General features: G+C 63.5%; 57 protein-coding genes, 1 tRNA gene and 1 pseudogene (1 of these 59 running past the window's edge). 21 read left to right on the plus strand and 38 right to left on the minus strand.

The features are described 5' to 3' along the window. Positions 1-252 precede the first annotated feature (252 nt). Positions 253-1323, plus strand: a complete 1071-nt coding sequence (locus ABMD26_RS00005) for a glycosyltransferase family 4 protein (protein ID WP_354306754.1) — start codon at positions 253-255, stop codon at positions 1321-1323. Beyond that, on the plus strand, positions 1316-2380 hold the full coding sequence (locus ABMD26_RS00010; RefSeq protein ID WP_354306756.1) for a hypothetical protein: 1065 nt from the start codon (positions 1316-1318) through the stop codon (positions 2378-2380). The genes ABMD26_RS00005 and ABMD26_RS00010 overlap by 8 nt, the downstream gene beginning before the upstream one ends. On the opposite strand, the gene ABMD26_RS00015 is transcribed toward ABMD26_RS00010, so the two are convergent. From ABMD26_RS00015 to ABMD26_RS00080, 14 genes are all read right to left on the minus strand, one after another. Then, positions 2367-2642 (minus strand): DUF1652 domain-containing protein, encoded by a 276-nt coding sequence (locus ABMD26_RS00015; RefSeq protein WP_354306758.1) that lies wholly within the window; start codon positions 2640-2642, stop codon positions 2367-2369. The genes ABMD26_RS00010 and ABMD26_RS00015 overlap by 14 nt on opposite strands. A 141-nt stretch (positions 2643-2783) precedes the next feature. Beyond that, positions 2784-4088 (minus strand): MFS transporter, encoded by a 1305-nt coding sequence (locus tag ABMD26_RS00020; protein WP_049859542.1) that lies wholly within the window; start codon positions 4086-4088, stop codon positions 2784-2786. Positions 4089-4169: 81 nt separating this feature from the next. Then, positions 4170-5111 (minus strand): sugar kinase, encoded by a 942-nt coding sequence (locus ABMD26_RS00025; protein ID WP_282349155.1) that lies wholly within the window; start codon positions 5109-5111, stop codon positions 4170-4172. Continuing rightward, positions 5104-5886, minus strand: a complete 783-nt coding sequence (locus tag ABMD26_RS00030; protein ID WP_354306761.1) for a sugar phosphate isomerase/epimerase family protein — start codon at positions 5884-5886, stop codon at positions 5104-5106. Before ABMD26_RS00030 ends, ABMD26_RS00025 begins: the two co-directional genes overlap by 8 nt. Before the next feature lie 65 nt (positions 5887-5951). Further along, positions 5952-6914: a LacI family DNA-binding transcriptional regulator gene (locus tag ABMD26_RS00035; RefSeq protein ID WP_354311770.1), complete on the minus strand. Its 963-nt coding sequence runs from the start codon at positions 6912-6914 to the stop codon at positions 5952-5954. A gap of 622 nt (positions 6915-7536) precedes the next feature. Beyond that, positions 7537-7890, minus strand: a complete 354-nt coding sequence (locus tag ABMD26_RS00040; RefSeq protein WP_043189452.1) for a RidA family protein — start codon at positions 7888-7890, stop codon at positions 7537-7539. A gap of 11 nt (positions 7891-7901) precedes the next feature. Beyond that, positions 7902-9071: an FAD-dependent oxidoreductase gene (locus tag ABMD26_RS00045; RefSeq protein WP_204951052.1), complete on the minus strand. Its 1170-nt coding sequence runs from the start codon at positions 9069-9071 to the stop codon at positions 7902-7904. Continuing rightward, complete coding sequence (locus ABMD26_RS00050) at positions 9064-10440, minus strand: FAD-dependent oxidoreductase (protein ID WP_134722407.1); 1377 nt, start codon at positions 10438-10440, stop codon at positions 9064-9066. The genes ABMD26_RS00045 and ABMD26_RS00050 overlap by 8 nt, the downstream gene beginning before the upstream one ends. Further along, the gene (locus tag ABMD26_RS00055) at positions 10437-10805 is read right to left on the minus strand and encodes a (2Fe-2S)-binding protein (protein WP_354306764.1); all 369 of its coding nucleotides are present in this window, start codon (positions 10803-10805) and stop codon (positions 10437-10439) included. Before ABMD26_RS00055 ends, ABMD26_RS00050 begins: the two co-directional genes overlap by 4 nt. Further along, positions 10795-11934, minus strand: a complete 1140-nt coding sequence (locus ABMD26_RS00060; protein ID WP_354306766.1) for an NAD(P)/FAD-dependent oxidoreductase — start codon at positions 11932-11934, stop codon at positions 10795-10797. Before ABMD26_RS00060 ends, ABMD26_RS00055 begins: the two co-directional genes overlap by 11 nt. After that, a complete protein-coding gene (locus ABMD26_RS00065; protein ID WP_354306768.1) occupies positions 11931-12728 on the minus strand; it encodes an ABC transporter permease in 798 nt (265 codons plus the stop codon). The genes ABMD26_RS00060 and ABMD26_RS00065 overlap by 4 nt, the downstream gene beginning before the upstream one ends. Before the next feature lie 6 nt (positions 12729-12734). Next, positions 12735-13607 (minus strand): ABC transporter permease, encoded by an 873-nt coding sequence (locus ABMD26_RS00070; protein WP_354306770.1) that lies wholly within the window; start codon positions 13605-13607, stop codon positions 12735-12737. Beyond that, a complete protein-coding gene (locus ABMD26_RS00075) occupies positions 13594-14667 on the minus strand; it encodes an ABC transporter ATP-binding protein (RefSeq protein ID WP_134722403.1) in 1074 nt (357 codons plus the stop codon). Before ABMD26_RS00075 ends, ABMD26_RS00070 begins: the two co-directional genes overlap by 14 nt. Positions 14668-14737: 70 nt before the next feature. Beyond that, entirely contained in the window at positions 14738-15790 is a 1053-nt protein-coding gene (locus ABMD26_RS00080) for an ABC transporter substrate-binding protein (RefSeq protein WP_134722402.1), read from the minus strand. A gap of 222 nt (positions 15791-16012) precedes the next feature. On the opposite strand from ABMD26_RS00080, the gene ABMD26_RS00085 reads away from it, so the two are divergent. Then, complete coding sequence (locus ABMD26_RS00085; RefSeq protein ID WP_354306773.1) at positions 16013-16909, plus strand: LysR substrate-binding domain-containing protein; 897 nt, start codon at positions 16013-16015, stop codon at positions 16907-16909. 132 nt (positions 16910-17041) lie between these two features. Here ABMD26_RS00085 and ABMD26_RS00090 read toward each other — a convergent pair whose 3' ends face one another. Further along, a complete protein-coding gene (locus tag ABMD26_RS00090) occupies positions 17042-19396 on the minus strand; it encodes an FdhF/YdeP family oxidoreductase (protein WP_354306775.1) in 2355 nt (784 codons plus the stop codon). 244 nt (positions 19397-19640) lie between these two features. Here ABMD26_RS00090 and ABMD26_RS00095 point away from each other — a divergent pair, with 244 nt between their 5' ends. After that, complete coding sequence (locus ABMD26_RS00095; RefSeq protein ID WP_354306777.1) at positions 19641-21317, plus strand: NAD-dependent malic enzyme; 1677 nt, start codon at positions 19641-19643, stop codon at positions 21315-21317. Positions 21318-21326: 9 nt separating this feature from the next. Here ABMD26_RS00095 and hyi read toward each other — a convergent pair whose 3' ends face one another. The 3 genes from hyi to ABMD26_RS00110 form a co-directional block, all read right to left on the minus strand. Beyond that, positions 21327-22109, minus strand: a complete 783-nt coding sequence (gene hyi, locus ABMD26_RS00100) for a hydroxypyruvate isomerase (protein ID WP_354306779.1) — start codon at positions 22107-22109, stop codon at positions 21327-21329. Between the two features lie 92 nt (positions 22110-22201). Further along, positions 22202-23488 carry an MFS transporter gene (locus ABMD26_RS00105; protein WP_192067444.1) on the minus strand — a complete coding sequence of 429 codons (1287 nt, stop codon included), beginning with the start codon at positions 23486-23488 and terminating at the stop codon, positions 22202-22204. A gap of 95 nt (positions 23489-23583) precedes the next feature. After that, entirely contained in the window at positions 23584-24795 is a 1212-nt protein-coding gene (locus ABMD26_RS00110; RefSeq protein WP_192067446.1) for a pyridoxal-phosphate-dependent aminotransferase family protein, read from the minus strand. A 127-nt stretch (positions 24796-24922) separates the two neighbouring features. Here ABMD26_RS00110 and ABMD26_RS00115 point away from each other — a divergent pair, with 127 nt between their 5' ends. Then, positions 24923-25657 (plus strand): GntR family transcriptional regulator, encoded by a 735-nt coding sequence (locus ABMD26_RS00115; protein ID WP_354306782.1) that lies wholly within the window; start codon positions 24923-24925, stop codon positions 25655-25657. Positions 25658-25892: 235 nt separating this feature from the next. Here ABMD26_RS00115 and ABMD26_RS00120 read toward each other — a convergent pair whose 3' ends face one another. From ABMD26_RS00120 to nhaR, 4 genes are all read right to left on the minus strand, one after another. Then, entirely contained in the window at positions 25893-26390 is a 498-nt protein-coding gene (locus ABMD26_RS00120) for a hypothetical protein (RefSeq protein ID WP_354306783.1), read from the minus strand. Further along, positions 26377-28509, minus strand: coding sequence for a two-partner secretion domain-containing protein (locus tag ABMD26_RS00125; protein ID WP_354306785.1), 2133 nt, complete (start codon positions 28507-28509; stop codon positions 26377-26379). Before ABMD26_RS00125 ends, ABMD26_RS00120 begins: the two co-directional genes overlap by 14 nt. 270 nt (positions 28510-28779) lie before the next feature. Continuing rightward, positions 28780-30021, minus strand: coding sequence for a cytosine deaminase (codA, locus tag ABMD26_RS00130; protein WP_354306787.1), 1242 nt, complete (start codon positions 30019-30021; stop codon positions 28780-28782). A gap of 68 nt (positions 30022-30089) precedes the next feature. Further along, positions 30090-30992, minus strand: coding sequence for a transcriptional activator NhaR (gene nhaR, locus ABMD26_RS00135; RefSeq protein WP_049859821.1), 903 nt, complete (start codon positions 30990-30992; stop codon positions 30090-30092). A 181-nt stretch (positions 30993-31173) separates the two neighbouring features. Here nhaR and ABMD26_RS00140 point away from each other — a divergent pair, with 181 nt between their 5' ends. Next, the gene (locus ABMD26_RS00140; protein ID WP_049859564.1) at positions 31174-31929 is read left to right on the plus strand and encodes a TerC family protein; all 756 of its coding nucleotides are present in this window, start codon (positions 31174-31176) and stop codon (positions 31927-31929) included. A gap of 68 nt (positions 31930-31997) precedes the next feature. Here ABMD26_RS00140 and ABMD26_RS00145 read toward each other — a convergent pair whose 3' ends face one another. Further along, positions 31998-32180 carry a hypothetical protein gene (locus ABMD26_RS00145; RefSeq protein ID WP_090358327.1) on the minus strand — a complete coding sequence of 61 codons (183 nt, stop codon included), beginning with the start codon at positions 32178-32180 and terminating at the stop codon, positions 31998-32000. Positions 32181-32392: 212 nt separating this feature from the next. Here ABMD26_RS00145 and ABMD26_RS00150 point away from each other — a divergent pair, with 212 nt between their 5' ends. Beyond that, positions 32393-33064 carry a peptidase C39 family protein gene (locus ABMD26_RS00150; protein ID WP_354306790.1) on the plus strand — a complete coding sequence of 224 codons (672 nt, stop codon included), beginning with the start codon at positions 32393-32395 and terminating at the stop codon, positions 33062-33064. 462 nt (positions 33065-33526) lie between these two features. On the opposite strand, the gene ABMD26_RS00155 is transcribed toward ABMD26_RS00150, so the two are convergent. Continuing rightward, positions 33527-34810: an NAD(P)/FAD-dependent oxidoreductase gene (locus tag ABMD26_RS00155; RefSeq protein ID WP_122742289.1), complete on the minus strand. Its 1284-nt coding sequence runs from the start codon at positions 34808-34810 to the stop codon at positions 33527-33529. A 173-nt stretch (positions 34811-34983) separates the two neighbouring features. On the opposite strand from ABMD26_RS00155, the gene ABMD26_RS00160 reads away from it, so the two are divergent. Next, a tRNA-Val gene (locus ABMD26_RS00160) sits at positions 34984-35060 on the plus strand. A gap of 64 nt (positions 35061-35124) precedes the next feature. Here the strand turns inward: ABMD26_RS00160 and ABMD26_RS00165 are convergent. Both ABMD26_RS00165 and ABMD26_RS00170 read right to left on the minus strand, forming a co-directional pair. Beyond that, positions 35125-35331, minus strand: coding sequence for a hypothetical protein (locus ABMD26_RS00165; protein WP_354306793.1), 207 nt, complete (start codon positions 35329-35331; stop codon positions 35125-35127). A 62-nt stretch (positions 35332-35393) separates the two neighbouring features. Then, complete coding sequence (locus ABMD26_RS00170; RefSeq protein WP_122742288.1) at positions 35394-35627, minus strand: DUF6555 family protein; 234 nt, start codon at positions 35625-35627, stop codon at positions 35394-35396. Between the two features lie 168 nt (positions 35628-35795). Between ABMD26_RS00170 and ABMD26_RS00175 the strand changes: the two genes are divergently transcribed. Further along, entirely contained in the window at positions 35796-35921 is a 126-nt protein-coding gene (locus ABMD26_RS00175) for a hypothetical protein (RefSeq protein ID WP_269083336.1), read from the plus strand. A gap of 4 nt (positions 35922-35925) precedes the next feature. Here ABMD26_RS00175 and ABMD26_RS00180 read toward each other — a convergent pair whose 3' ends face one another. Together ABMD26_RS00180 and ABMD26_RS00185 are read right to left on the minus strand one after the other, a co-directional pair. Next, positions 35926-36099, minus strand: a complete 174-nt coding sequence (locus ABMD26_RS00180; RefSeq protein ID WP_161804287.1) for a hypothetical protein — start codon at positions 36097-36099, stop codon at positions 35926-35928. Between the two features lie 87 nt (positions 36100-36186). Beyond that, positions 36187-36483 carry a DUF6388 family protein gene (locus tag ABMD26_RS00185; protein ID WP_354306796.1) on the minus strand — a complete coding sequence of 99 codons (297 nt, stop codon included), beginning with the start codon at positions 36481-36483 and terminating at the stop codon, positions 36187-36189. Positions 36484-36624: 141 nt separating this feature from the next. Here ABMD26_RS00185 and ABMD26_RS00190 point away from each other — a divergent pair, with 141 nt between their 5' ends. Then, positions 36625-37197, plus strand: coding sequence for an SPOR domain-containing protein (locus ABMD26_RS00190; RefSeq protein WP_134722391.1), 573 nt, complete (start codon positions 36625-36627; stop codon positions 37195-37197). Between the two features lie 28 nt (positions 37198-37225). On the opposite strand, the gene ABMD26_RS00195 is transcribed toward ABMD26_RS00190, so the two are convergent. Then, on the minus strand, positions 37226-37915 hold the full coding sequence (locus ABMD26_RS00195; RefSeq protein ID WP_056842725.1) for an endonuclease: 690 nt from the start codon (positions 37913-37915) through the stop codon (positions 37226-37228). Between the two features lie 4 nt (positions 37916-37919). Beyond that, complete coding sequence (locus ABMD26_RS00200; RefSeq protein WP_049859571.1) at positions 37920-38162, minus strand: DUF1654 domain-containing protein; 243 nt, start codon at positions 38160-38162, stop codon at positions 37920-37922. 279 nt (positions 38163-38441) lie between these two features. Between ABMD26_RS00200 and ABMD26_RS00205 the strand changes: the two genes are divergently transcribed. The 4 genes from ABMD26_RS00205 to ABMD26_RS00220 are packed head-to-tail and all read left to right on the plus strand — an operon-like array spanning position 38442 to position 42154. Further along, entirely contained in the window at positions 38442-39323 is an 882-nt protein-coding gene (locus tag ABMD26_RS00205) for a TauD/TfdA dioxygenase family protein (protein ID WP_134722390.1), read from the plus strand. Between the two features lie 13 nt (positions 39324-39336). Then, positions 39337-40218 carry an ABC transporter ATP-binding protein gene (locus tag ABMD26_RS00210; protein WP_049859573.1) on the plus strand — a complete coding sequence of 294 codons (882 nt, stop codon included), beginning with the start codon at positions 39337-39339 and terminating at the stop codon, positions 40216-40218. 38 nt (positions 40219-40256) lie between these two features. Further along, positions 40257-41123: an ABC transporter permease gene (locus ABMD26_RS00215; RefSeq protein WP_354306799.1), complete on the plus strand. Its 867-nt coding sequence runs from the start codon at positions 40257-40259 to the stop codon at positions 41121-41123. A gap of 29 nt (positions 41124-41152) precedes the next feature. Next, the gene (locus ABMD26_RS00220) at positions 41153-42154 is read left to right on the plus strand and encodes an ABC transporter substrate-binding protein (protein WP_354306801.1); all 1002 of its coding nucleotides are present in this window, start codon (positions 41153-41155) and stop codon (positions 42152-42154) included. Between the two features lie 63 nt (positions 42155-42217). Here the strand turns inward: ABMD26_RS00220 and ABMD26_RS00225 are convergent, their stop codons facing one another. Continuing rightward, positions 42218-44251: a mechanosensitive ion channel family protein gene (locus ABMD26_RS00225; RefSeq protein WP_354306803.1), complete on the minus strand. Its 2034-nt coding sequence runs from the start codon at positions 44249-44251 to the stop codon at positions 42218-42220. Between the two features lie 170 nt (positions 44252-44421). Between ABMD26_RS00225 and ABMD26_RS00230 the strand changes: the two genes are divergently transcribed. The 7 genes from ABMD26_RS00230 (at position 44422) to ABMD26_RS00260 (ending at position 49918) form a co-directional block, all read left to right on the plus strand. Beyond that, the gene (locus ABMD26_RS00230) at positions 44422-45573 is read left to right on the plus strand and encodes an MFS transporter (protein WP_354306805.1); all 1152 of its coding nucleotides are present in this window, start codon (positions 44422-44424) and stop codon (positions 45571-45573) included. A gap of 72 nt (positions 45574-45645) precedes the next feature. Continuing rightward, the gene (locus tag ABMD26_RS00235) at positions 45646-46137 is read left to right on the plus strand and encodes a GFA family protein (RefSeq protein WP_049859578.1); all 492 of its coding nucleotides are present in this window, start codon (positions 45646-45648) and stop codon (positions 46135-46137) included. Between the two features lie 125 nt (positions 46138-46262). Continuing rightward, positions 46263-46595 (plus strand): hypothetical protein, encoded by a 333-nt coding sequence (locus ABMD26_RS00240; RefSeq protein ID WP_502948285.1) that lies wholly within the window; start codon positions 46263-46265, stop codon positions 46593-46595. A 31-nt stretch (positions 46596-46626) separates the two neighbouring features. Then, on the plus strand, positions 46627-47772 hold the full coding sequence (locus ABMD26_RS00245; protein WP_286915879.1) for a PQQ-dependent sugar dehydrogenase: 1146 nt from the start codon (positions 46627-46629) through the stop codon (positions 47770-47772). Positions 47773-47879: 107 nt separating this feature from the next. After that, positions 47880-48527 (plus strand): glycosyltransferase family 2 protein, encoded by a 648-nt coding sequence (locus tag ABMD26_RS00250; protein ID WP_122742278.1) that lies wholly within the window; start codon positions 47880-47882, stop codon positions 48525-48527. Between the two features lies 1 nt (position 48528). Then, complete coding sequence (locus ABMD26_RS00255) at positions 48529-49374, plus strand: glycosyltransferase family 2 protein (RefSeq protein ID WP_354306808.1); 846 nt, start codon at positions 48529-48531, stop codon at positions 49372-49374. A gap of 85 nt (positions 49375-49459) precedes the next feature. Further along, the gene (locus tag ABMD26_RS00260; RefSeq protein WP_282349189.1) at positions 49460-49918 is read left to right on the plus strand and encodes an REP-associated tyrosine transposase; all 459 of its coding nucleotides are present in this window, start codon (positions 49460-49462) and stop codon (positions 49916-49918) included. 135 nt (positions 49919-50053) lie between these two features. Here ABMD26_RS00260 and ABMD26_RS00265 read toward each other — a convergent pair whose 3' ends face one another. The 7 genes and pseudogenes from ABMD26_RS00265 to ABMD26_RS00295 all read right to left on the minus strand — a co-directional run. After that, complete coding sequence (locus ABMD26_RS00265) at positions 50054-52018, minus strand: PAS domain-containing hybrid sensor histidine kinase/response regulator (protein ID WP_320497049.1); 1965 nt, start codon at positions 52016-52018, stop codon at positions 50054-50056. Then, positions 52008-52883, minus strand: a complete 876-nt coding sequence (locus ABMD26_RS00270) for a sensor histidine kinase (protein WP_056842717.1) — start codon at positions 52881-52883, stop codon at positions 52008-52010. The genes ABMD26_RS00265 and ABMD26_RS00270 overlap by 11 nt, the downstream gene beginning before the upstream one ends. Then, complete coding sequence (locus ABMD26_RS00275) at positions 52876-53886, minus strand: ATP-binding protein (protein ID WP_502948330.1); 1011 nt, start codon at positions 53884-53886, stop codon at positions 52876-52878. The genes ABMD26_RS00270 and ABMD26_RS00275 overlap by 8 nt, the downstream gene beginning before the upstream one ends. Further along, positions 53883-54288: pseudogene (locus ABMD26_RS00280) on the minus strand (anti-sigma regulatory factor). Before ABMD26_RS00280 ends, ABMD26_RS00275 begins: the two are co-directional and overlap by 4 nt. Further along, positions 54285-54647, minus strand: coding sequence for an STAS domain-containing protein (locus ABMD26_RS00285; protein ID WP_056842715.1), 363 nt, complete (start codon positions 54645-54647; stop codon positions 54285-54287). The pseudogene ABMD26_RS00280 and the gene ABMD26_RS00285 overlap by 4 nt, the downstream one beginning before the upstream one ends. A gap of 4 nt (positions 54648-54651) precedes the next feature. After that, positions 54652-55503: an STAS domain-containing protein gene (locus ABMD26_RS00290; protein WP_049859587.1), complete on the minus strand. Its 852-nt coding sequence runs from the start codon at positions 55501-55503 to the stop codon at positions 54652-54654. Between the two features lie 133 nt (positions 55504-55636). After that, positions 55637-55970: the 3' portion of a YkgJ family cysteine cluster protein gene (locus tag ABMD26_RS00295; RefSeq protein ID WP_049859588.1), read on the minus strand. 29 nt of this gene lie beyond the right edge of the window; only the last 334 of its 363 coding nucleotides appear in the window; its start codon lies beyond the right edge, outside the window; its stop codon occupies positions 55637-55639.

Consider the following 55970-nt stretch of genomic DNA (forward strand, 5'->3'; position numbering starts at 1 on the left):
CGTATGCACGCCGGTGATGTGAAGTACCGCTTCGTGATCGACATGGCCAGCCTCAAGGCCTGACACGGTCTGGTCGACCTCACCCTGTAGCAGCGGCGCGAGCCGCGTCGGCGGCCAATGCGGTGTGTCTAGGTGACCGCATTGACCGGGACGCGGGTTGCGCCGCTGCTACAGGGGCCGAGGGGGTGCTTTAGATGCAACCATTCCTGTGCCGCAGCCTCAAAGCTGCAATCCGTGCCAGGAACGTCCTCGATGTCTTCAACTTCCGCTCGCCCGTTGCGCATCGGTGTGCTGACGCACATCAAACATCCCATTCGCCAGCCGTTCGCCGGCGGCCTGGAGGCGTTCACCCACGATGTGACGTCCGGGCTGATGCAACGTGGTCACGACGTCACCCTGTTCGCCAGCTCATCCAGTGACCCAGCCCTCAATATCGTGCCGGTGTGGGACGACGCCACCTATAAAGATGGTCGCCGTGCGTGCCTGAGTTCCGAGTACATCGAGGAGCACCACGCCTACCTCAAGGCCATGCAGAACATCGACGACCGTCGCTTCGATGTCATCTTCAACAACAGCCTGCACTACGTGCCCGCGACCATGGCATCGATGATCCGCACGCCGATGCTGACGGTATTGCATACACCACCGTTCTTCGAGCTGATCAATGCCTACAGTGGCGAACGCCGTGCGGGGCATTTCGCGACCATTTCCGAGGCCAATGCACGGCAGTGGGAAGAGGTCATTCCCGAGTGCCATGTCATCCCCAATGGCATCGACCTGCAGACCTGGTCGCCGCGCGCCGCGCCTCTGGAGCATGCCATCTGGTTCGGCCGACTGGTGCCCGACAAGGGCGCACACCTGGCCATGGACGCCGCGAAGCTGGCGGGCGTCCCGCTGCGTCTGGCCGGTCAGGCAGTCGATCCTCGCTACTTCAAGGAGCAGATTCAGCCGCGCTTGAGTGACCAGTGCCAGTACCTCGGCCATCTGGGGCGCGAAGAACTGGCCATCGAATTGGCAAGTGCCTCCGCCGCACTGGTCACTCCTTGCTGGGAAGAACCCTTCGGTCTGGTGGTGGCAGAAGCCCTGGCCTGCGGCACGCCGGTGGCAGCCTTTGCCCGTGGTGCTGTTGGCGATCTGCTGACCGATGCCACCGGTGCGCTGGCTGCGGGCGGCGACGTCGAGGGCCTGGCCCAGGCGCTGCGCTTGGCTCGGCGCAAGTCGCGCCTGGCTTGCCGTCTGCATGCCGAAACCCAGTGGAGCCACGAGGTCATGCTCGATCGCTACGATGCGCTGCTGCGGCAGGTGGCCGAAGCCGGTGCCTGAACGTCCGCAAGTCGGCTATTACGTCCATCACCACGGCTCGGGCCATGGCATGCGCGCGTTGGCCATCGCCCGCCATCTAGACTGCGATGTCACCTTGATCGGTTCGCGTTTGCCCGAAGGTCCGTATCCGGCCAACGTCAAAGGCCTGCTCTTGCCCGGCGACACGGCGCCGGGCATGCACGTCGAAAGCTTCCCCGCGCTGCATTACGCACCTCTGGCCGTGGACGGTCTGCGTGAGCGCATGGGGCTCCTGGCCGATTGGATGCGCAATGCGTGGCCATGCCTGCTAGTGGTGGACGTATCGGTCGAAGTGGCGATGCTGGCGCGCCTGTTCGGTGTGCCGTGCGTGTACATGCGTCAGCACGGTGAACGCACCGACACCGCCCACTTGCAGGCCTACGCTTCGGCATCGCGTCTGTTGGCGCCTTATCCGGCGGCTATGGAGTGCAGCCAGATGCCCGACTGGGTGTCGAGCAAGACCGATCACTGCGGCTGGGTGTCCCGTTACAGTGGGCATGGCCGCACACACGTGGAGGCCGAGCAGGGCAGCGTGCTGGTGATCACGGGGCAGGGCGGCACCGCTTTTACCGTGGATTCGCTGGTGGCCATTGCTGACTGCTGTCCACAGTACCGATTCCGTGTGGCCGGGCCGCTGCCAAGCAGTGACCTGTCATTACCCGTGAACCTGACGCTGCTGGGGCAGTTGGCCGATCCATTGCCCGAGTTGCTGCGCGCCGAGATCGTGGTGGGCAGTGCAGGCGACAACGTCGTTGCCGAAGTGGCCCACCTGGGTGGACGCCTGATCGCGATCGCCGAGCAGCGTCCGTTCGACGAGCAACGTCTGCAGGCCATGCAACTGGAGCGGTTGGGAGTGGCACTGGGAGTGGACGGCGTGCCGGCTGCGCAGGAGTGGCCGGCCCTGCTGGACCGAGCCCGGCATCTGCCCGGGCCCAGCGCCTGGCAGGCGCTGCTCAATGACCAGGCCGCGCAGAACGCCGCCGGGATCATTCAGACCACTGTGCGGAGTCATTTCAGCGCCGCCCTCAGCCCGCCTTGAGCGCCTGCGGCGGAATGAAAGCCTCGAGTTCGGCTTCCACCGCCTCGATGATGCGCTCGACGTCGGAGGCGTTCATGACGGCCGCGCAAGGCAGACCGGCGATGGTCAGCAGGGTTTCGCCGCTGCTGCGATCGAACAGCCGGGCGACCATGCTGCTGGGCGCATCCATGCTGCCCTCGAAACCCATGGGGTGAAAGTGCCAGCGCATCACCTGGCACGCATTGGGGAATGTCATCTTGTTCATCGCGCCCACCTGTCGCATGTCGCCTGCCGTGGGACAGGCCATCCGGACCGATGGCCTGTCGAGTGCTGCGTTTGGAGTATTAAACGTAGCACTCCTTGGATGACAGCTGTGTGGTTTGCCGCGATTCCAGAATGATTTCATCGAGTTTCATGATCTGGGTCAGTGTTTGCAGGGTTTCAGGCCTGCCGTCGTCGATTGTTTTACCTCCAGATCACAGCCGCTGGGCTTGAGCAGCAGGGTCAACAGGGCCGAAAGCAGCAAGGCGCCGCTCATCAACAGGTACGACGCGCCGGGGTTGCCGGTGCTGGCATTCAGATAGCCAACCAGGTAGGAACCGGCGAACGAGCCCAGGGCGCCCATGCTGTTGATCAGCGCCATGGCTCCGCCAGCCACGTTGGCCGGGAGGATTTCCGGCACGATGGCGAAGAAGGGTCCGTAGGGCGCATACATGCAGGCCCCGGCGATCACCAGCAGTGCATAGGACCACCAGAAGTGTTCGCTGCCCAGCGCGTAGGAACCGTAAAAGGCCAGCGCGGCCAGCAGCAGTGGCGGCCAGACGAAGCGTTTGCGCTTTTGCAGACGGTCGGAAAACCAGCTCACTACCAACATGCCGATCACCGCTGCCAGGTAGGGCAGGGACGACAGCCAGCCGGCTTCGATCATGTCCATCTGCGCGCCCTGCTTGAGAATCGAGGGCAGCCACAGCACGAAGCCGTAGACGCCCACGCTCCACAGAAAAAACTGCAGCGACAGCGTGATCACCTTGCCCGAGCGGAAGGCTTCGGCATAGTTCTTCACCGGCTTCAGGCCCACTTGTTCGGCGGCCAGGGCGGCTTGCAGGTCATCTTTTTCCTGTTGGCTGAGCCATTTGGCCTGCGCCGGACGGTCGTCGGCCAGGCGCCACCAGATGAACGCCCAGATCACCGCCGGCAGCCCTTCGATGATGAACATCCAGCGCCAGCTGTAATGCTGGATCAGGTAACCGGACACTACCGACATCCACAGCATCGTCACCGGGTTGCCGAGGATCAGGAAGGTGTTGGCCCGCGAGCGTTCCGCACGGGTGAACCAGTGGCACAGGTAGACCAGCATCGCTGGCATGACCACGGCTTCGACCACCCCGAGCATGAAGCGGATCACGATCAGCCAGTAGGCGCTGGACACCACGCCGGTCAGGGTCGCCAGGCTGCCCCAGAGGATCAGGCTGACGAAGATCAGTTGCTTGACGCTGTGTCGTTGCGCGTAGATGGCGCCGGGTACCTGGAAGAAGAAGTAACCGAGAAAGAACAGGGCACCGAGCAGCGAGGACAGCCCCGGCGTGATGTTCAGGTCGGCGGCCATGCCCGAGGCGGCGGCGAAACCATAGTTGGCCCGGTCCAGGTAGGCCAGGCTGTAGGTGATGAAAACGATCGGCATGATATACCACCAGCGACGGCTGGCGAGTTTCGCGGTCTGGCTCTGCATGGTCTGACTCCTGAGCATTTTGTAATTGTCGCAACAGGTAGAGGGTGCTGAATCAACGGTCTGGGGTGGTGTGTGTTCAGGTCATCGGTGTTCGTCCGCCGTCAGCGCGGCGCGAGTCGGCAGGCCTTCCATGTCGCCGGGGCTCTGCACCGCCAGGCTGCCGATCCAGTTGCCGCGGGCGGCGGCCCGCATCAGGTCGCGGCCTTCGAGCAAGGCACTGATGACACCGACGGCGAAACCGTCACCGGCACCGACCGTGTCGACGACCTTGTTCACCGGGCGTCCGGCCACGTAGCCCTGCTGCTGGGCGCTGCAATAAAAGGCACCGTCCGCGCCCAGCTTGATCACCACCGCTTGCACGCCCAGGTCCAGGTAGAAGCGGGCGATGTCTTCGCAGCGTTCTTGCCCGGTCAGCAGCTGCCCTTCGGCCAGCCCTGGCAGCACCCAGTCGGCAAGGGCAGCGAGGCTGTTGATCTGCTCGATCATTTTGGCCTGACTGGGCCACAGTGACGGGCGCAGGTTGGGGTCGAACGAAACGCTGCGGCCTGCCGAACGCATTGCGGTCATCAAGCCTCGGGTCAAGGCGTTCATGCTCGGCGACAGTGCCGGGGGAATGCCGGTGGCATGCAGGTGGCGGGCATCGAGCAAGCGCGGGGGCACGTCGGCAATGCCCATGTGGCTGGCGGCCGATCCGCGGCGGAAGTATTCCACGCAGGGGTCGCGGCCATCGTCTTGCAACGACTTGAACTGGAAGCCGGTGGGGTGTTGCGGATCCACGGCGACATGGCTGCAATCCAGGCCTTCGCGCTGCAACGCGGCAACGATGAAGCGGCCCAAGGAGTCATCGCCCACGCGGCTGAGCCACGCGACGTTGAAGCCCAGGCGCGACAGGCCGATGGCAACGTTGTTGTCGGCGCCGGCGATGCGCTTGTGAAACCGGGTGACATCGGCCAGGTCGCCGGTCTGCTCGGCGACGAACATGGCCATGGTTTCGCCGAAGCTCAGCACGTCGAACTCAGCCATGGGCCACCTCCTGGGCGGCCTGACCGAGCGCAGCCAAGGTTGCCACTTGTACCTGGCTGACGGCCAGCAGATCGGCGCCCTGCAACGGGTACTCGATGGCCCGAACCAGCCCCGGCGCCATGTGGCGCAGCAGGCGCGACCACTGGTGCAGGTCGGTCAGCTCGGGCGGTGTGGCGACCAGTTTGCCGGTCGCCGTGCGCTGTACTGCCTTGCAGTGGATGTACTCGACGAAACGGCCCAGTTGCAGCGCCGCACTCGACACCGATTGTTGCTGCCATTGCCAGTTGCCGATGTCGAAGGTCATGCCCGCGGGCAGCCCCTGTTCGGCGATCGCGGTGAAGAACTTGACCAAGGGATCGATTCGTCCGCCCTGGGCGGTCTGGTCGTTTTCGATCAGCAGGCGCACGGGCTGGTCGCGCAGTTGCTGGTGCAGCAGATTCAGGTCGCTGATGGCTGAATAGAAGCCCAGCGACACCTTGAGCCACACTGCATTGCAGGCAACGGCTCGGGCGAGCGCCTCTTGCAGCTGTGTATTGGGTGCGGCCTGGCCAGGCTGCCACAGCTCGAGCGGCGAGGAATAGACGCAGGTCAGTCCCTGGTCGACGATTGCGCTGCGCAGGGCAGGTGCATCGAAGTGGTCGAACAACTCTTCGCGCAGTTCCAGGTGGCTGGCGCCGCTCTGGGCAACCAAAGGCGCCAGACTGGCCTGACCCTGCGCACGGACATAGTCCGCGCCGAAGCTGGAGAGGCTGATGGAGACGGGATAGAGATGCATTGTTATTGTCCTCTGAAACCGGTTTCAAATTTAGGTAAACGTAAGCAGTACGCAGCCGAATCGACTCAGCGCGGCGGTGTCGAACCTCGAATGATCAGCTCTGGGGTGAAATGAAACGTCTGGGCCGGGGCTTGCGAGCCGTCCAGTCGCTCCAGCAGGCACTCCAGGGCTTGCACGCCGATGGCGTGAGTGGGTTGGGCGAGGGCGGTAATGCCATCCCCGACCAGGGGGTACCAGTCGAGGTCGTCGAGGGCGATCAGCCCGACGTCTTCGCAGCGGTGGGTGTCCAGGGCGCGCAGCGCCAAGGTGCAGGCCAGGGCTGCGACTCCGTTCGCGCAGAACAGCGCCTTGGGCCCTGAATGGGCGTCGGCAAGGAAGTCCCGCAGGCGCTCGCCGAGGTCGGGCTCGGTGAAGAACACAGGGCCATCGGCACGCCGCTTGAACGCATCGATGCGCTCGACCCGGGAACTGGTGCCGTCCGCTGGTTCGCTGACCAGCGCGATGTGGCGATAGCCGCGCGCGTGGAGGTGGTCCAGGGCCATGTCGACGGCGAGCTGGTTGTCCAGACCTACCAGATCGCTGGGCAGGTGCGCGACCTTGCGGTCCACCAGCACCATCGGCAGTTCCTGTTGCAGTTCGCGCAACTCGTCCTGATGGTGGCCCAAGGTGTTCACGATCAAGCCTTCGATGTTGTAGGCTCGCAGCGCCTGCAACTGCTGGTGCTCCTGTTCCGGATCGCGATCGGTGTTGCACACCACCAGGCTGTAGCCGTGGCGGCGGCAGGCGGTTTGCACACCGTGCATGACCGCTACCGAGTAGGGATTGCGGATGTCGGCCATGAGCATGCCGATCAGACGCGTGCGACCACGCTTGAGGCCGCGGGCCATCTGGTTGGGACGGTAGCCCAGCTCATCGATGGCGTGAGCGATGCGTCCGGCGATGGCATCGGACAGCAGGCCACGGTCTTCGCCGATGAAGCGCGAGACGCTGGCTTTGGACACACCGGCGCGCTCGGCAACGTCGAGCATGGTCACGCGGGGGCGCGCAGTGAGGGAGAGACGTGTCACGGGCCTGGGTCCTTTTATGGATGTTATGGGCAGGCGATCGATAGCTTGAAACCGGTTTCAGGAAACACCAAATCGATGTGGCCGTCAACTGGGGAAGAGGGATATTTGCGCAGGTGATGAGAGTGTGTATGCCGTGCAATCGCAGCGCGGCCTTCGCGGGCAGAGCCCGCTCCCACAAGGGGGAGTGCGGTGCCCTGTAGCAGCGGTGCAAGCCGCGTCGGCGGCGCACGCGGTCTGTCTGATGCACCGCAGCGCGCCCTTCGCGGGCAGAGGGCTCGCCGCCCGCCCCGTTCCCACAGGTCGGTTGCAGTGCCCCTGTAGCAGCGGCGCGAGCCGCGTCGGCGGCGCATGCGGTCTGTCTGATGTACCGCAGCGCGCCCTTCGCGGGCAGAGCCCGCTCCCACAAAGGGAGTGCGGTACCCCTGTAGCAGCGGCGCAAGCCGCGTCGGCGGCGCATGCGGTCTGTCTGATGTACCGCAGCGCGCCCTTCGCGGGCAGAAGGCTCGCCGACCGCCCCGCTCCCACAAGGGGATCTGCATACTCATGTGGGAGCGGGCTCTGCCCGCGAATCAGGCAGCGCGGATCAGCCGGCTGCGACGACGGTGATTTCCACCAGCAGGTCCGGGGCGGCCAGGCGCGATTCCACGGTGGCGCGGGCTGGGGCATGGCCTTCGGGGGCCCAGGCGTCCCACACTTCGTTCATGCCGGCGAAATTGGCCTGAATATCCGACAGCCACACCTGCGCGGTGACGATACGCGTCTTGTCCAGACCTGCCTGTTCCAGAAAGTTATCGATCTTGGCCAGCACCTGCGCGGTTTGCCCCTTGATGTCCAGGCTGCGGTCGGTGGCGGTCTGACCGCCCAAAAAGGTGAAGCCATTGCACTGCACGACACGGCTCATGCGCTGATTGGTCTCGATGCGTTTGATGTCCAGCATGGTGTATTTCCTCACGAGTGGATAAGGGCTGTTGCAGGTTGTTCGAGCGTCATCGCCTGCTGGGCGAAGCGTCCGATGGAAAAGGGGTCGAGGCTGATCGGCGAGTGCTCGCCCAAAATCTGCTGGGCCAGGCGTTGGCCGGTACCTGGGCCCATCTGGAAACCACTGCCGCAGAAGCCGAAGGAATAGCTCAACCGGTCGGCCTTGCCGCTGGCGCCGATCACCGGAATATCGTCGGCGGTGAACGCCTCCACGCCGGCCCAGACGCGGTTGACGCCCAGATGACGCAAGTGCGGAAACAGGTCGGTCACGGTGCGTGCGCTGGTGCTCAGGCGGTCCATCTGCACCTCGCCATGACGGGCGGAAAATTCCACCGACCCCACCAGCTTGCCGCCGATCACCACCGTGCCATTGGCGAACTGTTTGAACGACAGCGCTCGGCCCGTGGCTCCCAGCACAGGTGTACAGAAGGGTGCCACGCGGTGGGTGACCATGAGCATGAGGCCCTCGGGATGCACCGGCACCGGCTCGCCGACCTGCGCCGCCAATTGCCCGGCCCAGGCACCAGCCGTGACCACCAGATGCTCGGCTTGATACACACCCGTAGGCGTATCCACGCGCCAGTGGTTGGCGGAGCGCTCGATGCGCTGCGCCGGCGTCTGCTCGAAGATCTGCACACCCAGCCTTTGCGCTGCCAAGCGGAAGGCGGTCACGGTGCGGTAGGGCACCGCATAGCCGTCGCCGCTGACCCAGATACCGCCCACCACATGGGGCGCCACCGTAGGTACCAGCTCCTGCACCTGTTGCCGATCGATCAACACCTCATGGGTAAAACCCAAGGCCCGTAACTGCTCCACGCGCCGTTGGCACTCCTGCAACTCCGCTTCGTTCTCGGCGAGTTTCAGCTGGCCGCTGGCGACGAAGCCGCCGTCTTCGCCGAGCACGTCCTGCAGGCCGTGCCAAAGCGTTCGCGAAGCCAGTGCCATGGGAATTTCCTCCACGTGGCGACCCAGGGTGCGCACGCCACCGGCGTTGACCCCGGAGGCATGCCGCCCGCAGTATTCGGCCTCAAGCACGGTCACCCGGACGCCGGCGCGAGCCAGGTGCAGGGCGGTGCTCAGGCCGTGAATACCACCGCCTATGACCAGTACGTCAGCACCTTTGCGCAGAGACTCAGTCACCGGCCAGCTCTCCCAACGTAATGGGCTTGATCGGCGGCCGAATCCGGTAGTAGCCCACCTCGCCAGCCGGTACCGCGCGGGCATCGGCGATCACTTCGGTCACCGTCAGGCCACACAGTCGTCCCTGGCACGGCCCCATGCCGCAACGTCCGAACGACTTGGCCTGGTTCGGCCCGGCGCAGCCCAGGGCGACGAATTCGCGCAATTGGCCGGCAGTGACTTCCTCGCAGCGGCAGACGATGACCTCGTCCGCCGGGATGCGATGCTCGTCGCGGGGGCGGTACAGCACGTCGAGAAACGGCCTGATGCGCAGGTTGTCGTTCAATTCCTGGCGCAGACCCACCCCTCTCCGGTCGCGTTGCGGCGCCCCGAGGGTGCCCAGTCGCGCGGCAATGCCCAAGGCTGCCAGCCGACCCTGCAGCGCCGCCGCCTGGGCCCCGCCGATGCCGCCGCCATCACCGGCGACGAAGACCCCCGGCACGTCCAGTTCACCCCAACTGTCCTGCAGCGGGCTGAAGCACAACTGGTGCGGATCCCAGGCATGGGTGGCCCGCAACGACTGGCTGAACTGGATATTGGGCACCACACCTTGATGCAGCAGCACGCACCGGGTAGCGATGCGCTCGGTCTTGCCCCGAACGCTGAAACTCAGCGCTTGTGCTGAATCACTGCCTTCGACCGCCAGGGCCGTGGCGCCCGTGAAATGGGGGATGCGCGCCTGGCGCAGGCTGCGCATCAGTTGCAGACCCTTGCGCAGGTAGGGCCACGCGCGCAGTGCCGAGACCAGATGCCGCCGCGCGCGCCAATAGTCGTCGCGGTGGGTGGTGTCGACCAACGCCTTGATCGGCACGCCTGCGCGCAGGTACTGCCAGCCCAGCAGGTACAGCAACGGTCCGCAGCCGGCCAGCACCACCGGTTCGGTTGGCGCGGCGCCCGCGCTCTTGAGCAGGATCTGTGCAGCGCCCGCAGTCATCACGCCTGGCAATGTCCAGCCGGGGATGGGGAAGGGCCGCTCCATGGCGCCGGTGGCCAACAACACCGCGCGGGCTTGCAAGGTGTGCATGCGCCCGCCATGCAGATAGCTCACCTGATGGTCGCGACTCACCTGCCATACTGCGGCTTCCTTGACGTGCCGCACCGACGTGTCCGCCAGCGCCTTGGCCAGCACGTTGCCATGGGCGTAGTCCGGTCCCAGCAGGTCGCGGCGGCTCAGCGGGGCCAGCGTGATGCCGCGGTAGATCTGCCCGCCAGGGCTGCCTTGCTCGTCCAGCAGTACCACGCTCATGCCCAGTCCGGCCAGTTCGCTGGCTCCGGCCATGCCCGCCGGGCCCGCACCCACGACGACGACGTCGACCGATTCCGCTGTCATGGCTGCACCTCCAGAGTAGCGACCACCGGCATGTCGAAGGGCAGATCGCGAGCGCCCTCCTGGGAGCGCACCTGCATGCCCTCGGCCACATTGATCAGGCAACTCTGCCGGTTGGGCACGCCATCGATCGTGACCAGGCATTCGAAACACACGCCCATCATGCAATAAGGCGCGCGAGGCGATTCGCTCACCGGCGTGGCGCGAAAGCGCTCGATGCCGGACAGCAACAGGGCCGCAGCCACACTGATGCCGGCCGGGACACTGAGGGGCTCGCCATTGAAGCTCAAGGTCACGCGGCGGCTACTGCGGGTTTCGCTGGCCAGCGCCTGGAACAGCGGGGCGCGGAGGGGGGCTTCAGTGGGCATGGGCAAGCACCTTGTCGCTGAGGAAACGGTCACCGTTGAACACGGCCAATTCGTCGGGTTGCGCGCCGCCCATCACCCACGGCGCGATGCGCAGGGCATGAGCGGCGGCCAGGGTCACACCGCTGTGGCAGGTGATCACGTAGGCGCCGGGATGAGTTGTCGACTGCTGATAGATCGGGAAACCGTCCGGGCTCATCACCCGCAGCGCTCCCCAGGCGCGGATCAGGCGCACATCGCGTAGCAGCGGAAAGGTCGCCACGCCGCGCTGGGCAATCGCCGAGAGCACGCCGGTGGAAGTGCTGTCGTCGAAGCCGACTTCTTCCATGGAATCGCCCAGTTGCACCGTGCCTTCGTCGGTCTGGCGAACATTGATGGTGGGGTAGTCGAGAAACGGCTGGACCCGCTCGCTGACCAGAACCTGCCCACGGTTGGGCGCAACTGGCGCATGCAGACCGACCTGCGCGGCGAGCCCTGGGTTGCCCAGCCCGGCGGCCAAGACCACGCGGGGCGCACAATAGGCCTGTCCGCCCGCCCATACGCGAAAGTCGCCGGCGCTGCCTTCGATACGCCCAATGTGCTGGCCACCGACGAAACGCGCGCCGTGGCGCTGCGCCGAAGCATGCAAAGCGCGCAGCAGTTTCAGCGGGTTCACGTGGCCGTCCTGGGGCGTGTAGCTGGCGCCGACCACGGCCTTGCCGATCAGCGGCAGGCGCGCCTTGAGCTCGGCGGCGTCGAGCATCTCGAAGGGATAGTCACCGACTGCGACCTGCAACTGCCGCAGCCGGGCCTCGCGCTCCAGCAAGTCTTCATCGCTGAAGCACATGTGAAAACCGCCTGGCTGCTTGAGGCTGACGTCCACGCCGCTGTCGGCCAGCAGCGCATCGCGCAGGCCGGCCCAGCGCTGCGCTGAAGACCGGGTCCAGCGCGCATAGTCGGGCAGGTTGTAGCCCTTGCCCTGTACCCAGACCAGGCCGAAATTGCCGCGCGAGGCACGAAACGCATCGTCACCCTGATCGAGCACCACTGTGTCGGCCCCTTCGCGCGCCAGGCCGTAGGCCACGGCGGTGCCCACCAGCCCGCCACCGACGACGATGACGTCGGTATTGATCGCTGCCGTCGAGCGCTTCATTTGCCTTCTCCTATGAGCACACGGTCCAGGCCCACCAGGCGATCGAGCACCAGCATCAGGATCAACGTGCCGACGATCAGCACGGTCGATACCGCCGTGATCAAAGGATCGATGGTTTGGGAAATCTGGTTGTACATCGCTACCGGCAAGGTGGTGGTGCCGGGGGTGGCGACGAATACGGTCATGGTCAGCTCATCGAAGCTCTGGATAAACGCCAGCATCCATCCGCCCAGCACACCGGTGCGGATGCGCGGCAGAATGACTCGACGAAACGCAGTCCAGCGTTTGGCCCCCAGCGACAGCGCGGCCTGCTCGATGTCTTTCTCCAGGCCGATGGTGGACGCCAGCGTCAGGCGCAGAGCATAGGGCAGCACGACGATGACGTGGGTCAGGCACAGCGCCCAGAACGAACCGCCGATCTGGGCGAGGGAGAAGAAGCGCAGGAAGGCGATCCCCAACACCACCGAGGGAATCATCAGGGGCGACAGCAGAAAGCCCGTGAGCGTGCCCCGGCCGGGAAAGTCGTAGCGGCTGATGGCCAGGGCGGCCGGGATGGCCAGCAACGTGGCGATGGTGGCCGAGGCCAGCCCCAGTTTGATCGACAACACGAACGCGTCGAGCATTTCCTGGTTGCCCAGCAAGGCTCTGAACCAGCGCAGCGACAGGCCATCGGTGGGCAGGGACAGGTACCCCTTGTCGGTGAACGCCATGGCCATCACGACCAGCAACGGGGCGACGATGAAGGCGATGAACAGGATATGGAACAGCAGCGAGAAAAAACCGTTCTTGTGCATGGCGGCCTACTCGAAGACTTGCTTGAAGCGGCGCTCGGCCAGCTTGCTGCAACCCAGGATGATGATCAGATTGGCCACCAGCAGCAGCACGGCGATCGCCGCGCCCAGGGGCCAGTTGAGGGTGCCGAGGAACTCGTCGTAGGCGGCGGTGGCGACGACCTTGAGCCGGCGTCCGCCGATGATCGCCGGGGTGGCGAAGGCCGAGGCGGCCAGGGCGAAGACAATGATCGAGCCGGAGAGAATGCCCGGCATGATCTGCGGCACGATGATGCGCCGGAACACGGTCAGGCGCGATGCGCCCAGGGACAGACCGGCCCATTCGACTTGCAGGTCCAGACGCTGCAAGGAGGCCCATACCGCGATCACCATGAACGGCACCAGCACGTGGGTCAGGGCGATGATCACGCCCACCTGGGTGAACAGGATCTTCACCGGCTGGTCGGTGATGCCCAGGGCTTGCAAGGCATCGTTGATCAAACCGTTGTTGCCCAGCAGAATCGCCCAGCCCAAGGTCCGTACCACCACTGAAATCAGCAGCGGACCCAGTACAACCAGCAGGAAGGTCGAACGCCAGCGCGGCGCCATGCGCGCGATGATGATGGTTTCCGGGACCCCAAGCACGACGCACAGCAGCGTGACCGCCAGGGCCATGGCCCCGGTGCGCAGGAAGATCTCGTGGAAATAGTCGTCCTTGAACACCTCGATGTAGTTGGCCAGGCTGTACACCGGCAGCACGCCCTCGGTGTCGCTGAACAGGTTCAGCGAGAGCAGTGCGGTCAGCAGCAACGGCGCCAGCAACAGGGCGATGAACACCAGCAAGGCAGGGCCGCTGAGCAGCCAGGGCGCTGCGCCAACGTGTTCGGCGTCATACCTGGCCATGGGCAGCCTCCCGATCGAGCAGACGCAGGTCGTCGTCCGACCAGTCCAGGCCGACTTCGTTGCCCTCGGCGGGCGGTACATGCCCCAGATTCGGCTGGGTCAGGTGGACCAGGCCAAAGTGGCTGTCCACGGCAAGCAACCACAGGTTGCCGAGGAACACCCGCAGGGCGATCCGACCGTTGATGCGGCCCAGGCCAGGTTCGGTCAGGCGGATTTTCTCGGGGCGGATGTACACGTTGACGTCCTGACCCAGGGAGCGGTCCTCGTGGGGCACATGCAGCAAGGTGTCGCGCACCTGCACGTGGCAGCAGCGCTCGTTGCGCAGCTGCACGGCACCGGCGAAGGCGTTGGTCTTGCCGAGGAAGGCCGACGCGAACGGCGAATGAGGTCGTTCATAGGCCTCGAAGGGCGTATCGATCTGCACGATGCGGCCGCGCTGCATGACAGCGATGCGGTCGCTCATGGTCATCGCCTCGACCTGATCATGGGTCACCAGAATGGTGGTGATACCCAGCTCGCGCTGGATCGCCCGCAGCTCGATGTGCATTTCTTCGCGCAGCTTGGCATCCAGGTTGGACATCGGTTCGTCGAGCAACAGCAGGTTGGGGCGGATCGCCAGAGCTCGGGCAATCGCCACCCGTTGGCGCTGGCCACCGGACAGGGCCTTGGGGTAGCGCTCACCCAGCCCGCCGAGCCGCACCAGTTCCAGTGCCTCGGCCACGCGCCTGGCGCGCTCGGCCCTGGCCATGCCACGCATTTCCAGGCCGAAGCTGATGTTCTGCGCCACCGTCATGTGCGGGAACAGCGCGTAGCTCTGGAAAACGATGCCCAGGCCGCGATCTTCCGGACGGACGTGGGTGATGTCGCGGCCGTCGAGGACGATGCGCCCTTGAGTGGGCTGCACGAATCCAGCGATCGATTGCAGGGTCGTGGTCTTGCCACACCCGGAAGGACCGAGCAGGGCGACGAACTCACCGTGCTGCACTTCCAGGCTCAAACCGTCGATGGCCTTGAACGTACCGTAGTTCTTGACGAGGCCTTCCAGTGTCAAAAATGCCATGGCGTTGCCACGCAGGCGTGCGCCTGCGGCTCCAGGAAAGGGTCGGGAGAAATCGAACGGGGCGGGTGTATCAGCGTTCGACGGTACGGTTCCAGCGCGTGGTCCATTCGCTGCGCTGCTGGTTGATCGTCTCCCAATCGACCTTGATCAAGGCGCTGACCTTGTCCGGACCGTAGGGCATGCGCGCGGCAAGCTCGGGGCTCAACTGAACGGTCTTGTTGACCGGTGCGAAACCGTTCTCGCGGGCCTGAATGGCCTGAACCTCGGGCGACAGCACGTACTGGATGAAGGCCTGCGACAACGCCGGCTCGGCATTGGGTGTCACGCCGCAGGCGGCCAGCAGCAAGGCCACGCCGCCTTCCTTGGGATAGATGAACTTGAGTGGGAAGCCGGTGCCCTGCAGGGCCACGGCGCGGCCGCTGCCATAGACGGCCATGACCACGTCGCCGTTCTGCATCATGCCGTCCATTTCCCCGGGTGCCGACACCCAAGCCAGAACGTTCGGGCCGATCTCGTCCTTGAGAGCCTTGAAACCGGGGTCGATGTTTTTCTCGCCGCCACCGCGCAGGCGGGCCATTTCCACCAGGGTGTGCAGGCCGTAGGTATTGGTCACCGGCGGCATGCCGAGCAATTGCTTGTAGCGAGGGTCAGCGAGGTCTTCCCAGGAATCGGGCGCCTCCCAGCCGCGCTTCTTGAAGGCTTCCTCGTTGTAGCCGATTCCGGTGGCGACCATGCCGATGCCGGTGGCTTGCGAACTGAGGCGGGCCAACGGGTAGAGCTGCTGGTACACGGGCGCCTCGCTGAGTTCGCCACACAGGCCCTGCTGCAGTGCCTGGTACATGGGGCCGTCGTCCATCATGGCGACGTTGATCTGCTGGCGGCCTTTCTGCGCCTGCAGCTTGGCCAGGGTTTCCGTGGAGTTGCCGGCCACGTAGACCACCTTGACGTCGTGCAGCTTTTCGAACGCCGGAATGATCTTGCTCTTGTACATCTGTTCGGTCGAGCCGCCGACACCGGCGACATAGAGGGTAGGGGCGGCGTGGGCGCCGGTGCTGGTCAGCGCTGCGACAGCGAGGGCGACGCGCAGGACGGTGAGGCGAAAGGACGGTTGTTGGCTATTCACAGACTATCTCCGAAGTGCAGGGGGCAGATCGAACAATGCGTCGGTCGCTCCGGCGAACCGGGGCCACGCATGCGCTGTGCATGCTCCCGGCCGTAAGCCTCGCCGGGGTAACGCATCTTGGTGTGCGCTAGGTGCTGCTGGGCTTGAGTATTGCGAGGGCGGCGGTATATGGTCAAATACGGATATCTGGCCTAGTCATGCATATTTGATATGGAGGCGTCAGTGAACCTGAGGCAGATCGAAGCGTTTCGCAGCGTGATGCGCATGGGCTCGATGACAGCGGCAGCCGATGTGCTGTACACCTCGCAACCCAATGTGAGCCGACTGATCGCGCAACTGGAGTTGAGTACCGGGCTGACCTTGTTCAAGCGCGCCGGGGTGCGACTGATCCCCACCCAGGAGGGAAGGGCGTTCTTTCAGGAGGTGGAGCGGGCGTTCGTCGGGCTCGACAGCCTCAAGCACTCGGCCAAGAACATTCGCAACCTGGGCACTGGACGGCTGCGCGTCGCGGCGGTGCCTTCCATGGGCATGAGCGTGATTCCGGAGGTGCTCAAGACCTTCACCTCGACCCGTCCGGAATTGACTGTGTCGCTGCACGTCAACTCGTCGCAGACCGTCGAGCAATGGGTGAAATCGCAATTCTGCGAGATCGGCATCGTGGTGCATCCGGGCGATGTGGTGAACCATCAGGTCGAGTTGTTGGCCGAGGTGGCAGCGGTTTGCGTATTGCCGGCGACCCATGCATTGGCGCAGCGCGAGAGCATCACCTTCGGCGATCTGCACCAGCAGCCGTTCGTGTCGTTGTGCCACGGTGATGGCACTCGGGCCTTGGTCGACAGGTTGTTCGAGCAGGCCGGCGTCGAGCGAGTGATGGCGGTGGAAGCTCAGTACGGCGCAATCAACTGCGAAATGGTCGCCCATGGCATGGGCATCACCTTGGTACACCCGTTGGTGGCCAGAGATTACCTACACCGGGAGATCGTGGTGCGGCCATTTCGCCCGGACATTCTTTTGCCCACCTACGTTATCTGGCCGCACACGGAGAACCGTACCCTGCTGGCCGAGGATTTCATCGACACCTTGAAGGCGTATTTTCGCCATTTGACGAAATCCTTCTGATGCGCCGCCGCATCGGCACGAACCGACCTCCCTGTAGCAGCGGCGCAAGCCGCGTCTGGGCCCTGCGTTTTTTCAGGCACACCGGGTGTGACGCCGACGCGGCTTGCGCCGCTGCTACAGGAAGAAGGGGCGTTACATCACTTGGTCCGCCAACGGAACGGCGTGGGCCATGTCTTCGGCGCGGGCCTGGACCTTGTGCAAGGTGACCGGGATCGATTTGGCGGCCGGTACCTTGCTCTTGCTCGCGTAATGCCACAAGGGAATCAATGCGTTGCATTCGGGATAATAGGCGCCCGCACAATTGATCGGGATGTCGTAGGCGATGATCTGCATCGGCCCCACCTCGCGCCGTACTCCTGGCTCGATGGCGGTGCGGATGGTGACCCAGTCACCGGGGTGGAAGCCCAGCCGAACGATATCATTGCGATTCAGGAAGATCACGCTGCGCGTGCCCTTGACGCCGCGGAAGCGGTCTTCGTAGCCATACACCGTGGTGTTGAATTGATCGTTGCTGCGCAGGGTCATCAGTTGCAATACATCGCGCTGATCGCTGTTCTGCGAGATGTCGTCGTCTTCGTCCAGGGTCTTGGCGGTGACGAACTGAGCCTTGCCCGAGGGCGTGGTCCACTTGCGTTCGCAGGCGCCCAAGGGGCGGTGGAAGCCACCGGGCTCCCACATCCGTTTCTCCATGTCATGGAAAATCTCCGGGTAGGTCTGGGCAATGGCCTCGCGCACGCGGGCATAGTCCTGACGCCACAGCTCCCACGGAATCTGCTCGCGACCACTGAGGGTCGCCTGGGCCAGGCCGGCGATGATCGCCAGCTCTGCGCGCAGGTGCTCGCTGGCCGGTTCCGCACGGCCTTCCCAGGCGCGGATGCAACCGGTGCTGTCCTCGGTGGTGTAGACCTGACGGCGACCGTCCTGGACGTCGCTTTCGATGCGACCCAGGCAGGGCAACAGCCAGCCATGCTGGCCTGGGAACAGGTGGGTGCGGTTGAGTTTGGTGGCGATCTGCACGTTCAGCGTCAGGTTGGCCCACGCGGGCTCGATGCGATCGGTGTCGGGGACGGCGCGCAGGAAGTTGCCACCCAGGCCGATGAAGCCTTTCACCGTACCGGCGACGATGCCCTCACAGGCGTCCACCGTGGCCATGCCTTTGTTCTTGGGCACCTGGATGCCGAACAGCGATTCGATCTTGTCCGCAGGGACCTTGGCCGGGTCCTCGGTGATGCCTACGGTCCGTTGCCCCTGCACGTTGGAATGCCCGCGCACAGGGCAGATGCCGGCGCCGGGCTTGCCGATGTTGCCGCGCAACAGCAGCAGGTTGACCAGCATTTGCACGTTCTGCACGCCATGCCGATGCTGGGTCAGGCCCATGCCGTAAATGATCATCACTCGCTCGCTGCGGGCATAAACGGTGGCGGCGGCTTCCAGTGCCGCGCGTTTGAGGCCGCTGCGTTCCTCCAGGGTGATCCACTCATGCTGGTCCACCTGAGCCAGGAACGCGTCCACGCCTTCGGTGTGTTCGGCGATGAAAGCGTGATCGATCACCGCCGGCCGGCCCTCGGCCTGTGCCACCCGATCCATGGCCAGCAGCGCCTTGGCGATACCCATCACCGCCGCGGTGTCGCCGCCGATGGCGACCTGGTGATATTGCGTGCTGATCACCGTGGAATCGGGACCGAGCATTTCCACGGGCGATTGCGGATTGACGAAGCGCTCCAGGCCACGCTCGCGCAGCGGGTTGAAACTGATGATCGGCACCTGACGCTTGCGCGCTTCCTGCAACGGGTGAAGCATGCGCGGGCTGTTGCTGCCCACGTTCTGACCGAAGAAAAAGATGCAGTCGGTGCGCTCGAAGTCATTAAGGGACACCGTGCCGACCGGCACGCCGATGCTTTCCTGCAAGCCGACCGAGGTGCTTTCGTGGCACATGTTCGAACTGTCGGGCAGGTTGTTGGTGCCGTAGGCGCGCGCCAGCAGCTGGTACATGAACGAGGTTTCCAGGGAGGCACGGCCCGAGGCGTAGAAGATCACGCTGTCGGGCTCCAGCCCACGCAGTTGCTCACCGATCCCGCGGTACGCCTCTTCCCAGGTGGTGGTCACGTAGCGGTCGCTGGTCGCGTCATAGCGCATCGGGTGGGTGAGGCGGCCGTGGCGTTCGAGTTCGTAATCGCTCCAGGTCCGCAGCTCGGCCAGGCTGTGCTTGGCAAACAGTTCGGGACCGGTGCGCAATGCGGTCAGCTCCCAGGCGGTCGCCTTGGCGCCGTTCTCGCAGAATTCCAGGGCGTGCGGGTTGCCCGGCTTGGCCCACGCGCAGCTGACACAGGCGAAGCCGTCGGGCTTGTTCTGCTTCAACAATGCCGCAGGACCCTTGCCCAGCGCCTGTTGACGCCAGAGGATGTTCATCACCGAAAACGCCGATCCCCAGCCTCCAGAGGACGAGCTATAGGGCTGGTAGCGGGCTTTGGGATGAATGATCTGCATGGTCGTGGTCCTTGGCTATGGAGGCCCCGTGACGAGGGGCCTGCATTTACGACGGTGCAGGATCGGCAAAGGTTCGAAGCGCTTTATTCCCCGGCGGTATGCGGGCCTTCCCGCGGCTAGCGCAAAAGACAGGGAACAGAGCGCATGGCTGGCGTCAGGGCGGCGATTGCGCTAAAACCGATGGCACCCTTTGGCAAAGGCGTCTATTTTGAATGCAAAATACAATAAGCAAGGGAGAAACAGCATGACCAGCTCCGCCAAACGCCCTGTAAAGGTCCCGTTCACCGGCCCGGCACTGCTTGCCACGCCGTTGCTCAACAAGGGCACTGCCTTCACCGCTCAGGAACGCGATGCCCTGCATCTGCAAGGCCTGCTGCCGCAACAGATCGAAACCATCGACCAGCAATGCGAGCGCGCCTATCACCAGTTCCAGGCCTGCTCCACCGATCTGGAACGCCACGTGCTGCTGCGCTCGATCCAGGATTCCAACGAAACCCTGTTCTACCGCCTGGTCGATGACCATATCGACGAGATGCTGCCGATCATCTACACCCCGACCGTCGGCAAGGCCTGCCAGGAATTTTCACGCATCTACCGCAGTCATCGCGGCTTGTTCATCAGCATCGACGACGTCGAACGCATGGACGAGATTCTCAACAACGTGACCAAGGACAACGTCAAGGTCATCGTCGTCAGCGACTGCGAGCGCATCCTCGGTCTGGGCGACCAGGGCGTGGGCGGGATGGGCATCCCCATCGGCAAGCTGTCGCTGTACACCGCGTGCGGTGGCATCAGCCCGGCCTATACCTTGCCGGTGGTGCTGGACGTGGGCACCAACAACCCCGAGCGGCTGGCCGATCCGCTGTATTTCGGACGTCGCGAGGAACGGGTGCGCGGCGAGCGCTACGAAGCGTTCGTGCAGGCCTTTGTCGAGGGCGTGCAGCGCCGCTGGCCGGAGGCGATCCTGCAATTCGAGGATTTCGCCCTGAGCAATGCCATGCCCCTGCTGGAGCGTTTTCGCGATCAGCTGTGCTGCTTCAACGATGACATCCAAGGCACCGCCGCGGTCACCGTGGGCACCTTGCTGGCCGCGTGCAAGGTCAAAGGCCAGAAACTGTCCGAGCAAACCGTGGCTTTCGTCGGCGCCGGCTCTGCTGGCTGTGGCATCGCCGAGCAGATCATCACCGCCATGCAGCTGGAAGGCTTGAGCGACAGCGAGGCCCGCAGCCGGGTCTATCTGCTCAACAGCAAGGGGCTGCTGACCGATCGCCAGCCCGACCTCTACGACTTCCAGCAGCGCCTGGCCCACGACAGCCAGAGCCTGAAGTCCTGGTCGTTCGCCGGACAGTGGCCAACCCTGCTGGAAGTGGTGAGCAACGCCAAGCCGAGCGTGCTGATCGGCGTCTCCGGCAAGGCCGGGCTGTTCACCGAAGAAGTGGTGAAGACGCTTTACCAGCATTGCTCCAAGCCGATCGTCATGCCGTTGTCCAACCCGACCTCGCAGATCGAAGCCCACCCCAAGGACATCCTGCAGTGGACCGAGGGCAATGCACTGGTGGCCACTGGCAGTCCGTTCCTGCCGATCGAGGTGCTGGGTCGTACCTTTCCCATCGCCCAGTGCAACAACTCCTACATCTTCCCCGGTGTCGGGTTGGGTGCCATTGCCAGTCGGGCCACGCGCATCACCGACGGCATGCTCATGGCTTCGGCCCAGGCGCTGGCCGACAGCGCAGCGCCAGGGCAGATGCTGCCACCGCTGCGCGACGTGCAGTCGGTCAGCAAGCGCATCGCCCTGGCCGTAGGCCTGGCCGCACAGAAGGATGGTGTGGCGGCGCCCATGGATGAAGCCGCACTGCGCGAAGCGATCGAGGTGCATTTCTGGAAGCCGGAATACCGCGCCTACGAACGCCAGCCGTTGTAACCACCAGACTCAGGCCAGGTTGTGGCTCTTCATCCAGCCCAACCCGGCCTCCGTCCCGCTCAGCGGCTTGTACTCGCAACCGACCCAGCCCTGGTAGCCGATCCGGTCCAGGTGCTGGAACAGGAATCGAAAGTTGATTTCCCCGGTGCCCGGTTCGTGCCGGCCGGGGTTGTCCGCCAGTTGCACGTGGCCGATGGCAGGCAGGTGCGCCTGCAGCGTGCGCGCCAGATCTCCCTCCATCACCTGCATGTGATAGATGTCGTATTGCAGAAACAGATTCTCGTGGCCCACCTGTTCCCGAATCGCCAGCGCTTGCCGTGTGCCATTCAGATAGAAGCCTGGCATGTCGCGGGTGTTGATCATTTCCATGACCAAGCGGATACCGTGAGCCGCCAGTGCTTCGCTGGCGTAGCGCAGGTTGTCGACCAGGGTCTGCTGCACCTGCTGCGGATCGCTGCCTGACGGCGCGATACCGGCCAGGCAATTGATTCGGGTATTGCCCAGCACCTTGGCGTACTCGATGGCCGTGGCCACGCCGGCGCGAAATTCCTCGCGACGATCGGGCAAACAGGCAATGCCGCGCTCACCGTTGTCCCAGTCGCCAGGTGGCAGGTTGAACAGCACCTGGGTCAGGCCATGGTGTTGCAACCGTGCCTTGATCTCGGTGCTGTCGAATGCGTAGGGAAACAGGAATTCCACCCCGCGAAAGCCCGCCCGTGCAGCGAGGGCGAAACGGTCGAGAAAGGCATGTTCGGTGAACAGCATGGAAAGGTTGGCACACAAGCGCGGCATGGCAGGCTCCTTCTGTCAGGGAGCGCGGTGACCGTCCTGGCGTGTCACCGCGCACATCCGTGCCATCCTACGCCTACCTGGGCGTCAACGGATCATTTGGGCATCGCCACGGCGGTGGTGACGGGATTGGCCGGCAGGTCGTAGACGAACCGGTTCTGCGGGCGCATGCGGAACGACAGCACCACACCGATGGCCAACAGCACGATGCTGACCATGAACGGCAGCTGCCAGTTGCCGAACTTGTCGATCAGCAGTCCGGCGGCCACTGGGCTGATGATCGCGGCCATGGCCGAGCCGGTGTTCATCATGCCGCTGGCGGTGCCGCAGTGGTCCGGCGCGATGTCCATGGGGATGGCCCACATCGGGCCGATGGTCATCTCGGAGAAGAAGAACGCAATGGCCAGGCAGGCCAGGGACACGTACATGTCGTGGGTGAACATCAGCGGCAGCAGCGCTACCAGGGTCAGGGACAGGCAGATGGCGACCATCAGGCTGCGGGCCCGGTTGAGGTTACCGGTGCGCTTGTAGATGCGGTCGCTGACGATGCCGCCCAGGGTATCGCCCACCACGCCGCCGAAGAACACGGTGGAGGCGAAGATGGCAGTGTTCTTCAGGTCCAGGCCCATGTTCATGAAGTACATCGGCACCCAGCTCAGCAGCAGCCACAGGGTCCAGCCGTAGCAGAAGTAGACGATGGTGACCGGCGCCATGCGCCGGAACAGCCGTCCCCAGGGCAACTTGCGGGTGTTCTTCGGCTTGGGCGGGGGCAGGGCGGCGAGTTCCGCCTGGGTCATGCGCGGGTGATCCTTGGGTTGCTCGGTGAACACCAGTGCCCACAGTACCACCCAGACAAAACTGATGCCGGCGCAGACGTAGAACGACTCGCGCCAGCCATACGCCGCCATCACGGCGACCATCGCTGCAGGTGCCAACGCATTGCCCAGGCGGGCAAAGGCGTGGGTGATGCCCTGGGCGAAACCGCGGTTCTCCTTGCCGACCCAGCGTGACATCGCCGCAGTGGCGGCAGGGAAGGTCGCGCCTTCGCCCAACCCCAGCAGGACCCGCGCCACCAGCAGCGAGACGAAGCCGCCTGCCATGCCGGTGAGCACCGTCGCGCTGGCCCAGATCAGCCCGCACACCACCAGGGTGCGCTTGGCGCCGAAACGGTCGCTGACCCAGCCGCCGATGATCTGGAACACCAGATATGGATAGGCGAAGGCCGAGAAGACGATGCCGATTTCGGTCTTGCTGAGGTTGAATTCCTTGCCGAAACCGACCGCTGCGGTGCTGACGTTGACCCGGTCCAGGTAGGTGATGAAATACATGGCGCACAGCATGACGAGCACCACGGTGGTAGGGCGCAGATATAACCGCTTCATGTTCTATCTCCAGTTTCTTATTGTTTACGCCCGCAGGCGTTGAGTCGGGATAGTCAGTCGCATGAGCGCCGGCCTGAGCGGCGGCGCCGTTGATGTCATTCGCGGCGCAGCGGCACGTGTTGTCCGGCCAGGTAATCCATCGCCGCCAGTACGCCGCTGGCCTCAAGCTTCACCCCGGCCATCTGCAGGCCCATCTCGCAACCGCTCAGGGTTGCCATCAGGGTCAGGTCGTTGCAGTCGCCCAGGTGGCCGATGCGGAACATGCGCCCCTTCAGTTTCCCAAGGCCGGTCCCCAGCGACATGTCGAAGCGTTCGTAAATGGTCTTGCGCACCTGGTCTGCGTCGACGCCTTCAGGGGTCATGACCCCGGTCAGTACCGGGCTGTAGACGCTGGGGTCGGCGCACTGAATGGGCAGGCCCCAGGCCTGCACGGCGGTGCGGCAGGCGTGGGCGAGGCGTTGGTGGCGGGCGAAGACATTGTCCAGGCCCTCACCGAGGATCATGTCCAGCGCTTCGGACAATCCATAGAGCAGGTTGGTGTTGGGGGTGTAGGGCCAGTAACCGGTCTTGTTCATCTCGATGATTTCGTCCCAGGCCCAGAAGCTGCGGGGCAGTCCACCGCGCTGGCTGGCTTCGATGGCTTTGGGCGATAGGGCGTTGAAACTGATGCCCGGCGGCAGCATGAGGCCTTTCTGCGAGCCGGAAATGGTCACGTCCACGCCCCATTCATCATGGCGATAGTCGGCAGAAGCCAGACCGGAAATGGTGTCCACGAGCAGCAGCGCCGGATGGCCGGCGGCATCGATGGCCCGGCGCACGGCGGGAATGTCGGAAGTCACGCCGGTGCTGGTTTCATTGTGGACCACGCACACTGCCTTGATCTGGTGCTCGCTGTCCTGTTCCAGGCGGGCCTGGATCATGTCGGCGCGTACACCACCGCGCCAGCCTTCGATGCCTGGCAGGCCGATGAACTCTGGCTTGAGCCCCAGACTGACGGCCATCTTCTGCCAGAGGCTGGCGAAATGACCGGTCTCGAACATCAACACCTGATCACCTGCGCTCAGGGTATTGCACAGCGCGGCCTCCCAGGCGCCCGTGCCCGAGGCGGGGTAGATGATCACCGGGTGGCGGGTCTTGAAGATCTGCTGGATGCCCGCGAGCACCTTGAGGCCGAGCTGGCCGAACTCGGGGCCGCGGTGATCGATGGTGGGGTAGCTCATGGCGCGAAGGATACGGTCGGGCACCGGGCTGGGCCCGGGGATCTGCAGGAAGTGACGGCCGGCAGGATGGAAATCGAGCTTGAGCATGGGGTGACCCTTTGTTGTTGTATTTTGAATGCAAAATTACATTAGCAGCTGGGCACCCTGTGTCAAACGGCTCATTTGCGCTAATATCGTGTCGAATTCGTGCTTTTTAGAATAAGAAGAGCGCTGGTTGACCTGTCGATACAAGGAGTTTGCATGCAGTCTTCGTCAATGGTTTCAGCGCCCGCGCCTGCGCTGCAGTTGCCACGGGGTAGAGCGTCAACGCCTGCACGACACCGTGGTAGAGCACTTGCGTGGCTTCATCACCGAAGGCGTGCTGCCGCCCGGGACCAAGCTGAACGAGCGTGAGCTGTGTGAAACCCTGGGCATTTCCCGCACGCCGCTGCGCGAGGCGCTGAAAGTGCTGGCCGGGGAGGGTTTGATCGAAATCAATCCAAACCGAGGGGCGAGTGTGGCGCGCATGAGCGAGTTGGAGATTCGCGAAGCCTTCGAATTGATGAGCGGCCTGGAGGCGTTCGCCGGGGAGCTGGCGTGCGAGCGCATGACCGACGCCGAGCTCGACGAAATCAAGGCTCTGCACAACGCCATGGTGGTGAGCAAGAGCCAGCAGGATCTGGTCGGGTACTACCAGCGCAATCGCGCTATCCACGACCTGATCAGCCTGGCTTCGCGCAATTCCGCACTGCGTCAGATGTACCTTACGGTCAACCGCCGCCTGCAGGCGTTGCGCTTCCTGTCCAATCAGCAGGCGCCCAAGTGGGACCGCGCCCTGCACGACCACGAACAGATGATCGAAGCCCTGCAGGCCCGCGACGGCAAGCGCCTGAGCGCCATCCTGCGCCAGCACCTGCTGGAGAAGCGGGACGCGATCATGTTGCTGGTACAGAACGGCGACCGCTCTTGATCCAGACACACCGCAGTGTCACCGGACGCGGCTTGCGCCGCTGCTACAGGAGCCGTGATCCACGCGCAGATTCGGCGTCTTCGCCCGGTGGTTCACGCGTGGTATCCGCAATGCGCTCTTGGGTTCGGCGGCCTCGCCCGGTGATTCACACCCGATATCCGCCACCCCGCGCTCCTGTAGCAGCGGCGCGAGCCGCGTCGGCGGTCCACGCGGTCTCGGATGGCGGATACACAGGTCAACGCAGGGTCAGTGGAATGTTCAGAGCCTGGATGCGCTGAGCGGTATCGGCGCTGACCTCCCCGGCCACGAATGTCGACTCGCGGGTCGTGCCATTGCTGGATGGCACGGCTACATCCAACGCTGCCAAGGGCAGGCCTGCCAGGCTCTGCCAGCTCGACGGCCGCGGCGCCACGTAGCCATGGTAGTTGCTGCGAATCGCGTCGGCGTCTTCCACTGGCGTGTCCTTGAACAGCGCCAGACCGCTCGGCAGCGTCAATTGATCTGCCGCATTCACCGAAGCGGCATGGGTGGCCAAGCGCTTCGCCGTGATATCGATACTGCCTCCGGCCTTCATCGCGAAGCCATTATTGATTCGGTCGGTCACCCGCGCATCGGTGCCACCGGCAATCGGCGCGAAATAGTACCCAGGCAGGTCGTTGTCCAACCATATGGTTTCATTGCGCGGGCCGGTCGGCGCCAGGCTACCGGTCAACTGGATGTCAGCGGCCGCCAACGTGATATCCCCTCCGGCATCCAGCGACGAACCGGCCACGTCGAGCAGGCCACCGGCAGCAACGTGCAGGGAACCCGCGCCACCGAGCGTGCTCCGTGCCTGAGACTCCCGGGAAGCCCTTGCGGCTCCAGGCATCCGTTTGCGGCCGTTCACCCGGTACCGGTCCCCACTGCGGCCCGCTGAGGTTGAAACTCTGCTTTTCGTCGGCGCTGCTGATCCACATATTATCCTCGGCATCGACGATGACAGCCTTGTCGCCTAGCAGATGTGAACCGCTGACCGATACGCTACCCTCGCGGAATGTCGAGCGGCGCGCCCGTATTGCCAGCGTGTCCGTGGCCTGAACGACGCTGGCGACGTTGCTCTGCGCGCTACGGTCGAAACTACGCTGAAACTGCTGGGCTGCAGGTCGTGCCCCTTCGATGCGAGTGTCCTCGCTGCCACCTTCGATGACCACGGTGCCATCGAATTGCAAACGAACGTCTTTCGCCGAAAGCTGACTGCCGACGATGCGAATTTCCGTGCCATGCAGCGACAGGCTGGCGTTGGGGGCCTGCAACTGCGATGGTCGCTGATACCGGCGCTCCTGCAGCGCCTCGTGTGCGAGCGTGTCCGTCAGGCTGACCCGGCGGGCGCCGGTTCCCTGGGTGAGCGTACGTTTGAAATCCAGACTGCCGATGTGGGTAGCCCCCGCGCCGCCTATATCGAGCGAATGAGTCGCATTGATCGTGGCGCCTAGCAATGTGGCCGTAGGCAGGCTGACGGTACCACCCTGAATGTGCGTAGCCTGAGCGGTTTCAGTGTAGGTGGAGGCGCTGTCATCGGTGCCCTGGAGGGAAGCCACTCGCACCGTGCGCCACGACTGGTCCATCTTGGCGCCGAGCTGCACGCCGCCCCGAACGGTATAAAATCCGACATCTTCCGGCCCGTCGACGCGGGTAGCTGCCATCTCGATACCGCTGCGGCCGTCCAGGCGTACGTTGAGCGTTGCTTTCAACCGGTTACCGACATGGGTCAAGCTGCGTTCGGTGACCTGTGCGTCCGATTCACCGGCTGCGAGGGTGAACCAATGGTCATCGGCGCTGGCCTGGCGCTGCGTCTCGGTCTGGTTGCTCAATGCATCCAGCTTCAGCAGCCCGCGGGACCGTGCGTCAATGTTCTGTGCAACGATCGCCACGGACTTGAGTGTCATGTCACCACCAGCTGAGAGCACGAGGTCCTGTTCGCCGCCGTCGATCGCCGCCTGCCCATGCTGTCCTTGGTTGACCACACTGGAACCGATGGACAACGCCCCGGCCGAACTGATCTCGATACCTTTGTCACCCCGCAGTCGCGTGATGCCCATGTTCAAGCCGACACCCTGATCGGTGCTGACGATCTTGATGCGCCTGGCGTGCATGGCGCCCAGCAGGCTGGCATCCACCGCCGCGGATGACCGAGCAACGGCTTCGGTGGACAGAGAACGTGCGTCGACCAGGTGATTACCCAGCAGCAAGGTCAAGTCGCCGCCCGCAGTGATGGTTCCGGTTTTCTGCACGGTAGGAGCGATCAGACGCACCGATCCGGTCCCGACATCCAGGCCGTTCTGGCCAACCACCAGGCGGTGCTCGGCCGGGGACTGCGAACGTGTATCGTACTGGCTGATCACGCCATCGCTGAACTCGGGCGTCCCGACCACATAGGTTGCCGTGTGGGCCGAGTCCAGCGTCATGCGTGCGCCGTTGAGCTCGATGCCGTTGGGGTTGCTCAAGACGTAGTCCGCCGCCTGACCGAAGATGACCTGCGAGCCGGCAATGGTGGAGCCGCGAGTGCCCACCACCTCATTGAGGATGGTGCTGGCGGCGACGTCAGCGAACTGCCGATTGGCGCCAATATCCAGGGCGACGCCGTTGAGCTGTACTGGCCCAGCCGCCAGGCTGTTGTTCAGCACCAGACCGGCTGTACCGACGTTGTAGTCCTGCCAGCGGTTGTGGGAAAGACCTTGCGTATTGGGCGCGACGATATCGACGACCGGTACGCCGGCCTGGTTGCCGAGAATAGCCATGCCCATTGGGCCATCAGCTGCAATCAGCTCGCTGGCCGAGGCCGAGTTGAGGGTAGTCAGCAGGACCGCAGACACGGCGAGTCCGAGTCCGTGTCGAGTGAAGGATTGGGTAGAAAAAGCTGCTTGTTGCACGATGATGCTCCTCTCAGGGGCTATGAGTTGGCAAGGCGGATGGACGAATCCGCCGCAGACCACTCTAGAGAGGTGTGAGGCATGGCAATGAGTGTAGGAACGATCCTTGTAGTGTAGGACGTATCTGTCAGGCGCGATGTCAGAGGGTGTCAGAGGGCTGTCTTACCTGTCTTCAAGGCAACAATAGCGGTCAAGACGGTATGGCGTCCTCATTCAACTGAGGCTGAACTCGACCCGCTCCGGTATCCGCTTCATCAATACCCGGCCACCGCGGATCGACACCCGTGCCTTGGCCTGCTGGCGTACCGCTTCGTAGTCATTCTCCGCACCCAGAATCACCAGATTCGCCGGACGTCCGACGGCGATGCCGTAGCGCTCGCCCAGGTTGAGCGCGCGGGCGCTGTTGTCGGTGACCAGGTCGAGCGAGCGTTGCAGGTCCTCGAAACCCATCATGTGGCAGATGTGCAGACCGGCATCCAGTACCCGCAGAATGTTGCCGTTGCCCAGCGGGTACCACGGGTCCTTGATGGAATCCTGACCGAAGCACACGTTCATGCCGGCCCGGTCCAGCTCGGCCACGCGGGTGACGCCGCGGCGCTTGGGGAACGTATCGAAGCGACCCTGCAGGTGAATGCTTTCGGTCGGGCACGACACGAAGCTGATGCCCGACTGCTTGAGCAGGCGGAACAGTTTCGAGCAATAGGCGTTGTCATAGGAGCCCATCGCGGTGGTATGGCTGGCGGTGACGCGGCTGCCCATGCCGCGCACCCGGGCCTGCTCGGCGAGCACTTCGAGAAACCGCGAATGCGGATCATCGGTCTCGTCGCAATGCACGTCGACTAGGCAGCCGGTGCGCTCGGCCAGGTCCATGAGAAAACCGATGGAGCTCACGCCCTGCTCTCGGGTGTTTTCAAAGTGCGGGATGCCGCCGACCACATCGGCGCCCATGGCCACCGCGCGCTCCATCAGTTCGCGGCCGCCGGGGTAGGATTCGATGCCTTCCTGAGGAAAGGCCACGATCTGCAGATCGATCAGGTGGCGCGCTTCCTCGCGCACTTCGAGCATGGCCTTGAGCGCGCCCAGGGTCGGATCGGTAACGTCGATGTGCGTGCGCACATGCTGGATGCCGTGCTCGGCGAGCATGCCGATGGTGGTCAAGGCGCGCTGCTTGGTGTCTTCGTGGGTGATGCTGGCCTTGCGCTGGCCCCAGCGCTCGATACCTTCGAACAGCGTGCCGCTCATGTTCCACTGCGGATCACCGGCGGTGAGGGTGGCGTCCAGATGAATGTGCGGTTCGACCAGTGGAGCGATCAGCAGGTTTCCTTGCGCATCGATGTCATCCCCTTGGGCTGTCACCGTGTCCCCTTGCGCCTGGATCGAGGCAATGACGGCGCCCTCGCAGGTGACAGTGTGCAATCCATCGGTCTTGCGCAACCGGGCGTTGATGATCTTCATGGGGAATCCTTCTTTCTGGGTGCCGAGGGGCCATGTTGCCATATTTGTCTGCGGCGCTTGGAAAACCTTCAGGCGGGCGGGGTGAACAACTCCCGGCGCGCGCCCTCGGTGATCGCCACGATGCCAGGATGCTTGACCTTGCGCTCGACCGAAATCACGTAGAACGACTCGGTGACCGCTTCGGTCTGCCCGATCAAGCGGACGCGATATTGCGTCATGATTTCATCGGCGATGACGCTGGGCGCAATGAAGATCCCGCTGCCGGATTGGCCGAAGGCCTGCATCAAGGCGCTGTCGTCAAATTCCCCGACCACCCGCGGCAGCAGGCCCTGGTCGCCGAACCAGCGCATCAGGCGGCTGCGCAACACGCTTTCCTGACCGGGAATGAGCAGCGGCGCCCCGTGCAAGCATTGCGGGAAATCCCCGCCATGGCGAGCGGCCAATTGCTCGGTGGCGAAGAAACTAATGCCGCACTCACCCAGCTTCTGGCTGTAGCCCTTGATGTCCAGGTGCGATGGCATGGGGCTGTCGGAGATGACCATGTCCAGGCGCTGGATGGCCAGGTCGGCCAGCAAGCGTTCCAGCTTGTCTTCGCGGCACGTGATGCGCAGGGGTTCGCTCAGTTCCATGGTCGGTGCGATCAGCCGGTAGACGATCGACTTGGGCACCACGTCGGCCACGCCCACACGGAAGGGGATCTGCTCTTCATCAGGCTGAGTGCGCAGCACCGCTTCCAGTTCACCGGCCATCTGGAACATGCGTTCGGCATAGGGCAGGGCCTGACGACCGGCCTCGGTCAGCTCAAGATGTCTGCCAACACGCCGAAACAATTTCACGCAGAACGTTTCTTCGAGCAGGCTGATCTGACCGCTAATGGTTTGTGCGGTGAGGTTGAGTTGCTCACTGGCGCGCACGATGCTTCCGGTGCGCGCGACAACCCAGAAATAGTGAAGCTGACGATAGTTGAGCACGGGCACCTACACTTCGTGAAAACCGAAGTGTAGCTGGTAAAAATACGAATTTTCCAGAACTGTCCATCTCTCTAGAATGCCTCGCTAGCAAAGAGCCAGTATTTGGGGCTCGCTACTGTGCGCGGCACCGGCCGAGCCTCTCCAGACATTCAGCAAACCGTGATAAGGGCAGGAACGATACATGGAATACCTACTGGAACTGGCTTCAAGCCCCACCGCCTGGGTGGCGTTGATAACCCTGGTGATCATGGAAGTCGTGCTCGGTATCGACAACCTGATCTTCATCTCCATCCTGACCAATAAGCTGCCCAAGGAAATACAGGCCAAGGCCCGTCGCATCGGTATCAGCATGGCGCTGATCCTGCGCCTGGGTCTGTTGAGCACCGTGGCCTATATCGTCCAGCTGACCGAGCCGGTGTTTTCCGTGTTCGATCACTGGTTCTCGTGGAAAGACGTAATCCTGATCGCCGGTGGTCTGTTCCTGTTGTGGAAAGCGACCAAGGAAATCCACCACACCGTGGACCCTGTCGAGCAGGAAGAAGCCAAGATCGGCGACAAGGTCAGCCTGAGCTTCGCTTCGGCGATCGGTCAGATCCTGGTGCTGGACCTGGTGTTCTCCATCGACAGCATCATCACCGCCGTAGGCATGACCGAGCACTTGCCGATCATGATCATCGCCGTGGTCAGCGCCGTCGTGGTGATGTTGCTGGCTGCCGAACCTTTGGCCAAGTTCATCAATGACAACCCTACGGTCGTCATGCTGGCTCTGGGCTTCCTGATCATGATCGGCATGACGCTGATTGCAGAAGGCTTCGGTGCCCACGTACCCAAGGGCTACATCTACGCAGCCATGGCGTTCTCGGCCACCATCGAAGGCTTGAACATGCTGTCGCGCAGGGCCAAGCAGCGCAAGCTGGCGGCCAACCGCGAGGTGTAAGCGAGGAGGACAAAGCGAGGGGGCATGGATGCCCCCTTTTTTTCGCCTGGTACTTTGTGCGGGTTGATTCAGATGTGTTGCGGGGTACTAGTGCGGCGCAGCGTTACAGCGGCTTTTGGTTTGACTTGTTGCCGGACCTGCGGCTCATGGTGCTGATGGCGACGCGCGATGCGCAGTACACCCCAGAGCATGGCGGCTGCCACGGCCATCCAGCCGGCAATCAGGCTGAAGATTATCATTGCAAGGCTCATCACTACCTCCATTGCTTTCGCGTCTTCTCGGTCACGTAATAGATGACCCTGAGGGTTTGCGAGCGTTTCAACCTATTGACGAAAGGTCATTTGCGTGAGTCGATCCTGCTTTTCGGCAATGGATCACCGGGCGGCTATACCGTGGACCGTGGGAAATCTATGATGGCCTTTCGCGCGGCACGTTGTGCGCCGCCCCAGTCCCGAGGAACACGATGCTGCGTAAATCGAACGTCATGACCAGGCTGCTGTTGGCCTGCAGCCTGATGGCAGGCATGGCCGGCTGTGCCAGCAACAATGGCCCGGCGTTACCGGGTCTGGCGGACCGGGTGGAGCTCAATGGCGTACCGTTCTATCGTGGCAACGCCAACCAGAGCGGTTCGATGGTGCTGGCCAGCATGCTCTCGCAACAAGGCATTACCATTACACCCGGGCTGCTCGATCCGGCCTTGAAGCTGCCCGGCGAGACGGATCGCCTGCAACAGAACATCACCCAGGTGGCCCGTGAATATGGCTTGTTGGTGTATCCGCTCGATCCACAGTTGAACGCACTGCTGGCTCAAGTGGCGGCGGGCAATCCGGTGTTGTTGCGCTACAGCGAAGGCTCGTTCCTGTGGTCGCAACCTCGCTATGCCTTGCTGGTGGGCTACGACCGGTTCAAACGGCACGTGCTGCTGCGCTCGGGGATGAACCGGCGTCTGCCAATGGATTTCGACAGCTTTGCGTCCGCGTGGAAAAGCGCAGGGTCGTGGGCCATCCTGGTTCAACAACCGAACCAGTTGCCGGCCCGGGTCGACCGCCAGCGCTGGCTCGACGCCGCCCGCGAAACCGCCGCAGCCGGCCAGGAACCCGCCGCGGCTCGCGCGCGCGAGGCCATTGGCCCGTAACCGCATACCACGCTTGAGGCCGCGGCAGTCATGCCGAAGAACCGCATGCACCCCGACGCGGCTCGCGCCGCTGCTACAGGGGAATCAGCTGCAATCCCGTAGCAGCTGCGCAAGCTGCGTCGGCGGCACTCGCGGTGCGTCTGGATGAACGCGTCGAGCCCGGACGCGGCTCGCGCCGCTGCTACAGGGGAATCCTGCGAATTCGGACGCTGCGTCGGCGGCACTCGTGGTGCGCCTGGATGAACGCGTCGAGCCCGGACGCGGCTCGCGCCGCTGCTACAAGCTGCAATCCTGTAGCAGCTGCGCAAGCTGCGTCGGCCGCACTCGCGGTGCGCCTGGATGAACGCGTCGAGCCCGGACGCGGCTCGCGCCGCTGCTACAGGGGAATCAGCTGCAATCCTGTAGCAGCTGCGCAAGCTGCGTCGGCGGCACTCGCGGTGCGCCTGGATGAACGCGTCCGGGTCAGAATCCCAGACGGTCGCGCAGGCTGTAGTACCAGGCGCCCAGCTGGGTCAAGGGTGCGCCCAGGGCGCGGCCGCCGGGGAAGGGGTAATGGGGCAGGTCGGCAAACGCGTCGAACCGCTCGGCCTGGCCGCTCAGCGCCTCGGCGAGCACCTTGCCCGCCAAGTGGGTGTACGTCACGCCATGCCCGCTGCAACCTTGGGAGTAATAGATATTGTCGCCCAGGCGACCCATCTGCGGCAGGCGCGACAAGGTCAGCAGGAAGTTGCCTGTCCAGGCGTAGTCGATCTTCACCTGCGCCAGCTGCGGGAACGCCTTGAGCATCTTCGGCCGAATGATCGCCTCGATGTTGGCCGGATCTCGCGCGCCATACACCACGCCACCGCCGAAGATCAGGCGCTTGTCGGCCGTCAGGCGATAGTAGTCGAGCAGGTAGTTGCAGTCCTCCACGCAGTAGTCCTGCGGCAGCAGACTGCGCGCCAGCTCCTCGCCCAAGGGCTGCGTGGCAATCACCTGGGTGCCACACGGCATCGACTTGGCCGCCAGCTCCGGCACCAGGTCGCCCAGATAGGCGTTGCCGGCGACGATGACGAACTTGGCCCGCACCTTGCCTTGAGCGGTATGAACCACCGGGCTTGCGCCACGCTCGATGCGTATGGCTGGCGATTGCTCATGAATGCGGCCGCCCAGCGACTCGACTGCCGCCGCTTCGCCCAACGCCAGGTTCAGTGGATGGATATGACCACCACTGACATCGAGCAAACCGCCTACGTACTGTTCGCAATCCACGACTTGGCGAATGCGCTTCTGGTCCATCAGCTCCAGCTGGGTATGACCATAGCGCTCCCACAAACGCTGCTGGGCCTCCAGGTGCTTGAGCTGCTTGGCGGTAAGCGCCGCGAACACACCGCCATTCTTCAGATCGCAGTTGATACCGTAGCGGGTCACCCGTTCACGGATGATCCGAGCACCCTCGAAGGCCATGTCGCCCAGCAGCCGTGCCTGATCAGCGCCGACGCTGCGCTCGATCACATCCAGATCCCGGCTGTAACTGTTGACGATCTGCCCACCGTTGCGCCCCGAAGCGCCGAAACCGACCTTGGCCGCTTCCAGCACGCAAACGCTGAAACCCCGCTCGAGCAGAAACAGCGCACTGGACAATCCGGTGTAGCCCGCGCCGATGATGCACACATCCGCTTCGACTTCGCCTTGAAGGGCAGGGCGGAGCGGCGCCGCGTTGGCGGAAGCGGCATAGAAGGACGGTGGATACTGCATGCTGGACATCCGGCAACCTCGGCTCGGTGGAATTCGCCTGTGCCCGGATGCTATCGCAGTTGCCTGCACCTCACCAGCGCACCGGATCAGTACGCGCTGAAAATAATTCCGCATTTCATAGGCTTAGCGCAAAAAAATGAGTTGACAGGCAGCTTCGATTCCGTAGAATGCCGCCTCACAGCAGGCACGTAGCTCAGTTGGTTAGAGCACCACCTTGACATGGTGGGGGTCGTTGGTTCGAGTCCAATCGCGCCTACCAAACAAAATCCGCTCTGCTGGGCGGTACGAAAGGGCGATCCGAAAGGGTCGCCCTTTTTTTGTGCTCAACGATCGGAAAGTTGCCGGAGACGCTCCACCAAGGCATCGAGTTGAGCGCCGCGCATTTCAATCTCGACAAGCAAATCGTCAAACTCCGTGAGTGTGTCTGGTCGATCCAGGCAGCGCCGGACATCGGCCAGAGCGCCGGTGTAGGCCTGCTGATGCTGGTGAAGGCGCATCAGGTGCAGCGCCAATAGATCTTGCTGGAACATCGCGGCCACCTTCTTGCAGTGTTACGGCAGCCTATCAATGCGCGGCACTGGATGTCGCGGATTCAATTCAACGGCCGCCATTGCACATCATGCAGCCCTCGACGTTCGACGTGCCGACGCAACTGCTCGGCATGTTCCCCGGGACTGGTGCCGCCATAGACCAGCCCGATCCCCGAGTGCAAGGCCGCGTAGTACCAGGCATCGGCATCGCTCATGTGCGTGTCTCGCTGTTGAAAGCGCCGGGACTCACCGTTGAGTACATAGCGAATCTCGTAGTCCGTGAACCGGCTTGTCATATAATGCTCCCGCTTTACCGGGCATCAGACATGAAGGCCATTGGCCAGTTCCGTGATGATGGCAAAAAACTACTATCGATCAGACCGGGTTGTCGGGATGGCGATGGAGACGATGGACAGGATGTCGAACGCCATGCGTTTCGAGTTGGGCAAGGATGCTTGAGAATGATGAACAGATGGATCGCGTGCATGGCGCTGGTAGTGCTGTTGGCCACTGCCGGCTGGTTCGCCATGGTGATCGACCTGGAAGGGTTGACCTACAGCCGCCATGGTGAATTGCCGGATCGTCGGTAAGCTTTCAGCTAGGCTCGGTCGAGGCATCGGCGCCATCGATGTCCGGATCGTCCGGAAGCACTTCGGGCTCGCCGTCATCTGCATCGTTGAGGGCGGCGCCATCGCTGGTCAGGTCATCTGCCAGCGGATCGGCCTCGGCCTGGCCGATCAGCGGGATTGGGTCGATATCAGTATTCATGGCATGCCTCGCAAGTTGACGTTGGGTCATGCATTCGAGGCATGCCGGACGGGGCAGGTTCTGTTCGATCCGTGACCGTCGGTCATGTCAGGGTTCGACTTCGTTGAATTCGCAGTAATCCTCCCAGCTCAGGCCGAGTGCATCGGCCACTTCCCGATGCACCTCCAGACGCATGGCCTTGAGTTCTTCCGGACTTTCAGCAATCAACTGCAGCGCCAGCTCCCAGGGTTCCAGCCCCTGTGCCTGAGCTTCGTCCTCGAACGCCCACTGCACCTGTTCCGCCTGCTCGCGGGCGTTCAGCACCTGAATCTCTTCGCGCAAGTCGGAGTGTGCATCGAGAAATATCGCCAATGCGGCTTGGTTGCGGTCTTCTTTGGCGATCATGTCTAGGCCCTGCTGACTGTGGGAAATAAAGCGACATGATGCCATGGCGCCGCCGGCCCGTCAGCGACGCTCAATGCGCGGGCGGGCGCGGGGAGGGCGGATGGTGATAAAATCCGCGCCTCGAATTCTGGAGGTGGACGCGTGCGCAAGTTGATGATGGTGATGGCAGTGCTGACGTTGGCCGGTTGCGGCACAGCGTTCGAAAAAGCCCACGAGGCGGTCTCGCAGTTGTTGGAGAACCCCAAGACGGCGCGTTTCACCAATGTGCGCACCACTGAGCAAGGCAACTACTGTGGCCAGGTGAAAGGCAAGGACGCCCAAGGCGTCTATGGACCGTACCGTAGCTACGCAGCCATTCCCCATGGCGACCAGTTCGAGGTGGTCATCGACAACGACGGCAACGATCCGCGCGTGCGCGAAGTCTGCGGCAGCGCCGAAGAGCTGTTGCCGCAGACCGATGTCGCCGAACAGCCGGGGCAGCGCTGGGAGGTACGCATCGTGTCGGGCCGCAACATGGGCTCGGTCACCGACATGGCTGCCCGTCTGGTGGAAAACGGCTTCGTCGCCAGCTTCGTCCAGCGTGAGGGGCAGACCGTCGTCTATCTGGGCCCGTTCGACAGCAAGGCCGAGGCTGAAAAAGAGCGCGCTCGCCTGATGGGCTCGCGGGGGATCGAGTCGGTGGTGATGCCCTTCAGCGAAGCGGACAAGCCCTGAGGCACGGCTGTACCGCAGGGCCGGCGCGTCAGCCGCAGGCCTTGAGGTCCACCGGTCCGACGAACGCATTGCCATGCCCCATCACACAGGCCACCTGCTGGTTGCGCTGACGCTCCCAGACCTGCACCGGATAGGTCTTGTCCCACGCCTGGTACAACTGGGTGTCCTGGCGTGAAAGACGGAGCCCGTACTGCTTGCTCATGTACAGATAGGTGCGCGCGATCATGCCGCGGATCGACGGTCGGGGCATGACCTTTTTCGCCTTGAAGTCGACCTGGGTCAGGCACGAACCGTATTGCCCGCGCTGTTCGGGCAGCCAGCCGAAGCTGAAATTGTTCCGATCGCCGTTCACTTCACCGATGCTCGGCACCAGGTTGTGCAAATCGGCCTCGGCGGTCTGGTAGACCTTGTCGTTGCGGGTGCAGTTCTTGCGCCCACCGTTCTGCCAGCATTGGCGCTGATGGCCTATCTGCCAGGCGGGCACGATGTGTTCCCATTCGATACGCGCGGCGCGGTTGGCATTCTTGCGCGGGACATAACCGCAGGCGGCGAGGTCCACGCGGTTGCCGCTGTACTTGCAACCGCAATAGAACTCCGTGGATTGTGGCGCGTACAGCTTCCAGGCGATCTTCTTGGCTTCGCTGAAGGTACGCGGGGCATCGGCGTGGGCGGTGAAACTGAACAGCATCAAACTGACGAACAGACTGCGAACCATCATTGAATCAATCTTCCTTCGGTACAACCCAGAAAATCTGCACGCCACCGTCGTCGCGGTGGGCAAGGGTGACGTTGTCGTTCTCGGCGATTTCCTCGAGCATTTGCGCCCAGTCATCCTCGCTCTCGTGTTCGAGCCGAAAGATGAGAGCCGCACGGGATTTCTGCGCGGTGGGTGAGTTGATGATCTTCTGGATGCGCACGCCTAGACGTTCATAGGCGCTCGGCGCGGCGGGGGTGGCAGTGGTCACGACGCGTTTCCTTGATGGGCTGTACGTGCGTACAGTATTTGACTGTAAGACGTTTCGCAATAGCCCTGGGTAAATAGCGGGTTTCTGACAGCGGATTCGCGATTTTTCTTCCGTGTTCACGAAAAAACTTGAATCCGATCAGAGACATCCGACAAAGCGCGTCGAATCGAAAGTCCCGGCAGTGATATCGTTATTCGATAACGATATTTAAAATTCTGTTCTTATACCTCTACAGTTCGGCCATTCCCTCGTACTCAATAGCCAGAGTCGGAGCACAACATGGCCGTCGCCCTTTCAGAAATCCCTCGTCAGTCCTTCGAGATCCGTCCGTTGGCCGGCCATGTCGGGGCCGAAATCATCGGCCTGGACTTGCGCCTGCCGCTCAACGACCAGGATTTCGCCAGCATCCACCGGGCCCATCTCGACCATCACGTCGTGGTCTTTCGCGACCAGCGCATCACGCCCCAGCAGCAGATCGACTTCAGCCGCCGTTTCGGTGTGCTGCAGATCCATGTGCTCAAGCAGTTTCTGCTGGCCGGGCACCCGGAGATTCTCATCGTTTCCAACATCGTCGAGAACGGCCAGCCGGTCGGGCTGGGTGACGCGGGCAAGTATTGGCACTCGGACCTGTCGTACAAAGAGCTGCCGAGCCTGGGCTCAATGCTGCATGCGCAGGAGTTGCCCAGCGAGGGCGGCGACACCCTGTTCGCCGACATGCATCGAGCCTGGGACACTCTTCCGTCAGCCTTGCGCGCGGCGGTCGAAGGCAGGCAGGCCGTGCACTCGTACACCGCGCGCTACAGCGAGGGCAAGAATGCGGCCAATTGGCGGCCGACCTTGACGGCGGAGCAGCTGGCCCAGGTGGTGACCGTGACCCATCCGGTGGTCCGTACCCATCCGGAAAACGGCCGCAAGGCCCTGTTCGTCAGTGAAGGGTTCACCACCCACATCGTCGGCCTTCCGGAAGACGAAAGCCGTGATCTGCTGCAGCAGCTCTATGCCCACAGCGTGCGCGCAGACAACGTCTATCGGCATCAATGGCAAGCCCACGACATGGTCTTCTGGGACAACCGCTCGTTGATTCATCTCGCGGCCGGCTGCCCGGACCACCTGCGGCGCAAGCTGTACCGCACCACCATCCAGGGCGATGCGCCGTTTTGATAGGGAGTCTTGCATGAACGCTGCACTGCCAGGCCACACGGCCAGCGCTGGGACCGATTCGGCAACCGGACAACGGGCGACTCCCGAAACCCTGTTGCAGGTAGAGAACGTCAGCCTCGAATACCGCACCTCCGAACGGGTGGTGCGTGCGACGCACCAGGTCAGCTTCGAAGTCGATCGGGCCGATCGCTTCGTCTTGCTGGGCCCGTCCGGGTGCGGCAAATCCACCTTGCTCAAGGCCGTGGCCGGTTTCATCAAGCCCAGTGAAGGTCAGATCCGCCTCGCGGGTGAGCGGATCGAAGAGCCGGGCCCCGACCGGATCGTGGTGTTTCAGGAGTTCGACCAGCTGCCGGCCTGGAAAACCGTGATCGAGAACGTGATGTTCCCGCTGCTGGCGTCGCGGACGCTCAAGCGTGCCGAGGCCAACGAGCGTGCCCGCTACTACCTGGAGAAGGTCGGCCTGAGTGCCTTTGCCGATGCCTACCCGCACACCCTTTCCGGCGGCATGAAGGCGCGGGTGGCGATCGCCCGGGCGTTGGCCATGCAGCCGAAGATCCTGCTCATGGACGAGCCGTTCGCCGCACTCGATGCGCTGACGCGACGCAAGATGCAGGAAGAGCTGCTGGAGCTGTGGCAGGAAGTGCGCTTCACCTTGCTGTTCGTCACCCACTCCATCGAGGAAGCCCTGGTGGTGGGCAATCGCATTCTGCTGCTATCACCTCATCCGGGCCGGGTGCGGGCCGAGATCAACAGCCACCAGTTCGACCTTGGCAGCCTGGGTGGCGTGGACTTCCAGGCCAGCGCCCAGCGCATTCACCGGCTGCTGTTCGACGAAGGTGAGGAGCCGGTGATGGACCGTCCGGTGGATTTCCAGCATTTGCGCATCGCCTATTAATATCGCTGCACTGACCTCGCCGCATTCGGAGCACATCCATGAGCCTTTCCCCACCCGTGCGTCAGGAGTACGAAGTTGCTCTTGAGCCGTTCACTCAATCCGAACTCGTTCGGGACATTTCCCTGCCTCAGCGTATCTGGCAACAGGCGTGGGTGCGCAAGGGTGTGATCCTGCTCGCCCTGGCCGTGCTCTGGGAACTGGCGGCACGCTGGCAGAACAATGATCTGCTGCTGCCCAGTTTCCTGCAGACCGCCAACGCCTTCATCGATGGCATCGCCAGTGGCGAACTGCTGAGCAAGGTGTGGATTTCCCTGACCGTGCTGATCAAGGGCTACCTGATCGGCATCGTCCTGGCGTTCGGTTTGACCACCCTGGCGGTCTCGACCCAGCTGGGGCGCGATCTGCTCAGCACGCTGACCGCCATGTTCAACCCGCTGCCGGCCATTGCCCTGTTGCCGCTGTCGTTGCTGTGGTTCGGCCTGGGCGAGAACAGCCTGATCTTCGTGCTGGTGCATTCGGTGTTGTGGGCGCTTGCCTTGAACACCTACGCCGGTTTCCTCGGCGTTTCTGAAACCCAGCGCATGGCCGGGCGCAACTATGGGCTGCGTGGCTTGCGCTTCGTCTGGTACATCCTGATACCGGCGGCGCTGCCGTCGATCCTGGCGGGCCTCAAGATCGGCTGGGCGTTCGCCTGGCGCACATTGATCGCCGCCGAACTGGTGTTCGGTGCGTCGTCCGGCAAGGGCGGCCTGGGTTGGTACATCTTCCAGAACCGTAACGAGCTGTACACCGACAAGGTGTTCGCCGGCCTGGCCGCAGTGATCCTGATCGGCCTGCTGGTGGAAAACCTGCTGTTCAACACCTTCGAACGTCTGACCATCAAGCGCTGGGGCATGCAGCGCTGATCCCTCAATCCCTGTCCAGAGCATTCAACATGTTATTTGCAAACAAGCTTTCCCTGGCCTGCGGCCTCGCCGCTGCGCTGCTGGCCGGTGGGGCCAGCGCCGAAGGCAAGATCAGCATCGCCCAGCAGTTCGGCATCGGCTACCTCATTCTCGACGTGGTGCGTGACCAGCACCTGATCGAGAAGCACGGCAAGCAGCAGGGCATCGACATCGAGGTGGACTGGAACAGCATTTCCGGCGCGACCGCGATGAACGAGGCGTTGCTCGCCGGTGCGTTGGACGTGGTTTCGGCCGGTGTGCCGCCGATGCTCACCGTGTGGGATCGGACCAAGGGCCGGCAGAACGTCAAGGCCATTGCCTCGCTGGGCTCCATGCCCAACTACCTGCTCAGCAACAATCCAGACGTGAAGACCTTGAAAGACTTCACCGACAAGGATCGCATCGCGGTGCCCGCCGCTGGCGTAGGCTTCCAGTCGCGGACCCTGCAACTGGAAACGGCCAAGCTTTACGGCGACAAGGAATTCAAGAAATTCGACAACATTTCGGTGAGCATTCCCCATCCGGATGCCACCTCGGCACTGATTGCTGGCGGTTCGGAAATCAGCGCGCATTTCTCCAGCCCGCCGTTCCAGTATCAGGCCCTGGAAAACCCCAAGGTGCACAAGGTGCTCAGCAGCTACGACATTCTCGGTGGCCCGGCGACCTTCAACGTGCTGTACACCACGCAGAAATTCCACGACGAAAACCCCAAGACCTACAGGGCGTTCTATGACGCGCTGGTGGAAGCGGCGCAGATCGTCAAGGCGGACAAGGTCGCCGCCGCCAAGACCTACATCCGTGTCGAGAAATCCACCCTGAGCGAGGCGTTCGTCGAGAAGATCGTGAAGGACCCGGAGATCGACTTCACCGTGGTGCCGCAACGCACCTTCATCTACGCCGAGCGCCTGCATGAGCTGGGCGTGCTGAAGAACAAGGCGCAGAGCTGGAAGGACTACTTCTTCGAAGAAGCGCACGGCGGCGACGGCAGCTGATCATTGCTTTGAAAACATCGACGCCGACGCTCACATGCCCTGTGAGCGTCGACGTCTTGCGTTTCAGACGGCGGCAGGTGCGGGCAGGCCGAGGGCAGGGTAGTACTGGGCGAAACGCACGTTGTCGTGCTGGTCGACGAGCTTCTTCAGCCGCTCGTTGAACGCCCGCCCGACACCGTACTGCCCGCCGGACACCGTGCGGAACTGCGCAGTGAGGACGATGCCGTTGAGGTCCATCTTGTCCACCCCGAACACCTGCAGCGGCCCCTGCAGGTTGTGCTTGAGCATCACGTCGTCGACGATCGATTGGCCCGCCTGCTTGATCAGGTCCAAGGCCGTATCGATGTCACTGTCGTAGGTGAACTGTACCGAGAAGAACGCATAGGCGAACTGCCGGGACTGGTTGGTCACTGCCTTGATCTGGCCGAACGGCACCGAATGCACGAAGCCCTTGCCGTCGCGCAGGCGCAGGGTGCGGATGGTCAGGCTCTCCACGGTGCCCGCATGCCCGGAATCGAGCACCACCCAGTCGCCGATGGCGATGGTGTCTTCGATGAGAATGAACAACCCGGTGATGACATCCTGGACCAACTGTTGCGAGCCGAAGCCGATGGCCAGGCCGACTACCCCGGCACCGGCCAGCAGCGGCGCGACGTTGATGCCCAGGTTGGCCATGGTGGTGATGGTGCAGATCACCAGCAGGATGATTTTGATCGCGTTGCGCAGCATCGGCAGGATGGTCAACACCCGCGTGCTCGGCTGACGCGTGGCGCGCTTGCCCACCGAGGGCTTCAGCGCTTCCTGGATGGCGGTGTCCAGCACCACCCACAGCAGCCAGGTGACCAACAGGATCAAGCCGATGCTGCTCAGCGAATCACTGATGGCGCGGCCCATGCTGTTGCGCGCGGCGAACTCCAGCATCGACACGCCCCAGATCCGCCCCAGCAGCTCGATGAAGGCGATGGCCATGGCGATGCGTGCCACCGCGTGCCCCAGGCTGCGCAGCAGCTCTTTATAGGGACGCAGGCGCGGCGTGGCCGTGGCGGGGGGCTTGAACAGATGCTGCATGACCGTGCTGAGAAACACCGTGGCGATCAGCAGGACCGTGGTCAGCAGCGCATTCTGCAAGGCTTTCTGGCTTTCCTCGCCCGCACCGATCAGATGCACCGCCGACACCAGAATCATCAGCAGAATGGGCAGGTACCACAGGGATGAGAACAGCCGCAGCGATTCCTGCACCGCACGATGCTGCACACGCTGCGGCAGTGGCCGGTTGCGGATCAGGTGGGCCACAGGCCGGCGCATGCGCACCACCAGTACAGCGAACGAGAGGGTGGCGAACAGGCCGGCGACCACCGCCAGGCTGGCAGTGAAATTGGTCCCCAGTTGCCGGGCGATCTGCGGGCTGGTCAGCGCATCGCTGAGGGCGGCAAGAAAGCCGATCATGAACAGCGGCCGTGGCGCATAGCGTCGCAAGGCCCCCACGGCAGCGCGCTTGTGTCCGCTGTCGAACAGGGTGATCACGCACATGATCACCGACGTTGAGAAAATGCCGCTGCTGGTGGCGTAGGCCAGCGACATGCCGATGGCGCGGGCGATGGACATGTCCAGGGAATGACTGGCGTACAGCGTCACCGGCAACGCGACGATGGCCGCAAGCGTGAAGGGCAGGATATAGCCCAGCAGGTTGTGCAGCCGAGGCCGTTCCCTGACGAATCGGCGGCGTGCGCTGCGCGCGACGATGAAGCGCCCGAGGAAATGCACGGCCAGAAACGTGGCCATCCAGCACACCGACAGCAGGATGAAATCGGTCGCCAGGTCCAGCGCCGAGCGTGAATGCCGATTGATCAGCGTGTCGACCTCGTTGGCGGCGCGGTCGGTGCGCAAGCGCCAGGTGTCGAGCACGTGCTCGTCCAGATCGAGCTTTTTCTGCACATCATCGATGCCATTGCTGAGGGCGCCCAGCAGACCTCCCTGCACCAGCGGCGCGGGGTCTTCGGTGGGTGCATCGGCTGCGGGTGCTTCGGCGGCCTGCAGGCTGAAACTCAGCAGCACAGACAGCAGGAAGAGGGTGAATCTGGCGGGGGAACTGAACACAATGGGGGTCGCTCTATTGGTCGGTACACCAGTCACTGATTGAATTTTGCCGGGCAAGTTCGCCGATTGGCGGCATTTGTCGGGATTGTTCATCTTGCGTTTGGGGCATCCGCCCTTTGTTCGGGGCGGGTCTGCTACCGTTCACACGTTTCTCATCCAAGGCTTTGATCATGTCGTCGAGCAGCACCTACGCCACCGCCGCAGCCGGGCGGCGAGAGCAGTTTTCCACCCGTATCGCTTTCTTCATCGCCGGCTTCGCCATGGCCGCCTGGGCCCCGCTGGTGCCCTTGGCCAAGGCGCGGGCCGAACTCAGCGATGGCAGTCTGGGGTTGCTGTTGCTAGGCCTGGGGGCCGGTTCGATTCTGGCCATGCCGTTGTCCGGTTATCTGTGCGCCCGCTGGGGTTGCCGACGTGTCATCGTCGGTGCCGGCGTGCTGATCTGCCTGATGTTGCCCTTGCTGGCCACGGCCGGGACCCTGCCGCTGCTGATCGGTGCGGTGTTACTGTTCGGTGCAGGGATGGGGGCCATCGACTGCGCCATGAATATCCAGGCAGTGCTGGTCGAGAAAGCCAGTGGCCGACCGATGATGTCGGGCTTCCATGGCCTGTTCAGCGTCGGCGGCATACTCGGGGCCGGCGGCATGACCGCACTGCTCGCGCTGGGCCTGACGCCGTTGCTGGCAGTGGCCTGTGTGGTGGCAGTGACCCTGCTGGCGGTATTCAAGGCCGCACCCCACCTGCTGCCCTACGGCAACGAAAGCGACGGCCCGTTGTTCGCCATGCCGCGCGGCATCGTGCTGTTTCTCGGTGCGCTGTGCTTCATCGTCTTTCTCACCGAGGGCGCGATGCTCGACTGGAGTGCGGTGTTCCTGGTCTCCGAGCGGGACATGCAACCGGCCTATGCCGGACTTGGCTATGCGGCGTTCGCCACTGCCATGACCATCGGCCGTCTGACCGGCGACAGGATCGTCGCTCGCTTCGGTGGGGCGCGGGTTACCTTGTTCGGTGGGCTGTGCGCCGCTGCCGGACTGGCCCTGTCGCTCGCCATCCCCGCCTGGCCTGCGGCGTTGCTGGGTTACGCGCTGATCGGTGCCGGCTGCTCCAACATTGTCCCGGTGCTGTTCACCGCTGTCGGCCGGCAGACCACCATGCCGCAGAGCGCAGCCCTCCCGGCCATGACCTCGCTGGGGTATGCGGGGATTCTGGTGGGGCCGGCGTTCATCGGCTTCGTCGCCCACGGTAGCAGTCTGTCGATCGCGCTGGGCGTGCTGATCGTGCTGCTGCTGTTCGTCGCTGCCAGCGGGCGCTACCTGCGAAACTGAAGCGACCGTGCAGGGTCTACGCTGAACGGGGTCCAGCAGACCCTTCATGGTCATTCGATACGGAGTTCAGCCATGCAATTGCACGGATCCTGTCACTGCGGTGCCGTCACCTTCAGCCTGCACAGCGCCCACCCTTATCCTTATCAGCGTTGCTACTGTTCGATCTGCCGCAAGACCCAGGGCGGCGGTGGCTACGCGATCAACCTGGGGGGTGAGGCCGCGAGCCTCAATGTGCAGGGCCGAAGCCACATCACCGTCTACCACGCCCGGATGCCCGACGAAGACGGCACTGGCACTCACGCCAGTACCGCCGAACGACATTTCTGTCATCTGTGCGGCAGCGCTTTGTGGCTGTTCGATCCGGCCTGGCCGGAGCTGGTGCATCCCTTTGCCAGCGCCATCGACAGCGAGCTGCCCGTACCGCCGGAGCACACTCACTTGCTGCTGGACTCCAAGGCAGGGTGGGTTGAGGTGGAAGCTGGCAAGAATGACCGGCAATTCCAGCAGTACCCTGACGAATCTTTGGCTCAATGGCACGAGCGGCTCGGCTTGACTCAGGACTGAGCCCGCGGGCCGTTCGGAAACATGGTGAATCACCTCGGGGGTGTCGTCAGGCCATGGCGCGGCGAACGCCGAGGACGATTCGGCCTCAAAGGCCTGAACCCACCGTGATCGAGGACACGCCCTTAATGAAGTTGTCCCTATTGGCGACCGTGCTTCTTGGCGCGATGCTGTCCCATTCGGCCTTGGCCGACGTGGCCGCGGCACACGCGCCGCTACGCCAGCCCATCAGCCTGGCTGCAAACGACACCTCCAACCCCTATAACAGCCCGATCCGACGGATCAACCCTAACAGTCGGCAAGGCACCACTGAGCCCAATCCGCAGCTGCGCCAGCCGACACCGCGCACCGATAACCCGCGGCCGCCGACGCTGGAAAACCGCGGCATCGGCAACGGCAACAACCTGCGCCGGCCGGCCGACGGCACCCAGCAACCCCGCACTGCCCCTGGCACGCGATGATTCCTCTTTTTTTCGCTGAAGGATAAGCCCTATGTTGCACAAGACCCTTTTCGCCTCGGCCTTCGCCGGCCTTGCCCTGTATGGAGTGGCCGCTTCGGCAGCCACGGTGAAAACCTATCAGAGCGAACTGGGCCAGGTCACGGTCACCACCGTTGCCGAAGGCCTCAAATACCCGTGGGCTCTGGCGTTCTTGCCGGACAACAAAGGCATGCTGGTGACCGAAAAACCAGGTGATCTGCGCGTGGTCAGCACCGAAGGCAAGATTTCGTCGCCCATCAGCGGCGTGCCGCAGGTCTGGGCGAAGAACCAGGGCGGGCTGCTCGACGTGGTGCTGTCGCCCGACTTCAAGGCTGACCGCATGGTCTACCTGTCGTATGCCGAGCAGGGTGAGGACGGCAAGGGAGGCACGGCGGTAGGTCGCGGCCGGTTGTCCGAGGACCTGACTCACCTGGAAAACTTCACCACGATCTTCCGTCAGGAGCCCAAGCTGTCGGTTGGCAACCATTTCGGTTCGCGGCTGGTGTTCGACCGCGACGGCTACCTGTTCATCGCTCTGGGCGAAAATAACCAGCGCTCGACTTCCCAGGATCTGGACAAGCTGCAGGGCAAGGTTGTGCGTATCTTCCCCGACGGCAAGGTGCCCAAGGACAACCCATTCGTAGGGCAGAAAAACGTGCGCCCGGAAATCTGGTCGTTCGGCCACCGCAACCAGCAGGGCGCGGCCTTGAACCCGTGGACAGGCACCCTGTGGACCCATGAGCACGGCGCCAAGGGTGGCGATGAGCTGAACATCATCGAGAAGGGGGCCAATTACGGCTGGCCGCTCTACACTCACGGCATCAACTATTCCGGCGAGCCGATTCCTGAAGCGAAAGGAAAAACCGGTCCGGGCATCACCGATCCCTACCATGTCTGGGAAAAATCGCCGGCCATCAGCGGCATGGCGTTCTATGACAACGACAAGTTCAAGCGCTGGAATCACAACCTGTTCATAGGTGGGCTGGCATCCGAAGACCTCATCCGCCTGCAGTTCGAAGACGACAAGGTGGTGCACGAAGAACGTCTGCTGGGCGAGCGCGGCGAGCGTATCCGCGACGTGCGTCAGGGCCCCGACGGCTACCTGTACGTGCTGACCGATGACGACGACGGGGAATTGCTGAAGATCGGCCTGGAATGAATCGGCTCATTTGATCGACGCCGTGAAACCTCTTGGCCATCTTCGAGTCGATTGCTGGTCAACGACCTGCAGGGTCCTGGCGATTTCATGGTCTCAAGAGGTTCAGCATGATCGGCGTCATCATACCCGTGCACAACGAGCAGGCCAGCCTGGACCGATGCCTGCAATCGGTCATGCTGGCCGCCGAGCATGGCACCTTGTGCACCGAGCTGGTCCGTATCGTCGTGGTGCTGGATAACTGCAGCGACCGGTCGCGGGACATTGCCCAGCGCTACCCGGTGCGGTTGATCGATATTGGCGCTGGCAGCAAAGTCACTGCCCGGGCGGCGGGCGCTGCTCATCTGGTCCAGGCTGGAGCGCGTTGGCTGGCCTGGACCGAGGCCGACGCTCGCGTTCCCGATGACTGGCTGGCGGCTCAGTTGGCGTACCGGGTGGATGCGGTCTGTGGTCGCGTGGACCTCGAACCGGGCATGCTGAAGGCAGTTGCCGGCCAGCGTCGCCGACGGTCCATTGCCTTTGACGAGCCGCGGCCCAGTGTTCATGGTGCGAACCTGGGCATCAGTGCCGCAGCCTATGCAGAGGCGGGCGGGCTCAAGGCGGGGCAGGATGAGGTGCAGCTGATTCGTCAGATTGAATCCAGTGGTCGGCGTATCGCCTGGAGTGGTTCGGTGCGTGTGAGGCGTGGTACACCGGTTGGCAGTGGTTATGGCGAGCCGGTGCGGCTTCCGGCATTGAGCAAGGTCAGTGGGTTCTGAAATGTTGAATGTGATTACGCTGGTGCATGGCCGCGAGCGGCAGCTGGACAATGTCATCCGCGGACTGGAGCGGGGTAGTCTGATGCCGGAGGTGTTCTGGGTGGTGTTCATGAACCAGCCTGCGCGCGATCTGCATAGCGAGTGTTTTCCGATTCACTGCCTGGTGGTCGACGATGCTTCCCACGGTCTGCCGCTGGCCAGGGCGCGCAATGCAGTGCGTCAGTGCGAAGGCGAGCAGTGGGTGTTTCTCGACGTGGACTGCATCCCTGGCGAAAGCCTGCTTTCCGATTACGCGGCCGCGTTGCGCGAGATGCCTGAATCCTTGCATCTGGGCGAGGTGCGCTATCTGCCCAGCACCGCGCAGTTGGAGGGCTGGACCCATGCCACGCTGGCCCGAGATGGGGTGGCCCACCCGTTGAGCCAATACCGGGGCGCACCGGGTTCGCTGTTGCCCCATCATCTGTTCTGGTCGCTGAACTTTGCCTGTACGCGCGCGGTGTTCGAACGCATCGGTGGGTTCGACGAGGGGTATCTGGGCTACGGTGCTGAAGACACCGATTTCGCTTTCAGTGCGCGTCGGCAGGGTGTCGAGTTGAGGACGGCGACGGCACGGGCTTTCCATCAATACCATCCCACCTGGCGTCCGCCGCTCAACCATTTCTCCGCGATCGTGGCCAATGCGCAGCGCTTCCATCAACGTTGGCAGGAGTGGCCCATGGAGGGCTGGCTTGGCGAGTTCGTCGAGCTGGGTCTGGTGAGCTGGTCCGCGCAATCGTTGCAGATTCTGCGCCATCCGACCCATGCGGAAGTCGACGCCTGCCTGGATCGTGCGGGCTCGGGGTTCTGAAGCCTTCGTCCGATTCGGCAACGATTGCTGGCTTGCTCACGGTTCACCGGTTTCCTACCTTGACGGATTTTCCGGAGGCCAGGGAATGTCGGCGTGCAGGAGAGCCTGTGGGTTGCGCAAGGGGCGCGCGAGCGAAGTGGGTCAGGTGTATTCGATCACCTGTGTGACGGCAGACCGGGAATCGGTGTTTGCCTGTTGGCGAAGTGCTCGGTTGTTGGTGGCTCAGTTGCGGGCCATGCATGAGTCGGGGGATGTCGAGTCTCTGGCTTGGGTGGTGATGCCGGATCATATGCATTGGTTGTTTCAACTGCGCAAGGGCGACCTTGCCACGGTCATCTGCCGCATGAAGGCGCGCAGCAGCCTGGCCATCAATCGCCGCAACGCGACTTGCGGCCGCCTTTGGCAGAAAGGCTACTACGACCGAGCGATGCGCCGCGAAGACGACCTGCGAGCGGCAGCCCGCTACATCATCATGAACCCCGTTCGCGCTGGCCTGGTCGAGAAGGTCGGTGATTATCCGCTGTGGGATGCGATCTGGCTGTGATCGGCAGGCGCAGCGACTGCCGACGCGTTGTGTCAGAGATATCGCATGCACCGCCGACAGGTGTACCCCCCCTGTAGCAGCGGCGCGAGCCGCGTCCGGGGGCGGCGTGGTGGGTTGGGTGAAATGCGTATACCGCTACAAGGGGTCGCGGTCGAGGAGGTGGGCGATGCGGCTGACCAGGTCGCCCATGCGGAAGGGTTTGATGACCAGGTCCATGCCCTCGGCGAGGAAGGTCTGCAGGTCCAAGGCGTTTTCGGCGTAGCCGGTCATGAACAGCACGGGCAACTCGGGGCGCATGTCGCGGGCAGCGTCGGCGAGGACGCGGCCGTTCATTTGCGGCAAGCCTACATCGGTCAGCAGCAGTTGGATCGACGGGTCGGTGCGCAGGGCTTGCAAGGCATCCAGCGCGCTGTCCACCTCGGTGCAGCGGTAGCCCGCATCGGTCAGCGCCTCGACCACGAACATCCGTACCGACGCCATGTCTTCCACGATCAACAGGTGCTCACCCTTGCCGCGATTCTCCAACTGCACCGGTTCGCTGGGCAGCGGCAGCAGCGCCAGGCCGGCCGGGAGCATCAAGGTGACCTCGGTGCCATGACCGAGCAGACTGCGAATCCTCACATCACCGCCAGACTGCCGGGCAAAGCCGTAGATCGTCGACAGGCCCAACCCCGTGCCCTTGCCGACCGCCTTGGTGGTGAAAAACGGATCGAAGACCTTGTCGATGATGCTGTGATCGATCCCCGTACCGTCGTCGCGCACCGACAGCACCACGTAGTCGCCGTCGGCCAGGCGCGTGTCGCCTCGCGAATAGGCAGCGAAGGTCGACAGGCGGATATTGCCGCCTTCGGGCAGCGCATCGCGGGCGTTGATCACCAGGTTCAACACGGCGTTTTCGAACTGGATCGGATCGACCATGGCAATCGCCGCGCTGTCGGTCAGGTCCAGGCTCAAGGTGATCCGCTCGCCGATGGTGCGGCGCAGCAGGTCTTCCAATGAATGCACGTGCTGATTGATCGCGATCGGCCGGGTGTCCAGCGGCTGCTGGCGGGCGAAGGCGAGCATGCGATGGGTGAGGGCGGCGGCGTTGGTGGCCGACTGCAGCGCCGCGTCGGCGTAGCGCGACACGGTCTTGTCGACGCTGGCTGCGGCGCCTGCGGGCTCCACCCGTTTCTTGATCAGTTCCAGCGCCGTGATGATACCGGTCAGCAGGTTGTTGAAGTCATGGGCGATACCCCCGGTGAGCTTGCCCAGGGCGTCCATCTTCTGCACCTGCAGCAGCTGCGTTTCGGTGCGTGCCCGCTCTGCCACTTCCTGGGCCAGCAAGGTCTGGGCGTCGGCCAACTGGATCTGCTGTTGACGCTCGCGCTGGCGATGCTCGGTCACGTCCTCGATGAACACCAGGCTATGGCCAGGAGCGCGGTAGGGCGAGACCTGCCATTCGGTTTCACGCAGCTGTTCGTCGACCTTGAGGGTCAGGTTGCCGCGCCAGCGTTCGCCCTTGCTCAAGCGCACCTGCAGATCGTCCAGCACCGATTCCTGGCCCGCAGCCAGTTGAGTCTGCAGGCTGGTCAGCGAGACCGGCGTGGGCAGGAGCTGGGAGAAGGCATGGTTGCACTCGATCACCTGCAACTGCTCGTCGATCACCGCGATGGGGGCAGCGATGTTGGCGAAAATCTCGCGAAAACGTGCCTCGCTCTCGCGCAGCGCGTTTTCCGTATCTCGCACGCGCAACAGCGTGCGCAGCGTCGCCAGCAGCACGTCAGCATCGACCGGATGGATCAGGTAGGCGTCGGCACCGGCTTCCAGCCCGGTGATGATATCGCCGGTCTGGATCGAGGCCGCCGAGACATGGATGATCGGCAGCAAGGCCGTGGCCGGCTTGGCGCGCAGCAGGCGGACGATGTCGAAACCGCTCATGTCCGGCAGGTTGACGTCCAGGATCAGCGCATCCAGCGGCTCGCTGGCGATGAGCGCAAGGCCATCGCCACCGGTGCCGGCTTCCAGAATGGTGATGTCGTGCTGCTCCAATCGGCGCCGCAAGGCGTAGCGCGTGGCGCTGTTGTCGTCGACGATGAGGACGCGCACTTCAGGTGTCATGGCCAGGCTCCGGCGCGATGGCCAACGGAATGATCACAAAGAATGTCGAACCTACGCCTGGACTGCTCTCCACGCCTACCGTGCCACCCAGCAGTTCGGCAAAGCGCTTGCACAGCGACAGGCCCAGCCCCGTGCCGCGCAGGCGCTTCTGCACCGGAGAATCGATCTGGGCGAAGTCCTCGAACAGGGTGCCATGCAGTTCTGCGGGAATGCCGATACCGGTATCGGTCACGGCGAAGCGGATCTGCGACGGCGATTCCAGCTTGGCCGACACCCGCACTTCGCCCGCGAGGGTGAACTTCAGCGAGTTGGAAATGAAGTTGCGCAGGATCTGCGCCAGCTTCTTGTCATCGGTGTACAGCCTTGGCAGCCCGGCGGGCTCTTCGAAAATCAGGTCCACAGCGCTGGCATTGACGATCGGCCGGAACATGCCGCGCAACGCCGAGAACAGATCGAACATGTCGAACCAGGCGGGCGAGATGGTGATCCGCCCGGCCTCGATCTTGGCCAGATCGAGCAGGTCATCGACCATGTCGCTGAGCTCCTGGGCCGCGTTGGTGATGAAACTCACCTGTTTCTGCTGTTCCGGCGCCAGGGGGCCGTCCAGCTCATCGGCGAGCAGACCGGTGATGCTCAGGATCGAACCCAGCGGCGTGCGGAACTCGTGGCTCATGTACGAAAGGAAGCGGCTCTTGAGGTCCGAAGCCTGGCGCAGTTCTTCGGCCTGGCCGTCGAGTTCGCCGTACAGCGCCAGCACGCCCTGGTTGGTCTCATCCAGTTCTTCACGCAGGGCTTGTGCTTCGGCACGCAACTGGGCGATTAGGGCCGCGCTGGCCTGGGCGTCCAGTTCGAGGGGTTCAGACATGGGCGGGCTCCAGGGCGATAACCAATACGGTGATGTCGTCACGACCGCGACAGAAGTCGCGGTACAGCACTGACGCGATGATGGCGGGATGCAGGTGGATCAGGCCGGGGTAGTCAGCCATGTTCCAGCGTGACTGCAGGCCATCGCTGTACAGGATCAGCACCTGGTGGCTGGCGTCATCGAAGGTGAAGGTCTGCGCGCGCCGGAACTGCGCGCCGACGATCCCTGGATGGGAAGCCAGCCCGCGGCTCTTGCCGGGCGCGACCAGCGTAGCGCCGATGTTGCCGATGCCGGCGAAACGCAACTGAGCCGAGTCGTAGTCGAACTGGGCCACGGCCGCCGCCCCACCACGAGTACCGTTCATGGCCTGATGCAACTCATCGAGCACCTGTTCGGGCCGCGCGAACGGCGCCTGCGCGAATGCCTGGCAGCCTGCACGGGCGGCCTTTTCGGCTTCCTCGCCATGCCCCAGACCATCCACCACCAGTGCGCTGATGCCCTCGCCGGCGAAGGCCACCTGCCAGGCGTCGCCGCAGGCCGGATCATCGTGCAGCGAGCGCTGGGTCACGCCCAGGCGCAGGTCGGCTTGCGAGTCGCGCTTGCGGTACAGCCGTGCCAGCACCACCGAACCGCGGGCGTCGCTGTAGACGTCGAAGATTTCCGATTGCCGCGCCAGCGCGCCAAGGCCGATGCCTTGGGTACCGCGCGTAGAATAGCCGTCGGCCAGGCATTCCTGCAGCTCGAAGCCCGTACCGCGATCCAGCGCCAGCAGTTCCACACCCGGCGAGGTGGGATGGGGCAGGGCACGCAGGTGCAACTCGCCATGACCTGCGTGCTTGAGGACATTGCTGGCCAGCTCGGTCGCGACCAGCGCCACGCGGCCGCAGTCGGTTTCATCCAGGCCTTGGGCCTGTGCCATCTGCTGCGCGGCGCGGCGGGCTTCGCCGACCTGGCTGGAGTCCTGCAGCGCGATCACCTGAGTGATGGCGCTGCGCAAGGTCAGGTCCATCGAGTGATCGTCACGCGAGTGCCTTGGCCGGGCGCGGTGTCCAGTTCGAATTCTTCCACCAGCCGCCGTGCGCCGGTCAGGCCCAGACCCAGGCCATTGCCGGAGGTCCAAGCCGTCGGTCAGGGCCAGCTTGAGGTCGGGAATGCCCGGGCCTTCGTCGCGGAAGGTCAGGCGCAGACCTTTGCGCACGCCGTCGTCGAGAATCTGCCAGTCCATGTCGCCACCACCGCCATAGACCACGGTGTTGCGTGCCAGCTCGCTGACCGCAGTCACCAGCTTGGTCAGGTCGATCAGACGCATGCCGCAGTCCTGGGCCAGCTTGCGCGCGGTCTGGCGAGCCAGCACCACGTCCTGTTCCAGGCGAACCGGTTGGCTGCCGCTGCTTTCGACGTTCATGAGCCGTTCACTCGGGCCTGCAGCAGGCGCATGCCGCGCTCCACGTTGAGCGCGGTGCTGACGCCGGGCAGGTTCATGCCCAGCTCGACCAGGGTGATGGCCACGGCAGGCTGCATGCCGACCAGAACGGTCTCGGCGTCCATGATCCGCGACAGCCCGGAGATGGTGCCGATCATCCGCCCAATGAACGAGTCGACCATGTCCAGCGCGGAGATATCGATCAATACGCCACGGGCAGACGTCTTGCTGATCTTTTGCGCAAGGTCGTCCTGCAAGGTCATCGCCAGTTGATCGTGCATGTCGACCTGGATGGTCACCAGCAGGTACGGCCCCATCTGCAATATCGGGATGCGTTCCATGGCCTCAGACCGCCTTGCTGACGGTCAGATTCAGGCGCCGCAAGGCCAGCGCCAGGGCGTCGGCGAGATTGGCCTTGGTGACCACGCCTTGCAGGTCCAGGCCCAGGTGAACGATGGTCTGCGCAATCTGCGGGCGCACGCCGCTGATGATGCAATCGGCGCCCATCAGGCGAATGGCGGTGACCGTCTTGAGCAGATGCTGGGCCACCAGGGTGTCCACGGTCGGTACACCGGTGATGTCGATGATGGCGATTTCCGAGCCGGTGTCGACGATGCGCTGCAGCAGCGACTCCATCACCACCTGGGTGCGTTGCGAATCGAGCGTGCCGATCATCGGCAGCGCCAGTACACCTTCCCACAGCTTCACCACCGGGGTGGAAAGCTCGAGCAGTTCTTCCTGCTGGCGCTTGATGACCATCTCGCGCGACTTCTGGAAGGTACGGATGGTGTGCATGCCCAGCCCGTCCAGCAGGTCGGAGACCAGCAGCACCTGTTCGGCCAGTTCTGTCGGCTGGTTGGCGTATGTCGTTTGCAGCACGGCGAACAGCGGACGCTTGAGGGCGAAGATGAAATGCGCGGTCTGGTGCGAATCGTGGCCCAGCAAGGCCCGGCTGTGGGACAGCTTTTCCAGGACCTGACGCACGTCGGCCCATTGGCTGCCGGCAATGTTGTGGGTCTGGCTGGTTTCCAGGGCAATGATCAACTGGCTCAGCAGTTCGCTGCTCTGTTGTTGAAGGTCGGCTTCCTTGATGTTGCGCGTGGCACCGCTGGCTTCGAGGCCTGCGAGCCATTGCTCGACGATGGCGTTTTGTTGGGATTTGAAAGCGTCAACGGTTTGCGTGTTCAGCGCGGCCATGCAGGAACTCCTGTACAGAGATGGGGCAAGATAGCGTAATGATGGCGGATTATCTGCTAAACGCCAGACCTCGTCGATGACCATCGCCACGCACTGAAGCGTGGCGCTCTGGCCCGCGACGAAAGAGGGGCGCTCAGCTGGCCAGCGAGATGATCACGGGCGCAGGCAGTGGCGGCAGACCATAGGCCGCGCGCGCCGTATCGCAGGCCGGGTTGTGTTCGCCATGCTCCCACGAAGCCTCGAACTCGCGGCAGGTGCTGGAGCGCTGGGCGTACATCGAACAGCTGACGCCGGGCTTGCCCACTTCGCCGACGAGAGCGGTGCAACGCGAAGGCTTGACGTCCGTGCCGAGCATCGCCACCCGGTTGTGGGTGACCTGAATGACGCGCTCGTCGGGCACCGGGCCGCCTGCGGACTGGCATTCGCCCCAATAGAAGGACACACGGAAATGCGCGCAGCAGGCGCCG

Source organism: Pseudomonas sp. PvP001, assembly GCF_040546375.1.
GTDB classification, from domain to species: Bacteria; Pseudomonadota; Gammaproteobacteria; order Pseudomonadales; family Pseudomonadaceae; genus Aquipseudomonas; species Aquipseudomonas coleopterorum.

Coding starts and splice junctions, on each gene's coding strand:
- ABMD26_RS00005 (WP_354306754.1), top strand. CDS start 253: ATGTCTTCAACTTCCGCTCGCCCGTTGCGCATCGGTGTGCTGACGCAC.
- ABMD26_RS00015 (WP_354306758.1), bottom strand. CDS start 2,642: ATGCGACAGGTGGGCGCGATGAACAAGATGACATTCCCCAATGCGTGC.
- ABMD26_RS00020 (WP_049859542.1), bottom strand. CDS start 4,088: ATGCAGAGCCAGACCGCGAAACTCGCCAGCCGTCGCTGGTGGTATATC.
- ABMD26_RS00025 (WP_282349155.1), bottom strand. CDS start 5,111: ATGGCTGAGTTCGACGTGCTGAGCTTCGGCGAAACCATGGCCATGTTC.
- ABMD26_RS00030 (WP_354306761.1), bottom strand. CDS start 5,886: ATGCATCTCTATCCCGTCTCCATCAGCCTCTCCAGCTTCGGCGCGGAC.
- ABMD26_RS00035 (WP_354311770.1), bottom strand. CDS start 6,914: ATGCTCGACGTTGCCGAGCGCGCCGGTGTGTCCAAAGCCAGCGTCTCG.
- ABMD26_RS00040 (WP_043189452.1), bottom strand. CDS start 7,890: ATGCTGGACATCAAACGCATCGAGACCAATCAGCGCATGAGCCGTGTC.
- ABMD26_RS00050 (WP_134722407.1), bottom strand. CDS start 10,440: ATGACAGCGGAATCGGTCGACGTCGTCGTCGTGGGTGCGGGCCCGGCG.
- ABMD26_RS00055 (WP_354306764.1), bottom strand. CDS start 10,805: ATGCCCACTGAAGCCCCCCTCCGCGCCCCGCTGTTCCAGGCGCTGGCC.
- ABMD26_RS00060 (WP_354306766.1), bottom strand. CDS start 11,934: ATGAAGCGCTCGACGGCAGCGATCAATACCGACGTCATCGTCGTCGGT.
- ABMD26_RS00065 (WP_354306768.1), bottom strand. CDS start 12,728: ATGCACAAGAACGGTTTTTTCTCGCTGCTGTTCCATATCCTGTTCATC.
- ABMD26_RS00070 (WP_354306770.1), bottom strand. CDS start 13,607: ATGGCCAGGTATGACGCCGAACACGTTGGCGCAGCGCCCTGGCTGCTC.
- ABMD26_RS00075 (WP_134722403.1), bottom strand. CDS start 14,667: ATGGCATTTTTGACACTGGAAGGCCTCGTCAAGAACTACGGTACGTTC.
- ABMD26_RS00090 (WP_354306775.1), bottom strand. CDS start 19,396: ATGCAGATCATTCATCCCAAAGCCCGCTACCAGCCCTATAGCTCGTCC.
- ABMD26_RS00095 (WP_354306777.1), top strand. CDS start 19,641: ATGACCAGCTCCGCCAAACGCCCTGTAAAGGTCCCGTTCACCGGCCCG.
- hyi (WP_354306779.1), bottom strand. CDS start 22,109: ATGCCGCGCTTGTGTGCCAACCTTTCCATGCTGTTCACCGAACATGCC.
- ABMD26_RS00105 (WP_192067444.1), bottom strand. CDS start 23,488: ATGAAGCGGTTATATCTGCGCCCTACCACCGTGGTGCTCGTCATGCTG.
- ABMD26_RS00110 (WP_192067446.1), bottom strand. CDS start 24,795: ATGCTCAAGCTCGATTTCCATCCTGCCGGCCGTCACTTCCTGCAGATC.
- codA (WP_354306787.1), bottom strand. CDS start 30,021: ATGAAGATCATCAACGCCCGGTTGCGCAAGACCGATGGATTGCACACT.
- ABMD26_RS00140 (WP_049859564.1), top strand. CDS start 31,174: ATGGAATACCTACTGGAACTGGCTTCAAGCCCCACCGCCTGGGTGGCG.
- ABMD26_RS00145 (WP_090358327.1), bottom strand. CDS start 32,180: ATGAGCCTTGCAATGATAATCTTCAGCCTGATTGCCGGCTGGATGGCC.
- ABMD26_RS00150 (WP_354306790.1), top strand. CDS start 32,393: ATGCTGCGTAAATCGAACGTCATGACCAGGCTGCTGTTGGCCTGCAGC.
- ABMD26_RS00155 (WP_122742289.1), bottom strand. CDS start 34,810: ATGTCCAGCATGCAGTATCCACCGTCCTTCTATGCCGCTTCCGCCAAC.
- ABMD26_RS00165 (WP_354306793.1), bottom strand. CDS start 35,331: ATGTTCCAGCAAGATCTATTGGCGCTGCACCTGATGCGCCTTCACCAG.
- ABMD26_RS00170 (WP_122742288.1), bottom strand. CDS start 35,627: ATGACAAGCCGGTTCACGGACTACGAGATTCGCTATGTACTCAACGGT.
- ABMD26_RS00175 (WP_269083336.1), top strand. CDS start 35,796: ATGAACAGATGGATCGCGTGCATGGCGCTGGTAGTGCTGTTGGCCACT.
- ABMD26_RS00180 (WP_161804287.1), bottom strand. CDS start 36,099: ATGAATACTGATATCGACCCAATCCCGCTGATCGGCCAGGCCGAGGCC.
- ABMD26_RS00185 (WP_354306796.1), bottom strand. CDS start 36,483: ATGATCGCCAAAGAAGACCGCAACCAAGCCGCATTGGCGATATTTCTC.
- ABMD26_RS00195 (WP_056842725.1), bottom strand. CDS start 37,915: ATGATGGTTCGCAGTCTGTTCGTCAGTTTGATGCTGTTCAGTTTCACC.
- ABMD26_RS00205 (WP_134722390.1), top strand. CDS start 38,442: ATGGCCGTCGCCCTTTCAGAAATCCCTCGTCAGTCCTTCGAGATCCGT.
- ABMD26_RS00210 (WP_049859573.1), top strand. CDS start 39,337: ATGAACGCTGCACTGCCAGGCCACACGGCCAGCGCTGGGACCGATTCG.
- ABMD26_RS00215 (WP_354306799.1), top strand. CDS start 40,257: ATGAGCCTTTCCCCACCCGTGCGTCAGGAGTACGAAGTTGCTCTTGAG.
- ABMD26_RS00220 (WP_354306801.1), top strand. CDS start 41,153: ATGTTATTTGCAAACAAGCTTTCCCTGGCCTGCGGCCTCGCCGCTGCG.
- ABMD26_RS00230 (WP_354306805.1), top strand. CDS start 44,422: ATGTCGTCGAGCAGCACCTACGCCACCGCCGCAGCCGGGCGGCGAGAG.
- ABMD26_RS00235 (WP_049859578.1), top strand. CDS start 45,646: ATGCAATTGCACGGATCCTGTCACTGCGGTGCCGTCACCTTCAGCCTG.
- ABMD26_RS00240 (WP_502948285.1), top strand. CDS start 46,263: ATGAAGTTGTCCCTATTGGCGACCGTGCTTCTTGGCGCGATGCTGTCC.
- ABMD26_RS00245 (WP_286915879.1), top strand. CDS start 46,627: ATGTTGCACAAGACCCTTTTCGCCTCGGCCTTCGCCGGCCTTGCCCTG.
- ABMD26_RS00250 (WP_122742278.1), top strand. CDS start 47,880: ATGATCGGCGTCATCATACCCGTGCACAACGAGCAGGCCAGCCTGGAC.
- ABMD26_RS00255 (WP_354306808.1), top strand. CDS start 48,529: ATGTTGAATGTGATTACGCTGGTGCATGGCCGCGAGCGGCAGCTGGAC.
- ABMD26_RS00260 (WP_282349189.1), top strand. CDS start 49,460: ATGTCGGCGTGCAGGAGAGCCTGTGGGTTGCGCAAGGGGCGCGCGAGC.
- ABMD26_RS00265 (WP_320497049.1), bottom strand. CDS start 52,018: ATGACACCTGAAGTGCGCGTCCTCATCGTCGACGACAACAGCGCCACG.
- ABMD26_RS00270 (WP_056842717.1), bottom strand. CDS start 52,883: ATGTCTGAACCCCTCGAACTGGACGCCCAGGCCAGCGCGGCCCTAATC.
- ABMD26_RS00285 (WP_056842715.1), bottom strand. CDS start 54,647: ATGGAACGCATCCCGATATTGCAGATGGGGCCGTACCTGCTGGTGACC.
- ABMD26_RS00290 (WP_049859587.1), bottom strand. CDS start 55,503: ATGGCCGCGCTGAACACGCAAACCGTTGACGCTTTCAAATCCCAACAA.